This window comes from Streptomyces sp. MCA2 (genome assembly GCF_023544705.1).
Classification (GTDB): domain Bacteria; phylum Actinomycetota; class Actinomycetes; order Streptomycetales; family Streptomycetaceae; genus Streptomyces; species Streptomyces decoyicus.
Genome location: NZ_JAMJFM010000001.1, coordinates 343,420 through 398,790, shown reverse-complemented (window position 1 = coordinate 398,790; position 55,371 = coordinate 343,420). Strand labels below are relative to the sequence as shown.

The window sequence follows — 55,371 nt, the reverse complement described above, 5'->3', positions numbered from 1 at the left end:
TGTCCGACGGCACCCCTGCTCCCGGGAGAGGCGTCCGCAGGCGCCGGGGAAACCCGCCCACGAGTTCCCGCCGTCCGCCGTGCTGTTCGTCCGCGTCCACCGTGCAGGGCCGGCATGGCAGTCGTTGTTAGTGAGGCGTTACCGGTGCGCTAGCGATCTCCGTGAGAGTCATGTGTGTCCAAGGGCGTTGGGTGAGGGCCGCCGAGGCCGTCAGCTTTCCGCCCCGCCTGTTGAACGGGGGAGCATGACATGCAGAACATGACGATGGATCACGTGCGCATCACCAAGGTTGACAGTCCCCCGGCGCGGCGGTGGGGCTGCGGGGCAGCACGAACGGCTGTGTTCCCCTTTTCGGACTTAACCATCGCGTAGTTCGCTGCGGAGTCCGGGCGCCCGGGGCCTTTCCCATGGCTTCGGAGAATGAATCGCCCGCCACCCTCCGTTGAGCATTCTCCTTCTCGCGGTCGCAGCGGAACCTCGGTATCCGCCTCCCCGCCTCTCTGGGCTTCCTGATTCTCCGGACGCCCCACATGCCAGAACTTCGAACGAATGCGATGGGTACCGTGATGCGTAAATTCAGCCGTCGGGGCATATTTGGACTCGGGGTAGGAGCAGCTGCCGCGCTCTCCGTCGCCGGCTGCTCAGGCTCCGGGTCGTCGGCCTCCGGCAAGGTCGGGACCAAGGGAAAGACGGCGAAAAGCAAGCCGATCGGGGACGGTTCGACCGCCTACACCGGAAAGCAGCCGAACCAGCCGCCCGCACCGGAGAAGCTGAAGCCGGGTCAGAAGCCGCCGCAGTTCGTCGTCTTCTCCTGGGACGGCGCGGGCGAGGTGGGCAACGGCCTCTTCCCGCGGTTCCGCAAAATCGCCCGCGACCACAACGCCTCGATGACCTTCTTCCTTTCCGGGCTGTATCTGCTGCCCGAGTCGAAGAAGCGCCTGTACCGGCCGCCGAACAATCCCGTCGGCGCGTCCGCCATCGGCTATCTCACCGATGACCACATCAAGGAGACGCTGAAGAACCTGCGCGCGGCCTGGCTGGAGGGCCACGAGATAGGCACCCACTTCAACGGCCACTTCTGCGACGGCACCGGCACGGTCGAGCACTGGACCCCCGCCCAGTGGGACTCCGAGATCGAGCAGGCCATGGACTTCGTGACCAAGTGGCGTACGAACACCGGCTTCACCGACCTCGAACCGCTTCCCTTCGACTACAGCAAGGAACTCGTCGGCGGCCGTACGCCGTGCCTGAAGGGCCAGCAGAACCTGCTGCCGACGGCCAGGAAGCGCGGCTGGCGCTACGACGCCAGCTCCCCCGGCGGTCTCCAGGTCTGGCCCACCAAGAAGCAGGGCCTCTGGGACTTCCCGCTCCAGTCGATACCGTTCCCCGGCCACTCCGAGACCCTCTCGATGGACTTCAACCTGATGTTCAATCAGTCGAAGAACTCCACCAAGGGCCCGCCGGCCAACTACCCGGGCTGGCGCAAGCAGGCCACCGACGCCTACATCGCCGGGTTCCAGCGGGCGTACGAGACGAACCGGGCCCCCTTCTTCGTCGGCAACCACTTCGAGCAGTGGAACGGCGGTATCTACATGGATGCCGTCGAGGAGGCGATCAAGCACATCGCCGACGAGAAGCACAAGGACGTCCGGATGGTCTCCTTCCGGCAGTTGTGCGACTGGCTCGACGTCCAGGACCCGCAGGTCCTCGCCAATCTGCGCGGACTCGGGGTGGGGCAGCAGTTCACCGGGCGGGGCTGACGGCACCGGGAGTCGGGGCACGGGAGCCGGGAGACGGGAGCCGGGAGGGGGCTCAACCTCCGGGGCCCACCCCGACCCGGCCGCCCACTCGTGGCTCGCTGACGACGGCCGGTGGAGGGCGCTTGGCGGGCGGAGTGGTGTCGGAATTCTGGCCGGCTCCGGCTTGCGGCATTTGGCGTTCAGTGCGGCCCGGGAGGGAATCCGTGCGACCCCGTATGGAATCCGTGTGGAGCCCGTGTGGAATTCGGACATCGGCGTTCTCGATGAAGATCAAAGCGTGTGGGCGAACCCCGAAACCGATATGGAATCGAAGGTTTGAAAGTGGTTTTGGGTACTCGCGCGAGGCAAGTAAGGGGGCATGAACAGCCCCCAGGAACCCATGCCCCTGAACGACCCCTACCGCCCCTATGACCCCCCTCAGGACACCCGCAGGCGCAGCCGGGACGGCGCCGGAGCGGACCGGACGGCCTTGGTCATCCACACGATCGCGGACATCGCCGCGGGCTTTCTGGGCCTGTGGATCCTGCTGTACCTGCTCGACGCGAACCAGGGGAATGTCTTCGTCGGCTTTGTGCACGGCACGGCCGACTGGCTCGCCGGCTGGTCCCAGGACATCTTCACCATGGACCTCGAAGGCATGCGGGTTTTCCTCAATTATGGCTTGGCCGCCGTGATTTACCTTCTGCTCGGTCATGGGATCGCTGCGTGGATACGTCGCCTCTGACCGAATTCCGAGTGAGCGCTGTCGTCAGCACACCCGGCCCCTCATCCCGGGATTCGTCGTCACATGTCCGGAGCGGTGAAAGGCAACGGCAAGGAATCTGCACCGAAGCGTCACACCATCTTCGTTTTGGGAGCGGCGGGTACCGTTAGCGTTACTGCCCGCTCGATCCCGCGTGCGAACTCATTTCAGGTCGCCGGCGTCCTTGGCGGCGCAGTCAGCACAGAAAGATCGAAGATGGACTACTGCTCGTCGTGCCGCCGGAGTCTCAACGGGGCACTCGTGTGCCCGGGATGCGGGGATTACGCCCCGGACATAGCCCCGCCCACCCACCGCCACCACCGCGCGCCGACCGCTGCCGCGACGTGGGAGGCATGGCGTGCGGAGGAAGCCGCCGGCCTCGGCCCCCATGAGGGCGCTCCGCATCCGGGCACCCAGCCGTTCGATGCCGCGCCGTTCAGCAGCGGTGCGTCCGAGAAGGACCCCTTCGGCGGCAAGGACCTCTTCGGCAACGAGGCACCCGCCGCGCAGGACGTGTCGGCGGACGCCGGTGGGGCCGATGGCTCCGGAGGCGCCGCGGCTACCGGGCAGGGCCGGGCGGCTCGGCGTCGGCAGCTGGCACGGTGGAAGAAGCACCGGCGCCGGGCCGTGGCCGCGACGGCCTTTGCCCTGGTCGGCGGTGGCCTGACCGCCTCGCTGCTCCAGAACAAGCCGTCCCCAGGCCATGCGCAGGCGGCCTCGTCGCCGGAGCCGGGGAGCGTGGGCTCGCCCCGGACGGAGTCCGCCGCCTCGGCGTCGGAGCAGCCGGACACCACGGCCTCGCAGCACCCGGATACGCACCCGCACAACGCGGCCGCCCGGCAGCAGCACACCACCCCCGCCGCACCGCCCTCTGCCGCCACACCCCGGCAGGCGCACTCCGCCGCCCCGGCACACCCCGCAGCCTCCCCGAGCGCGGCACCGCACACCGCCACGCCCGCCTCGACCAAGAAGGCACCGGTCGACCACACCGGTGTCGCGGCACCCTCGGCGTCGACCGCCCCCGGTTCCGCCCGAGGCTCCGACCCAGGTACCTCGCCGGCGCGTCCCGCACCGAGCACCTCGACCGCGCCGACCACCCCGTCGGCCGATCCCACCGAAGATCCCACCTCTCCGGCGCATGTGTGCCTGCTGGGACTCGTCTGCGTCAACTGAGGCTCCGGCGGGCGCGGGAGCACCGGCGGGCGCGGGAGCACCGGCCGCTGTTCCGCTATTCCGCCGACCGGATGGCGCGTACCGGGCGTACGCGCAGCACCAGCACGCCGGGGACCAGTACCCCCAGCACTCCCAAACCGGCACATCCTGCCGCCACCTGGGCCAGTGTTCCCCAGGGCAGTGGGGCGGGCGCTGTCAGATACGGCGCGATCCGGACCGACAGCCCGGCGAGGAAGGCCGTGATCACCAGCCCCGCCATCAGCAGTCCGCTCAGCACCACGACGACCGACTCCCACCCCAGCATGCGCAGCAGTTGAGCCTTGGTGCCGCCGGCCAGCCGCAGGGCCGCGAACTCCTTGCGGCGCTGCCGGGTGGCCAGGAGGAGGGTGTTGAGAATACCCAGGGCCGTGTAGACGAGCAGCGGGGTCATGAGGATGCGCATGCCCACCGCGTTGTTGTGCTGCTGAAGTGCCGTCTGGGTGGTGTCCACGGCCTGCGAGACGGCATTGCCGCACAGCAGCATGGTGCTGAGCCCCGCCGCCAACAGCACCGGTCCGGCCATCGCGGCCACCCGCCGTCCCGCCGCCGCGCTGTTCGCCGCCGCCAGGCGTCCCGTACAGCGGGACAACAGCCGCCCCGGCAGCGCGCTGAGGAGCGCCACCGGGCGCACCACGAGCGGGAGCAGCAGCCACGCCGCGATCAGCAGGGTCAGGCACAGCGCCATCGCTCCGTTGACCGCCTCGTGCGCACCGCTCTTGCGGCCGTAGCGGTCCCATGCGGCCCAGGCCAGGGCCAGGGTGGCCAGTGCCGCGAGCACGCGCCCGACAGGCAGCGTGCGACGCTCCACCGCCGCGTCGCGCACGGCCTCGATCGGGGACGTCCGCAGCGGTCCGCGCACCGCGGCCAGTGCGGCCGGTACGGCGATCACCACCGTGGACAGGACGCCGACGGCGAAGCCGAGGGGCGAGAAGGCGGCTTGCGGCCCGGCCGGCAGGACGCCGTTGCCGATGAGCCACCGCAGGGCAGGGCCGAGCGCCACGCTGCCGACCGCGCCGCCCGCCGTCCCGCCCAGCAGGGCCACCACCGCGGCCTCACCCACGATGTGGGCCCTGATCTGCGACGCGGTCGCCCCGACGACCCGCAGCGTGCCGATTTCCACCCGCCGCTGCTGCGGCACGAGGACCAGGGTGTTGGCGACGAGCAGCATGGCGGCAAAGCCGGACGTCCCGCCGACCAGGCCGAGCAGGGACTGAGCGGCCCGCTCGGCGCCGTGGCCCGGGTCGGCGCGATGGACGCTGTCGAGGACGGATGCCAGCAGGGTCAGCAGGCCCGCGCTCATGAACGAGACGAGAAGGACGCCCGCGTACTGCCACAGGCGGGTGCGGACGGAGGCAAGGACGAGAGCGAGCACGGCGGTTCACGCTCCCGGAGCAGCGAGGCGGGCCGCGATCGTGTCGGCCGTCGTGTCGGGCCCGGCCAGCCGCTCCCTCAGCCGCCCGTCGGCGAGGAGGAGCACCTCGTCGGCCCACGCCGCCGCCTGGGGGTCGTGGGTCACCATGACGACGGTGGCGCCCAGGTCGTCGACGGCACCGCGCAGCAGCGCGAGCACCTCGCGCCCGGCGGCCCGGTCCAGGGCGCCCGTCGGCTCGTCGGCGAAGACCACCTCGGGCCGGGTGATCAGCGCACGGGCCAGGGCGAGGCGCTGCTGCTGACCGCCCGAGAGCTCGACGGGCCGGTGCCGGCGGCGGTCGTGCAGACCCACGCGCGTCAGCAGGTCGCCCAGCCATTGCGCATCGGGACGGCGGCCGGCCAGGCGCAGCGGGAGCTCCACGTTGGCGGTGACGTTCAGCGCGGGAACGAGATGGAAGTCCTGGAAGACGAAGCCGACATGGTCCCGTCGCAGCAGCGTCAGCTGCCGGTCGGAGAGCTTGCTCAGATCACGGCCCCCGAGCTCGACGGAGCCCGCGGTGGGGCGCTCCAGCCCGGCCGCGCAGTGCATCAGCGTCGACTTGCCCGAGCCGGAAGGGCCCATGACAGCGGTGAAGGTGCCGGCGGGGAAGCCGTGGTCCACGTCCTGAAGCGCGGTGACCGCGCCCGCCCCCTTGCCGTGCACCTTGCCTAAGGAGCGTAAGTGGACGGCCAGGCGTTCGCCGATGACGGGCCGGTGGTGGTCGGTGGTGGGTGGCGATGTCGTCTTCATGTCCCCATCCAATCCCTGGCGTAGGGGGATTTCAGGGGAATGTGGCGATGGACCGCGATGTCGGGCCCGGCGGGCGGGACGCGGCGGGTGCCGGAGCCGTTCCTCGGCATCATCTCCCGTTACCGGCGGGCGTGTTGGTCTGCCGCCCGCCGTGCGCGTCGCCGGCCGGTGGGGAGGTTCTCCGACGGCGCCGGGATGGCGGGGGCGCTGTGCGGGGCAGCGGGATGGTCCGAAGCGGCCGGTCGGATGCGGGACTTGAGGATCTGGGCGCCGAGGGCGAGGGGGACGCCCAGGAGGAGGACGTAGAAGACGGCGATCTTGCGGAGGTCGTCGAGGAAGAACCAGACGGATGTCAGGGCGGTGAACCAGAACGCCACGAGGGCGAATCCGCCCGTGCCTTCGTCCTTGTATCCGGCGGCCAGGCACAGTGCGGCGACGATGCCCAGGACCAGGGCGATGATGACGTAGTGGGTCTCCCAGCCGACGCTTCCGCGGGCGAGCTCGGACCAGGTGGCCACCGCCTCCGCCACCGGGCCCCAGGCCACCGCGCAGGCGAGCCGTGCCGACCACAGCAGGAACACCGCACCGGCGACGGCGGCGAGCAGCGCGACCCGGTTGAACTGGCCGACCTCGATCATGTCGGTCCGGGATATCACCAGGGAGAGGAAGCAGCCGAGGAGGGCGACCGCGCCTTCGGCCGTCGGCCGGAAGACCACCCGGGCCGGTCTCCGGCGGGCGGGCCGTGTCGCCTCCGGCCCGCTCCCGGAGGGCGCGGGGGAGGCGACGGCGGCCGGGGCGGGTTCCCTGACGGCCGGGTCGAGCACGGCCCGGTCGAGTGCCGCCGGGTCGAGTGTGGTGGGGGTGCGGACGGGCGGAGCCGGGGTGAGGGGCCGGGAGGCTTCGCCGAGCGCCTGGTGCATCGTGGACGCACTCGCGAAGCGGCCCTCCCGGTCCTTGTGCAGCGCCCTGGCGATCAGCGCGTCCATGGCGGGCGGCAGCTCCGGGCGGAGCCGGGAGGGAGGCACCGGTTCCGCGGCCAGATGCTGGTGCATGACGGAGAACGGGGAGTCGCCGGTGTACGGGGGGCGGCCCGTCAGCAGCTCGTAGAGCAGACAGCCCACGGCGTACAGGTCCGTACGGTGATCGGTCCCGCCGCCGTTGATCTGCTCCGGGGCCAGATAGGCGGGGGTGCCGACGGCCACGCCCGTGCCGGTCAGCCGGGTGGCCACCTCGCTCAGCGCCTTGGCGATGCCGAAGTCGACGACCTTGACCCGGCCCGTACCGGTGAGCATCACATTCGCGGGTTTGATGTCCCGGTGCACGATGGCGTGCCGGTGGCTGTGCTCCAGGGCCTCCAGCACCTGGCCCGTGAGGTCGACCGCCTGGGCCACCGGCAGCACGCCGTCCTTGAGGACGTGGCTGAGGGTTCTGCCTTCCACGTACTCCATGACCAGATAGGGCTCGGCGACGCCGCCACCGGCGTCCTCCCCCACGTCATGCACGGTGGCCACACCCGGGTGGTTGAGGGCGGCGGCGGCGTGCGCCTCGCGCTGGAACCGGGTGAGGAACTCGGGCTCCAGCGCCAGCTCGGCGGAGAGGGTCTTCACGGCGACGGTACGGCGCAACCGGTGGTCCACGGCCCGGTAGACCTTTCCCATCCCGCCGTGCCCGAGCTGCTCCACCAGCTCGTACCGCTGCCCCAACATCCTGTGCTCCACCGGGTTCCTCCAGGGACCGTCCACACGCCAACACGTACGCGGGAAGACGTACTGGAGTACGAGCGGGTTCCTCCGCGGGTGCGGGGCGGGGTCATCGGCGTGGGTGAGGCCGTAGGTAAGGCCGTAGGTAAGGCCGTACGTGAGGCCGTAGGGCCGTGCCCACAGGTGCGGCGGCCCGGCGAAGGGGGTGCGCCGCGGGGGCAGTTGCCCCGCCTGCCCCGGAGTCCGCCCGGCACCCGGCCGCCACCGTGCCGGATCGAAGCGGAACACCCCCCTCCGAGTGCTCGTCGGCACGGGCTATCGTGCTCCCGCAAGCTGTACGGCCGGGAGAGGGAGGCGATCACGCGGTGTCCGATCTGGGGCGGCTGATAGCCGACCGGTACCGGCTCGTGGAACGGGTGGGCCGCGGCGGCATGGGCACGGTCTGGCGGGCCGAGGACGAGCTGCTCGGCCGCCATGTCGCCGTGAAGAAGCTGTTCGTTCCGCCGCACCTGAACGACGACGAGGTCCACACGCTCTACGAGCGCACCCGCCGCGAGGCCCGCAGCGCCGCCCGGATCACCCATCCGCACGTGATCGTGGTGCACGACGTCGTCGACGACGAGGGCCTGCCGTGCATCGTCATGGAGTACATCCCCTCGGACACCCTGGGCGACGTCCTCAAGCGGCAGGGCGCGCTGGCGCCGGAGGAAGCGGCCCGGATCGGCTGCGGCATGGCCGGCGCGCTGCGCGCCGCGCACGACGCCGGGGTGCTGCACCGGGACGTCAAGCCCGGCAATGTGCTGCTCGGCAACGACGGACGCATCGTCCTCACCGACTTCGGGATCGCCGTGCAGTCCGGTACGCCCTCACTGACCAGGACCGGCGAGCTGGTCGGGTCCATCCAGTACCTGGCGCCCGAACGCCTCCGCAGCAACATCGCCGAGCCCGGCCCCGCCAGCGACCTGTGGTCCCTCGGGGCGACGTTGTACCAGGCGGTCGAGGGCCGGCCCCCGTTCGGCCGGGACACCGCGATCGAGACGGCGTACGCCATCGCCACCGAGGAGTACGAGGCCCCGCGCAACGCCGGCGAGCTGGCCCCGGTGATCGAGAGTCTGCTCCGGAAGGAACCCGGGCAGCGCATGGACGCCCACGAGGCCGAACGCCTCCTGGGCCGGGCCGCCGGAGCAACGACTGCCGGGCGGCACCTCCTGGGCGACACCTCCGGAACACGGACCGCGCTCGACGACCCGGCCACGCAGCCGCAGCGCACCGTCGTCAGCGAAGCGCCCGCGCGCACGGGCAACCGCAGGCGCCGCGCGGTGCTGTGGTGCGCCTCGGCAGTGGCGGCCGCCGCCTCCGTGACCGGCGGCGCGCTGCTGTGGCCCTGGGGCGGCGCCGAGGCGACGGACAAGGGCCCCTCGGACACCGCCCCGGCCGGCCGCCCCGCGCACGACAGCCCTTCCCCGCTTCCCCCGCTCCCGGCCGGCTACCACCTCCAGAAGGAGGGCGACGGCTTCTCCCTCCCCGTCCGGAACGGCTGGACGCGCGAGGACCCGCCCGGCGGTGAGGTCGCCTACGTGGACCCGTCCGAGCTGGTGGGCCTGCGGATCAACATCGTCGGATTCGCGGGGTCCGATCCGCTCCGGCACTGGCGGGAGACCGAAGAGGCCCAGACGCGCCGGGACAACCCGGGCTATGAGCGGGTGCGGATGGACCCCACGACCTTCCGCGGACGGCCCGCGGGGTACTGGGAGTTCACCTTCGACGGCAAGAAGCGGAAGTACCGGGCGGTGGAGCTGGCGTTCAGCGGCGACGACGGCACCCAGTACGTGATCTACCTTTCCGCGCCGGACGCGCAGTGGAACACCTACCGGCCGGTCTTCGACACCGCCGTCAAGGGAATCCGCCTCGGCGCCTAGGGCGTTTCGTTTGGATCAGGGTGGATCAGGGAGCGGGGTCTGGTGCGTGCAGCTGCAAGGCGGAGGAGGGAGTCGACGCGGAGCGTCGGGGAGTGACGACAACGCCGCAGATGCGCGCACCAGACCCCGCGAGCCCACCATGATCCGAACGACACGCCCTAGGTCTCCCGCACCCGCACCCGTACCCGACGACCCGGGCCGTCAGGTCGAACCGCTGGGTTCCCTGCCGGTGCGCGGGCCCTCCGCGGGGCTCGGGCCCGGCGGACCGCTGCCGGTGTCGATGAGGATCTGTCCGGCCTGAGCGACGTTGTCGGCCTGCACGGCCCTGGTCATGGCGGCGTGTGCCGCCTCGGCCGTTGCGGTGGGCGGGACCACCAGCAGCGAGAAGTGGTCCTGGTCGCCGCGGGTGATGAGGATCGTGTCGTCGCCGACCGGGAAGGAGTCGATGTGCACGATCCGGTCCTCGATGACCAGACGGGTCGGGAGCTCTTCCCAGGCACTCGCGTCCAGGCCGACGCGTGCGACGGGGCCCAGATGCTCGGTCAGCGCCGTGATCAGGCCGGGCAGCTCGGCGCCGATGTCGCGGGAACGCGGCCACCACGCACCGTCCAGGACGCCCTCGCGGGACCGCGTCGTCTCCAGCCTCACGAGCGCCGTACCGGGTCTCACCTCATGGACCGCTTCCGGCAGAAGCCTGGGGAGGTCGGGGGTGTCGGAGTCGGCCATGGTGTGCTCGCCCGTCCGCGGTTCGGTACGTCCGCTGCTTGCCCGCGACGACGCCGGCGCGGCCGCCGACGTGCAACGCCTCGCTGGCTTCACGGTACTCCGCGGGCGGGCGCACGGGCCCGCGGAGCAGCACCGGCCACGGGCGCGTGGACGGGGAAAATCGCTGGTCACGCCAGAGCTCGGGGACCTCGGGCGGAGTAGGGTGAAGTTTGCCCCCACGAGCACGAGAGGGCGGCAGTCATGGCAACACTGCGCGAGCGCAAGACGTACCGCGACCACGTCATGAAGACCTTGTACGAGGCGACCGAGGGCAACCGCCTGCTGGGCGTCACCGGTGCGAAGCTGCATGACGACCTCGGGATCGATGCCCAGGATCTGGCGGCCGCCTGCACCTACCTGGCGGGCGAGGGCCTGATCACGGTCGACTGGGTGGCGGGCAACACCCCCGCCATGGTCACGCTGACCCATCAGGGCATCCGGCTGATGGAGGCCGAGGAGGAGCGTGGCTGACAGGAGGTCCGCGGCCGGTCCGTTCCCTGCCCCGCGGCGGGCAGCAGCAGCGCGATGAGCGTGAGCACCGCGCAGACGGGATAGCTCCAGCCGAGCGCGGCGAGGTACCAGGGGCGGCCGAACTCCCAGATGTCCGCCTGGGCCAGCGCCAGCCAGTGGATGAGATAGCCGGCGAGGGCGAGGCCCCAGGCGGTCAGGGCCGCGGTGTGGATTCGGGTCCGGTGCGGGGCGTGGGCCAGCCACAGGACGGCCGCGACGGACCAGATCCAGTGATGGCACCACGAGATCGGACTGATCAGAAGGCCCAGCAGCTGGACGGCGAGCAGAGCGCCGAGGCGATCGGTGCGGCGGGCCGTGCGCACCACGGCGGTCAGCGCCAGCAGCGCTGCCGGGACGGCGCAGGCCCACCACGGGGCGGACCAGCCGACGTCGTGGCCGAGCGTGCGGGACAGCGCCCCGCGCACCGACTGGTTGAGCACCGAGCCGACCGGACCGACCCGTGCGGCCTCGCCGACCGCGTGCAGCCAGAAGTCGGCGGCGGGCCGGGGCGCCGCCCACCACCCGGCCGCGACGGTGGCGGCGAACACCGCGCCCGACCACCACAGCGCCGACCAGCGCCGGTGCACCAGGAAGTAGAGGCCGGTGACGGCCGGGACCAGCTTCACCCCCGCGGCGAGGCCGGTGCCGAGCCCCACCGCGGCCGCCGAGCGCCGCTCGACCGCGAACGCCACGCACGCCGCCAGCAGCAGATTGATCTGCCCGAGCGCGAGCGTGACGGCGACCGGTTCGGTCCACAAAAGGGCGGCGCTCCACAGCAGTACGCGCCGGCGGTGCCGCGCCGCCGGCACGGTGGGGCCGGCCATCCGCAGACAGCAGTGGACCAGGACGCACAGCGCCAGGACCGAGGCCGCGGTCCACACCGCGCTCACCAGCGGCCACACCACCCACGACAGCGGGAGGAAGAGCAGCGCGGCGAAGGGCGGATAGGTGAACGGCAGCGGAAACAGGTCGGGGCCGGGCAGCCGCAGACGGAAGGCGTACAGATCGCCGCTGAGCAGGTGCGGGGCCGCGGTCCGGTAGACCCGCAGATCCACCATGCCCACGTGCAGACAGGCCGGTAGCCACACCAGCAGCAGCATCACCGCGGCGGCGAGCAGCAGCACCGTGCCCGGGCGGCGGGCCGTCGTGCGGCGGACCGCCTCGATACGCCGTCGGCCGGGCCGGGTGGTCTCCGGTGCACCGCCGGACGATGGACCGCCGGCCGGGAAGCGCACCGTGGGGCTCATGCTTCCCGGCCCGGGGCCGGACCGGGACCCGCGTTCCGCAGCTCCTCACTGCCGTCCGCGGCCGGGGCCTCGTAGACGCTGACGGCGAAGGGGCGGCCGGAGTCCGGTTCCACGTGCTCGGCCACGCGGCGGAACCCCGCGACGGCCTCGAAGTACGCACAGAACCTGCGGGACTCCGGCCAGGGGTGCACCAGGACCAGCAGACCGCCGGGCGCCACCGCCCGGGTCAGATGGGCGCAGGCCCGCCGCAGGTGGCGGTGCCGGCCCAGGTAGTACAGCAGCTCGGCGCAGAAGACGAGGTCGAACCGGTCCTCCGGTGGTGCGGTGAGGATGTTCAGCCGCGCGAACCGGGGGGCCGGGATGCGGCCGGGCACCAGGGGGCGGCCGGGCACCGGAGTGCGGCCGGTCTCCGGCGTGCGGGCCCGGGCGAGCGCGCGTTCCGAGATGTCCACGCCGGTGACCTCGGCGTGCGGAAAGGCCGCCGCGAGGCGGTGGGTGAAGGTGCCCTCGCTGCACCCGACGTCCAGGATCCGCCGGTAGCGGCGCCGCGGGAGCTGGCGCAGGGTCGTCGCGTACTTGGACTGCTCGTAGTCGTCCACGGCCAGCCCCCACGGGTCCGGCCGCCGGTGCCACCAGTCGAAGTACCAGTGCAGGACCCGCCCCTGTCCGCGGAGGCCGAGGAAGGAGAGCGAGGCGAAGAGGATGCGGTGAGCGCGGTCGAGGACCCGGTGCATGAAAACCTTCCGGCCGTTGCGGTGGCCACTGTCCCGGGAGGCCGCCGGCGGATGCGGGGTGACGGTGCGTCAGCGGGTGACGTCGTCGTAGGCGTGGGCGAACGCTTCGGTGACCACGGGCCAGGTGCAGTGCACCGGCTCGGTCTCCCAGTTGTGTGCGGCCAGGGCGCTCCGGGCCCCCGGCGTACGGGCCAGCCAGAGCACCTCGTCGGCCAGGGCGAAGGCCGAGTGGCCGCACAACGCCCCCTCGCGGTTGTGCCGTACGAAGTCGGCGACGCCGGTGTGCGCACGGGCGAGGACCGGCAGTCCGCTGGTGCGCGCCTCCAGGGCCGCGATCCCGAAGGACTCCCGGCGGCAGGGGTTGACGAACAGATCCGCTCCGGCCAGCAGCTCCCGCACCTCACCGGGCTGGAGACGGCCGGCGAGGCGGATCCAGCTGTCCATCCCGTTGCGGCGCAGATAGCGCTGTATCGGCCCCGCACTGGGTCCGGCGCCGGCGAACGTGGCGCGCAGCGCGGTGCCCCGGCGGGACATCCGCGCATGGGCGGAGTGCAGCGCGGCCAGCAGCTCCATCGGCTCCTTGCGCGGGACGAGCCGGCCGACGGCGACGACATGCACCCGCCCGTCCTGGCGCTCGGGCACCGCGCCGGGGCTGCGCCACCACGCGGCGTCGATGCCATTGGGAATGACCCGGGGGGTGACGTCCGGAAGGGCCTGCCGGACGAGGCGGGCGGCGGGCCTGCTCACGGTCGTGACGGCCACCGGAGCGGTGGGGCCGCGTCCGGTCCGGCTCAGCAGCCGGTACAGGGCCCGCACCACCGGATCCCACATGCTGTGGACGGTGGCCACGGCGGGGATGCCCCGGCGCCGGGCGCAGGCCAGCGCGGCCCAGGCGAACGGGGAGGCCGCGCCCAGATGCACATGCACCACCCGGGGGTGACGGGTCGTCAACAGCCGGTCGAGGGCGTGTCCCGCTCTGGGGTGAACGGGGAGCTGTCCGGGCAGTCGCGCGCTGATCCTGTGCACGGGGTACGGCCACGAGGCCACCTCGGGCCCCGGTCCGGCGGGCGTCGCGGTGGCGACCTCGGCGGCCTGGCCCGCCCGGTGCTGCGCGGCGGCCAGGGCGGCGACCTGGATTTCGATACCTCCCGTCCGCGGCGCAAAGCAGTCTGAAATGTGAAGGATCATGGCTGCACTTCCGAAATGGGGCGTGAAGTTCCCCAGTATGGGGTGGTAAAGCATGGTTCGTGAGACATACATGCTTGTTCTTCCACGCACATCCGGACGACGAGGCGCTGCTGACCGCCGGCACCATGGCGCGTCTGGCCGGTGCGGGACACCGCGTGGTGCTGGTGCTGGCCACGGCGGGCGAACGCGGCCTGGCGCCGCGGGACCTGCAAGGCCGCGGCCTCGGCACGGTGCGCCGCGAGGAGGCGCACGCCTCCGCCCGGATCCTGGGCTGCGCCCGGGTCGCCTTCCTCGGCTACGCCGATTCCGGGCACGCGCCCGGCCCGGCCGCGGCCCGCGGCGGCACCCGGCCGTTCGCCGCGGCGGACGTCGAGGAGGCGGCCGGCCGACTGGCCGACCTGCTCACCGAGGAGCGCGCCGACCTGCTCACCGTCTACGACCCGGCGGGCGGCTACGGGCACCCCGACCACGTACAGGTCCACCGTGTCGGCTACCGCGCCGCCCGCATGGCGGGCACCCCGGTGGTGCTGGAGGCCACCGTCGACCGGACGCTCCTGCTGCGCGGACTGCGCGCGGCCTCCTGGGTCCACCGCTTCCCGCCGCAGTTCGACCGGGACTCCTTCCGGACGGCGTACGGCGCACGCTCCGAGATCACCCACCGGGTGCCGGTCAAACGGCACTGGCGGGCCAAGCGCGCCAGCCTGGCCGCGCACCTCAGTCAGGCCCGGGGCGGCGACTCCGAACGCACCCTGGCCGCGCTGGGCCGGCTGCCCGGACCGGCCTTCCGCCAGGTGATGGGGACCGAGTGGTACATCCAGCGCGGGCTCCCGGCCGGAACCCTCCACCGCGATCCACTGGCCACCCTCCCGGACGCCCGGGCCACGGCACCGAGCCGATGACCCGGCCCGCCGTGCGTCTGCCGAAGCCCCCTCTGCGGCTGCCGAAGTCCCCCGTGCGGCTGCCGAGGTCCGCACTGCGCCTGCTGGGCCTGCTCTCCTCCGCCGCCGGCCTCGTCCTGCTGGCCCTGGCCGTGCCGAGGGCGGCGGGAACGGACTGGGCCGCCGTCCGGTCCCACCTCGGGCACATCAGCGGCCCGCAGGTGGCGCTGATGTGCGGCCTGGCAGGCGCCGCACTGTGGAGCTACACCTACGTACTCAGCGCCGCACTGCCCGGACTGACGTTGCGTCAGGCACTGTGGATGAACTGCACCGGCAGCGCCGTCAGCAATCTGCTGCCGCTCGGCGGCGGTGCGGGGGTCGCCGTCACCTATGCCATGGCGCGTGGCTGGGGGCATCCGCCGCGCGCCGTGGCCGTGTGCGTCGCGCTCACCGGAGTGTGCAATGTGGCCGCACGGCTGGTCCTGTCGGCGGTGGGCGCACTGCTGCTGGCCGGGAGCCCCGTTCCGGGCATCGGCTGGGCGGCGGCCGCGGGCGGCGTGGTCCTCGTCCTGCCCGTGACGCTGGCGGCCGCGTGGCCTGCCGTCCGCCACCGCCGCCGGACGCCCGGGACCCACCGGCGGACCGCGCCGGCCGGAGCACCGGGGCGGATCGTCCGGCGCGCCCGGCAGTCGGCGGCACGGCTGCGCGACGAGAGCCGGGACATCGTCCGCCGCTCCTGGGCGCGGCTGGTGTGCGGCATGTCCGCCACCCTCGGGGCACAGGGCGCGCTGTTCCTGGCCTGTCTGCATGCGACGGGCTCCCGTACGGGAACGGCGGACGCGCTGGCGGTGTTCGCGGCCAGCCGGCTGCTGACCCAGATCGCCGTCACCCCCGGCGGGATCGGCGTCACCGAGTGTGCCGCCGCCGTCGCGCTGGTCGCCCTCGGCGGCGCCCCCACGGCCGTGGCCTCGGCGATGCTGCTGTTCGCCACCTTCACGCATCTGCTGGAGATTCCGCTGGGCGCGCTCACCGGGGCGCTTTGGCTGCTGCGCGCGGGACGACGGCGCCCCGCTCCCGCACCGGCCGCTCCTTAGGCGCCCACCGCGCCACCGCCGCCCACGCCACCGCTCCCCCGACGGCGGCGGCGATCCCGCTCGCCCAGGTGGGACCGTGCCCCGACGGCATCACCACCAGCGTCAGCCCCACCATCGCCGCCTTGGCGCCGCCCCGCCCCAGCCGTCGCCAGGACACCGCCGCCAACGGCACCACCGCCCACAGCACGTACCACGGCTGCACCACCGGCGCGGAGGCCACCAGCACCAGCAGCGCCAGCCCCGTCGCCCGCTCGGCGCCGGCCTCCGGGGCGCACCGCACCCAGTAGCCCACCGCGGCCAGCCCCACCAGCAGCCCGGCCAGCCGCGCGGCCGTCATCGCCCCGGCCGCCGTGCCCCACCCCAGCCCCTCGGCGAGCCACCCCAGCAGCCGGCCCGCGTCCGTGCTCAGGGACAGCAGGGTGCGCACTTCGGCGGGCGTACGAAGGGTCCACAGCCACCCCCACCCCTGGCCGCACACGGCCACCCCCGCCACCAGCGCGGCGACGGCCACCCCGGCGATCCCCGCCGCCTGCCGCACCCGCGGCCAGGCCCCGGCCCGCCCCGCCACGGCCACCGCCGCCGCGCACAGCAGGGCCACCCCGGCCGGCGCCTTCACGAGCACCGCGGCGGTCAGTACGACGGTCCCCACGGCCCAGCGCCCCCGGCGGAACGCCAGCAGCCCGGCCGTCATCAGCCCGAGCATCAGCGCCTCGTTGTGCGCCCCGCCCACCAGATGCAGCAGCACCAAGGGGTTGAGCGCCCCGGCCCACAGCGCCCCGGCCGCGCCGGATCCCGACGCGGCGGCCAGCCGGCGCAGGGCCCACACCATGAGGCCCAGACCGCCCAGCGCCACCAGCCGCAGCCCCACGGTCGCGGCCACCACATGGTGCTCGCCGGTGACCGCCACCACGGCCCGCGCCGCGGCGACGGACAGCGGTCCGTACGGGGCCGGGGTGTCGTGCCACATCCCGGGGACATTGGCCGCGAGCGGGCCGCCCAACGCCGCCGGACCCAGCACGTACACATCGCGCCCGCGGCCCGCCAGCGCGCCCTGGGCGAGGTAGCTGTAGGCGTCGCTGCTGCCCAGCAACGGGCCCGGCACCAGCGGCAGCGCCCAGCACCACAGCGCCGTGTTCCACTCGCGCCACCCGGCGGCCGTCCCGTCCGCGACGCGCGTGCCCAGCCGCCACCACGCGGTGATCAGCAGCACCAGCCCGGCGTACGACAGGGCGACGCCCACGCACATGAGCGGCGTGCCGTGCCGCCCCCACAACCCGTCCGGAACTCCCCCCGGCAGCGCACCGGATCCCCACCCGCCCGCGCCCAGCAGCACGGAGCCCAGCGTGCCCAGGAGCACCTCTCCCCGGACGGTGATCCCTGCCGCGCTCATCCGGCCAACCTAGACGCGGGCCGGGGCCGCGGGACGCACACGAGCGGAGATGTCGCCCGTCCGCGCTAAGGCCGTCCCCGGCGCCGGGCGCACGGGGAAGGCCGGCCCCACAGCCGCCACGCGGCCGGCTCAGTCGGCGCAGTACGTGTCCTGCTGCGGGCGCCGGCCCGTCGTCAGGAAGGCGGTGACGGTGCGGTCACCGCAGGCGTTGCCGTTGCCCAGGTAGGCGCCGTGGCCGCCGTGCTCCAAGGTGACCATACGGGCCCGGCCGCCCAGGGCCTGACGCATCTTCAGGGCGCCGAAGTACGGGGTGCCGGGGTCCCGGCGGTTCTGGATCATCAGGATGTTGGACGGTCCGTCGGCGGTGATCCGCGTGGGCTTCTGCGCCGGCGCGTCCTTCCAGAAGGCGCAGGGCACGACGTTCGCCGGCATCCCTGCCGTGAGCGGATGCCGGGCGCGGTCGGCGGCCGCCGCGCGCCGGTACGCGGCGACCGACGCCGGCCAGCGCACGTCGTTGCAGAGCGGCGCCATCAAGGCCGCCGCGTCCTCGTCCGGCAGGGGCCCGGCGAGGGCGCCGGGCAGCACCGGCCGGGCGTGCGGGTCCTGGGCCTGCCGGACGAGCCGGGCGAACTGAGCGAAGAACCCGTCGCTGAACAGCGCGTTCTGGAGCGCCTGGCGCAGCAGGTTGCCGGTCAGCGGGACGCCCTTCGTGCCGGACTCCTTCGGTACGCGGTCCAGCTTCGCCGCCAGCCGGAGGACCGACGGCCGGACGTCCTGGGGGCGTTCGGCCAGCCGCAGCCCCTCGTCCTCCCTGGCCGGGTCCGCCGCCCAGGCCGCGAAGTCGGGGAACCGCTCGTCCGCGCCCGCCGCCGTATTGGCCAGCCAGCCCCGCTCCACCCGCGACGGGTCGGGGTCACCATTGCTGTCCAGCACCCAGCGGTCGGTGTGCTGCGGGTACTTCTGCGCATACACCGCCCCGACATACGTCCCGTACGAGCTGGCCCAGGCCGACAGCTTCGCCTCGCCCAGGGCCCGGCGCAGGCGCTCGATGTCGCGCACCTCGTTCGCGGTGGACAGGCTGCGCAGCACGGCACCGCCCTGACGGCCGCATGCCGCGGCGATCCGCCGGGACCGGGCGACGTTCTCCGTGATGCCGCCGTCCGGCCCCGGCCACGGCCGCAGGGTCACCAGATGCCGGTCGGCCGGGGCGAGTCCACAGTTCGCCTTCGTGCTGCCGCCCGTCCCCCGCGGATCGAAGCTGACGAGGTCGTACGCGCCGGCCATCTCCTTGCCCAGCGCCGCGCCCTTCGCCCCCAGCCAGGGCACCCCGGCTCCCCCCGGCCCTCCGGGGATCAGCAGCAGCGTCCCCCGCCGCGCCCCGGGCCGCTCGCTGCGCACCCGGGACACGGCGAGTCTGAGCTGCGGCCCGTCCGGATCGCGGTAGTCGACCGGTACGGGCAGCTCGGCGCACTCCTGCCGGGCAAGGGCGGGCTCGGCGCACGCGCCCCAGGTGAGGGCGGGTCCTGTGGTGCCGGAGGCCTGGGCAGGGGCCGCCGGGGAGACCGCGGCCAGGGTGCCGGCGACGGCTGCGGCGGACAGGGTCAGCAGAAGGGTGCGGCGGGCGTAAGTCGTCATGCTGCAAGGGTTGTTGAGCGAGGCGCCGCCGCCCATCCGGCTGCCGGGACATCCGTGGTGGGGTTATCCCGAGGGCGCCGTCGGCCGTCGGCCGGGTCCCGCCCTCCCTACTCCCCGACGGTGAGCAGCGCCAGCGTGATGTTGTCGGGGCCGCCCGCCTCGATCGCCGACTTCCACAGCTCGAAGGCGGCCCGGCCGCCGGTGTGCAGCCGCAGCAGTTCGTCGAGGACATCCTGCGGAACGGGATCGGTCAGACCGTCGGTGCACACCAGGTAGCGGTCGCCCACGGAGAGCGGCACGGTCGTGAGGTGCGGGGTGACGGCGCTGAACGCCACCGCGCCGCCGAGCGCCTGGGTGACGAGCGAGGTGGTGCGCCGCCCCGGCGACAGCGGCGGGCTGTCGTCCACGCTCACCTGGCGCAGCCCGTCCGCGGGCGCGTCGAACACCCGGCTGTCACCGACGTTGAACACCAGCAGGGACTTCTCCTGCACGACCACGCCGGCGACCGTGGTGCCCATGGTGGTCAGCTCCGGGTCCCGTTCGGCGGCCGCGTACACCGCGTGGTTGCAGAGTTTCACGGCATCCCGGACGGCGTCCTCGCTGCCCAGTGAGGGACCGAGCGCGGCCAGTTGCCGGACGGTCAGCGCACTGGCCACCTCCCCGCCCGGCTGCCCCCCGATACCGTCGGCGGCCGCGACGACCAGCGGGCTGCCGAGCGGGAACACCAGGGTCTGCGGGTTCTCGGTCACTGTGCCGCAGAGGGTCCAGGGGCCGGCCACCAGGCTGTCCTCGTTGTGCTCGCGGATCAGTCCGGTGTGGCTCAGGGCGGTCACGGTGAGGTACGGCATGGCTCGTGTCCGGCTCCGTGCGGCGCTCCGGCAGGCCCTCGTCCCCCGTGGCGTGCCGTACCACCATTGTGACCGCCGGCCGGCCCCGCGCGCCCGTTGAAGGCATCGACGGCGGACGGGCCGGCCGGTCGGCCGTACTCTGGCCGGTCGGCCGGACTGCTGGCCACTCAGCCGGCCACCTCGCCGCTCAGCCGGACTGCTTGCCGCTCAGCGTGCTCCGCCGCATCAGCCGGCCGATGTCCTTCCCCGTGACGATCCCGACCAGATGCCCCGCGTCCACGACGAGGATGCGCGCGCCGGTGCGCAGGCTGACCCGGTCGAGCGCCTCGCTCAGCAGCTCGTCCGGAGCGGCGACCGCGCACTGGGACAGCGGCGTGGCCACCTCGCGCACCCGCACCGTCTCCCGGCCCGGACCGGGGACCGCCGCGAGCCGGCGGATCTGCACCAGGCCGCTGGGGCGGCCGTCGAAGTCGAGCAGCGGCAGCGCGGAGTGGCGGGAGTGCACGGCCACCTCGTCGATGAAGCGCTGGACGGTCAGCCAGTCGGCGCCGCTCACCACCGGGCTGGACATGGCGTCGGAGACCGGTACCCCGCGCAGCGCGGTGTGCAGGGCGGCACGGCGCCGCTCCGCCCCGGCGACGATCATGACGAAGAGACCGATGAAGACGATCCACAGCCCGCCCGGCGCCCCGCGGAGCACGGAGATCCAGCCGGCGGCCACCAGCAGCATCCCCATGATCTGGCCGCCCCGCGAGGCCGCCAGATCCGCCCGGTCCCGGTCCCCGGTGCGCCACCACAGCACCGCCTGCACCACCCGCCCGCCGTCCAACGGCACGGCGGGCAGCAGATTGAACACGCCCAGGAAGAGATTCGCCCAGCCCAGCCACGCCAGGACGACCGAGGGCACCGCCCAGCCGGACAGCTCGTGCAGCCCGATCCCGGCCCCCAGCGCCACCCCACCGATGACCAGGCTGATCAGCGGCCCGCTGACGGCCACCGCGAAGGCCGCCGCCGCGGTCTGCGGCCGCCCCATCCGGGTCGTACCGCCCAGCGCCCACAGCGTCACGTCCTGGACCGAGATCTGCTTCCGCCGGGCGGTCGCGGCGTGCGCCGTCTCGTGCAGCAGCAGGCTCCCCATGAGCAGCACGGCCCCGGCGACACCGGCGACGGCGTACACGGTGTCCGACCGGCCCGGCGTCCAGACCGGAAGGCCCTGGTGGCCGAGTCCGTACGCGAACAGGCCCACCAGCAGCGGCACGCTCCAGTGCATGCGCAGCGGCACCCCGACCACATGTCCGACACGGACCGAGCCGTTCATCGGCGTCTCCTGGCCGGCCCGGCGCCCGGTTCCTGCGGGCAGGCCTGGGCGGCCTGCACTCCGTGAACCGGCCGGTCCGGCGCCCACCACAATTGTCGCTCGCAAAACCTACGCTGGAGGCAGGAAAAGACCGCTGGTCGTACGGGTGCCACGCCGGCCGTACGGACGGAACCGCCGGAGGTGCGTCATGGGACAGAGCCACCACTTCCACCTGGACCAGGGTGATCACTCGATCACGGTCAATGTCGGGCCCGGCCGCTCCGGGGAGATCGAGCTGCTGGTCGACGGCAAGGTCGTCGCGTACCAGAAGGAGCACAGCGCCGGCATGAACGTGCTGACCGGCGAACTCCCCGAAGAGCCCGCCCACCCCTTCCGGGTCCTGCTGCGCCAGCCACACCTCGTCCCCTCCATGCCCCGGTGCACGCTGGAGCTGGACGGCGTGGAGCAGCCCATGCCGGAACGGCTGGTGCTCTAGAGGCACTGGGAGCACCGGGGGCACTGGGGCTCCAGGGGCTCTGGAGGCCCTGGGGGTCTCTTCTCTCGCCACGGCATGCCACCGGGGCCGGCCGGCGGGCCCGCGCACACTCCTCCACCGCCACGGAAACCCTTGCGAGCTGTTGGGCCACCCGGCTGATTGTGGCCGCCGAGCGTTTTGCTTCCCGCGGGTTGAACGACGTTGCGGGCCGACAACGGCAGCACGATACGTCTGGCATCAGTAGGTCGAAGAGGCGAGGAGCGACGTGAGAAGAATTGTGCAGGCAGGAACCATCGTCGGGACGTGTGGGCTGATGCTGCTCGGCAGCGGAGCGGCCCATGCGGTGACCCTGCCGGGCGAGTCCCTGCTCTCGGCGGCGGTGGGCGCGGACGTGGGCACGGTGGCCGGCATGGTCTCCGGGGTGATCTGCAACAACCGTCTCGCCGACTTCAACTACAAGTCACCGGTCTTCAAGTCGCCGCACCCCTGCATCAACGGGCCGGTACACAGCGGCAACAGCCTGAACAGCGGCAACTTCCTCAACCACGGCAACCCGAACAACAGCGGCAACATCGCCAACACCAACGGGTCCACCAACAGCGCCAACTCGGCCACCGGCGCTTCGTCGAACAGCAGCAACAACATCCAGCGCATCCTCGGAGGCTTCCTCCACTGATACGGATATGGCCTCCTGATACGGCTACGGCCACGGCCTCTTCGCGAGCCGTCCCGCGATCGCCCGGCGCACTCCGCCGGGCGATCGCCTTTTGTGGACCGGAGCCCCCGAGAGCGCCCCGTCCGCCGGAAAGACCGGATCAGCGTCGGGTCACAGACCCTGCCTGTGGTGGCGACCGACGTTCTGGAGGTGGTTCCGGGTCCTCGACTCGACGCCATGCGTCTCGTCGTGCGAGTTGGTGTTTCCGTTGATGTTGGTCGGACTGCCGCTGTCGTTGTTGTTGCCCCGCATGTAGACGTTCTGCGAGTTCTGGAGGTTTCCGCTGTTCAACGGGCCGTTGACGCAGACCCTCGCCCGACGCGGGCAGTGCAGTCCGGCGTGGAAGCTGGCGTAGGTGTCGCTGTCCCACACGCTGTCACCTCCGCCCCACGGCCCGCCCCACGCCTGGGCGGGCGACATCCCACCAGCGGCCAGGAGCAGGCCGCAAGCTCCTGCGATCACAAAATTGACGCGTGCCATGTTCTTCACTGTGTGCTCCTGCACCTCGCGGTTTGGGGTACCCCGCGGTCTTGCTACCGGGCCGTGCCCCATCCACCAAGCCTGAGCAACGGCCCGTCCCGCTCATTCACTCTGACCGATCAGTGGATTCACCGTGACGGCTCCTTGCGCGACCACGGCAACGGGCTCCGCCGGCGGCGTGGACGGCACCTCCCCGCGCCGCGGCCGAGGTGCCGTCCTCACCCCCGCAGCCGCAGCCGCTGTCCCGGGTAGATGTGGTCCGGTCCCTGGTCGAGTGCGTCCTTGTTCGCCTCGTACAGGGCCTTGGTGCCGCCCGGGGTGTGGGTGCGCTCGGCGATGACGGAGAGGCAGTCGCCGGGCTGGACGACATAGCTGCGGGCGGCGGCGCCGGCGGTGGAGGTGCGGCCGCGCGTGGCGGCGGCCTGTTGCGGGCCGGGGGCGGCCGACGGGGACTGCCGGGCGGCCGTGGCGGAGCTGTCGCCGGAGCCGCTCGCGGAGGCGGCGCTGGAGCCGGCGGAGCCGCTCGTGGCCGTGCGGGCGCAGTTGGGCCAGGCGGACAGGCCGCGGTCCCGGACGATGCGCTTGCCGACGGCGATCTGCTCGGCGCGGGTGGCGAGGTCGGCACGCGGGGCGTAGCGGTGGCCGCCGTAGGCGCGCCAGGTGGCGAGGTCGATCTGGAGACCGCCGTGGTAGCCGTTGCCGGTGTTGATGTGCCAGCGGCCGTTGCTCTCGCAGGCGGCGATGCGCTCCCAGTCGGGTCCCGGCGATGCTGCGGCCGGGCCGGCGGCCGCGGCACTCGGGCCGGCCGGGCCGACGACGCTCAGGAGGACCAGCAGCACGGACAGCAGCGTTTCGACGGACCGTTTGGCGAGGGGCGACGGCATCACGGGATTCCTCCGCTGTGCTCCGGCAGCGCCGTGACGGAGTACTCGCCACGACCGGTGGGCACGCACCAACTAACCCGGCAATATGGTTTTCGGCATGCCTGGGGAGCACGACATGCGCGTGTTTCACCCGGGTGGGTGCAAGGCGAGACGCCTCGCCTCTCATGGCCCAAAAGGCCCCGTGGCCGTGCGATTGCGCCGCTATTTCCGGTGCCGCCGCCCTATGTCAAGATCCGAATTCAAGCCAGCCGAAGCAATTGCGGACCGGTGCGCTTGTCACCGCCCCTGTGGAAACGGGCATCTACGTGACCGAATAGGCGAAAGACGGGGTGAGGGCAAGGGGTTCCGGGGTGGCGACGGCGAACTCGTAGGAGGGGGAGAACGTGAAGTTCCTTACGAAAACGGGCACTTCGAAGCCATAGGGCCCGGGGACGGTGACCGTGCCGCGGTCGGCGGGGAAACCGGCCTCGATGCGTTCGGGCGCGAGGGACAGGCCACGGCCGACGGCCTGGAGGGCGGCGTCCTTGCGGACCCAGAAACGGGTGACGAGGCGCTCCCGTTCAGCGGCCGGGCAGCGCGCCGCGGTGCGTGATTCATGGGCGGTCAGCACCTCGTACGGGGTGTGCGGCGGGGACGTTTCGGGGCGGACGGATTCCACCGAGAAGCCCATCTGGCGGGCGTCGTCGCCGCAGGCCACGACCAGCAGGCCGCGGGTGCCGTACAGCTGCCAGTGGGTGGCGGCGGCCATCGCGGCGCTCACCCGGTCGGGAAGCCGGCCCAGCAGCCGGCTGCGGGACGTGCCGTCGAGCGTGGCTCTGGAGTGGCCGTTGAGCCGCCGGCAGTCGTCGGGGGACAGCCCCGTTCCGGATCCGCCGGCGGGGGTGGATCCTAAGGGGACGACGAATATCGGGACGGGTGTGGACAGGACATCCGGGTGATCGTGAGCAGTTGCGGGCGCAGCGGCCAGCGGCCCCCGGCGAGCCTGGCCGGGATGCTGCCGGTGGTCAGGAACCCCCTGGTCAAGGGGCTCCGGACAGAGTTCGAGAAGAGCGGCGTTCGTTTCCACGTACTTTCCGTCCTCCACAGTTGAACGGTGCCGAGGCCGTACTGGGTGAGTGACGGCCCGTCATGCGATGGGTCTCCCCCTTTTTCGCCTACATCGATCGATACAGACAGCCCAAGGTTTGCAGATCCTCCGGAGCCTTCGAGTCATCCCTCTTGCTGATGTACGGCTACATACTTCGATGTACGAGGGAGAGACCCAAATTCGGGCGCCAGGGCCAGGAAAACGGGCAACGCACCGAAGTACTGTCCTCATGTGTGGTTACGTCTTTTCACAAGTACGCACGCGCGCCGCCGCCCCATACCGCTCCGTGACATCAGATTGGCAGTCGGTTTCTTTGCCGGCTGCCTGATCCTGTATGTCGTGGGCGGCCCACGGGTCATGGGAGGCGATATCCCCGCCTGGCAGGCCGTCCTGCCGGTCCTCGTGCTGTGTGCCGCGACCGCCCTGCGCAGCACCCTGCCGCCGGCCGCGGTCGCCGTCGGCACCCTCACCGTCACCGTGGAGACGACCTCCAGCGGCGGCCTGGGCCCCCTCCTGGTCTATACGGACCTGCTCTATGCGGCAGCGCTGTACGGAGCCCCGTGGCTGTGCCGGGTGCTTCAGGTCGGGACCATCGCGGCCACCCTCGCCACCACCGTCGTCCTCGTCCTCACCGGCGACCGCTCGGAGGGGGTGACGACCGGTGTCATCGTCGCGCTGCTGCTCATCTCCCCGGTATGGACCGGGGTGTTGATCCGCAACCACAAGGAGCGGGCCGACGCCGAGCGGCAGCGCGCCGCGCAGATCAACCGGCTGGCGGAGCTGGACCGCAAGACCGTGCTCCAGACCGAGCGCACCCGTATGGCCCGTGAGCTGCACGATCTGGTGGCCAACCACCTCAGCGCCATCGCCATCCACTCCAGCGCCGTGCTCTCCCTGACCGAGGCGAAAGGAGGGAAGGACGGGGCGGCCGAGGAGGATCCGGTGCTGCGGGCGCTCGCGGTGATACGCGAGAACAGTGTGCAGGGACTGGCCGAAATGCGGCGGATGGTGGTGCTGTTGCGGTCCGACCGGGGGGTGGACGACGACTGGGACCGGCCACAGTTGAACGCGCTGGGGGCACTGGTCGATCAGGCACGTCCGGCCGCCGACGCGGCGGCGCTGACCCTGCACACCGAATTCCCCGAGAGCTTCCCCGAGGTGTCCTCGGTGATCGAGGTGACGGCGTACCGCATCGTGCAGGAGGCGCTGACCAATGTCCTCAAGCATGCCTCGGCGGGGCGGGTGCGGATCCGCTGCGAGGCCGGCGCCGAGCAGCTGACCATCTCGGTCGACAGCCCGCTGACCCGCCCCGACGGCCGGGCCCGGCAGCGCCCCGTGGAGCAGCTGACCACCGGAGCGGGCGCCGGGCTCGCCGGGATGTCCGAACGGGCCGCCCTGGTCGGCGGCATCTTCGACGCGGGACCCGACCGCACCGCCCCCGGGCGCTGGCGGGTGCGGGCCGTGCTCCCGCTGACCCAGAACTCCTGACGAGAAAGGTGGCGCAGCCAGTGGAGGACTCAGTGACGGACGAGCGGAGGGGCGGGCCGGCCGGTGCGCCGGCCCAGGCTCCGGTGGACAGGCCCGAGGGCATACGGGTGCTGGTGGCCGATGACCAGGCCGCCGTACGGTCCGGGCTGGTCCTGGTGTTGCAGACCGACCCGGGCATCACGGTGGTCGGTGAGGCCGGTGACGGTGCCACGGCGGTCCGGATGGCCGCCGAACTGCGGCCCGATGTCGTGCTGATGGACGTACAGATGCCGCAGCTCAACGGGGTCGCCGCGACCCGCAGGATCGTGGAGCGCGGGCTCGCGGAGGTGCTGGTGCTGACCACCTTCGACCTCAACGAGTACATCTTCGGGGCGCTGCGGGCCGGCGCCGGCGGCTTCATCCTCAAGAACGCGGAACCGGCCGTACTGGTCAGCGCGGTACGGGAGGTGGCGTACGGGGACGGGTTCCTCACCCCGGCCATCGCCCGGCGACTGATCACCGAGTTCGCCGGCCGGCCGCCGGCGACCGGCCCCACGCTGCCGGACGGCGCCACACAGGCCCTCGACACCCTCACCAAACGGGAGTTGGAGGTGCTGGCCTGTATCGCCCGCGGGCTGCCCAACAGCGCCATCGCCGAGACCCTCCACCTCGCGGAGGGCACCGTGAAGACACACACCAGCCGCATTCTGTCGAAGCTGCATCTGCGCAGCCGGGTGCAGGCCGCGATTCTGGCGCAGCAGCACGGGATCGCCCTGCGGGGCTGAACGGGGCCGGACGCGGGGGGGGTGCGGCCCCCGGCGTCACCCGTCGGTGAGCAGTCCGCGCGCCAGGGCGTCGTTCTGGCGGAAGTAGACGGCGTTGGTGTGCGGACGGGGGAACTGGGCCGGTCCGGCGATGATCCGGTCCCGGTGCACGGCGCCGGACGCATCGACGGGATGCAGACCCGCGCCGGACAGGTGCAGCATGCCGCCCGCTCCGTCCTCGGTGTGCTCCTGGACCAGCTCGCCGCGGGACAGCAGGGCGCGCAGCAGGGGGTCGGTGACCCGGTCCGGGCCGGGAGCCGCAAGGCGGGCGTCGAGCAGGACGGCCGCCTCGTGCACGGCGCCGGGCACGGCGGGGCTGCTCGCGCGGAAGACGGCGCCGCCCGGAGCACGCTCCCCGGCCCCGGCCTCGTCCCCGGTCTCGTCCCCGCCCAGGGCCTCGACCCGCATCCCGGGCCCCACGAACGTCACGATCCCCGCCTCGGCCAGCGCCAGCAGCTGTGCGGCGCGCAGCGGCGGCGGGCCCGAGCTGAGGTACGTACCGAGCGCGAAGTGCCGCAGCGCCTCATCGACATGGTGGGCATCCAGGCCCCCGGACCGCCACAGCTCCTCGATGACCGAGCCGACCCGCTGGAGGGCGTCGACCAGGGCCGTGTCGACACCGCGCGCCGGGCCCGTGCGGCGTTGCAGCACCTCGGCGAGGTGGCCGCGCAGCTGCCGCTGGAGGTCTTCGGTGTCCGCGAACCGCAGCCCGGCCAGCGGCGCGGCCAGCCGGTCCAGGTCGAGGCGGTCGGCGGGGTCGGGCACCGCGGCACGGGCGAGTTTGGCCAGCCGGTCGGCGTCGGTGATCAGCACGGCGTACTGGGCGTCGAAGTCCTGCCAGCTCATACGGGTACGAGCGGGCTGTTCCGCGAAGAGCGCGCGGTAGTGGCACCAGCCCAGTTCGGCCACCACCAGCGGCCAGGCATCGCGGGCGAAGGTGGCGCCGGGCCGGGACAGCCGGGCGCGGCAGGCGTCGACGGTGGCGAAGCGGGGGGCGGCGGCCGGTGCCGTGGCCGGTGCCGCGGGCCCCGGTTTGGCCGGTTTGGGCGGCAGCGGAACGCCCCGGCGGGAGCCGGCGTACAGCCGCGGCTCGCGCCCGGACGGCAGATAGCGCAGCGCACCGTCCGGGGTGCGCGTGAAGCGGCCGCCACGGCCCTCCGTCAGCAGCGCCAGACAGTCGATGAAGACCAGACCGAGGCCGCGGACGACGACGGGCGCACCGGCCGGGATGCGCTCCAGCGCCTCCGCGTCGGCGGGCCCGGGGCCGATCCGGGTCAGACCGGCCGGTACGGGGGCGGCGAGGGTCTCCGTATGGCCCTGCGCGAACACCACCCGGTCGGCGGGGAAGGGGGGTTCCCCGGAGTCGAGGATCACCTGCTGGCGGCCCCGCCCGTCCGCTGCCGCCCCGTCGGCGGACGTGCGCCGCAGATCGGTCACCCGGGCCCGGTGGACGTACAGCCGTACCGAGGCGGGCCGTTCACGGGTCACGGTCGCGAAGAAGTGGCGCAGATAGCGGCCCTGGTCGCGGCGGGCGGCGTAGGCGCCGTCGTGGAGCGGGGCGTCGAGCCAGCCGGCGGTCGTGGGGCCGGGCCGGGGCGGCCCGTCGCACTCCACGCTCTCGTCCGGGTACATCGTGACCTGCTCGGCGGCGGAGTTCATCCACAGCAGGCCGGACTGGCCGGTGCGCCAGGTGCGGCCGGCGCCCGGCGGGTACGGGTCGACGATGTGCAGATCCAGGGGCCGGTCGCCGTACAGGGCCGGGACGTTGGCGAGGATCCGCTCGACGATCGAGGCGCCGCGCGGGCCGCAGCCGATGATGCAGAGGGAGCGGGCCGGGCCCGTGTGGTCGTTCAACTGGACTCCGTCCGTTGGCCGCTGTCCGGACGTGGGGTGCACGCACAAAAAGGGGGCCCGGTGGCCCGTGCGCGAAGCACGGGACCACCGGGCGCCGTGTCAGCAGCCGCCGCTGACGGTGGAACCGAGCGCCTGGGCGTCACGCTCGCCCGGCACCTCCAGACCCTGAAGATCCATGATGCTCATCTCGAACCCCTCCCTTCCGTTGTCCGATCCGGGTGCGTACAGTGCGTAGAGGACACCGAACTCGGTGTCAGCAGCCGCCGCTGACGGTGGAGCCGAGCGCCTGAGCGTCACGCTCGCCCGGCACCTCCAGACCCTGAAGATCCATGATGGTCATTGCGACACCTCCCTTCGGGGATGAGCAGGAACGGTGGACAGCGGAGCTGATGTCCCAGGTGCCGTTGCGGGACACCTGGAGCCGGCGGGACGGGCATTGCGGTGCACGGCCCGCCGGCGTCACATCAGCAGCCGGTGCTGACGGTGGAGCCGAGCGCCTGGGCCTCACGCTCGCCCGGCACCTCCAGACCCTGAAGATCCATGATGGTCATTTACGACACCTCCCTTCCGTTGTCCGCTGTGCCCGCCGTCCCGGACGGGGCGGTGGGGTTCGCGGCACCATGGGTGCCGCGGGCGCGCTCCGGGGCGGCCGAGTGAACGGCCGCGGCGGACCGCGAGTCAGTGAGGAACGGGAGCAGTTCGGTGCCCCGTTCGGCGGCGCCGAGGGCCAGCAGTACGCCGGCCCCGCCGGTGGCCACGTCCATGGAGATCCGGGCCCGGCCGTCACAGGGGAAGACCGTCGCGCCGTTCAGCGTCATGGCGTGCTGGTGAAGGTTGGTCAGATGGCGGCGCAGTTGCCGCTCGGCGGTCTCCGCGGGCAGCGGGACCCACTCGCGCAAGGTGGCGAGGGTGCCGATCAGTCCGGCGCGTCCGCCCCACAGCCCCGATTCGATGACGAAGTCGGAGGAGCAGGCCCGCAGCAGGGCCGGCAGGGCCTCGCGGATCCGCGCGTCGTCGCGGTGGCGCAGGAGTTCGGCCGCCACGAGGGCGATGCCCGCGCTGCCGTTGTCGAGATAGGGCAGCAGCCGGAATCCCTCGTCGACCTGAAGGGTGTCCTGCGGTCCTGACGCGCAGCGGTCGAGGTCGCGGTGCACGGCCCGGACCGCCTCGTCCAGCAGGCCCCGGTCGCCGGTGGCCCGGTGGGCGCGGAGCAGGAACAGCGCCGGTCCCGACCAGCCGTACATCAGCCCGGCGGCATGGGTGGAGCCACGGCGGCGCTTGTGCTCGACGGGCTCGGTGCGGGCCGCCGCGAGCCGCTCGGTGACCCGGTCGGCGAGGCCGAGGGCCTGCTGCCGCAGGGCGTCGCTGTCCAGCGCGTCGGCGAAGTGCAGAAGGTTCAGACCGACGCCGGACAGGCCGCGGTAGAGGCTGGGGCAGCGGCGTACGGAGAGCCGGTCAGCGGCCCGGTCGAGGGCACGCAGGGCTCCCTCGTCGTCGCCCAACTCCCTCAAGACGTAGGCCATTCCGTGCAGGCCGTCGTAGAAGCCGGTCCGCTCGGCGGGGACCCGGTCGACGGCGGCGCGCAGCCAGGCCGCGCCCTCCTCGTCGCGTTCCCCGAGGACGGTGTGGCGGGCCCACAGGACGCCGGCCGCGCCGTGTCCGAAGCCCGCGCCGCCCTCGGCGAACTGGGCGAAGTCGCCGGGGTACAGCCGGTCTTCACGGTGCGGGGTGGCGCTGTCGCGCAGCCCGCGGCCGATCGAGGTCAGTACGTCGGGCGGCGGGAACGCCCCTGGGGCGCTGCGGAGCGGGGAGGTCGTGTTGTCGTTGGGGGCGAGCTGCGGGGCCAGCCGTGCCACCAGGTCGCCCGGGAGGCCGAACCGGCGTGCCGCGGTGTCGAGCAGCGCCGACGCCTTGTCGGGGGCCAGCCCGCCGAGCGCGGCGAGCGGCAGGAACAGCCACAGCGCGATGGCGGCCAGTGCGTAGTGGTCACCGTCCGCGCCGGTGGCGTCGGCCCGGTGGAAGCCCGGGGCGCCGAGGCTGCTGGGGGTGGCCAGGTCGATCGCGTCGGCCACCTCGAAGTCCAGCAGGACGGGGATGTCGCCGGGCTGGATGATGAAGTTGCCCGGGTGCAGGTCGCCGATGCGTACCCCGCGCCCGTGCACCGAGGCGATCAGCGCCTCGATCCGGCCGAACAGGGCCAGGGCGCGGTCCCGGTGGGCGGCCACGGCCGCCTCGTCGGGTTCGGGCACGGTCAGCGGATAGATCCCGGCCAGCCAGGACTGGAAGTCCTGCCCCTCGACCTCCTCCAGGACCAGGAACAGGTGGTCGCGGACCTGGAAGGTGCCGAAGGTGCGGGGGATGCCGGGCAGTCCGGCCAGCTTCGCCAGGATCCGGTGCTCATGGGCGAGCCGGGCGACCGCGTCGCGGCCGACGCCGTCCGTACCGGAGTACGGCCGGCCCTCCTTGAGGACGACGCTGCGCTCCCCGGCGCCGAGGGCGTGGTCGCCGGCCGGCTCGGCGCGGTAGACGCCGCCGCCGTGCGAGAAGTGCAGCGCACCGGTGATCCGGTACGGGAAGTCGTCCACGGCCTGCCGGGCGGCCAGCGAGTCCTTGAGGATGTCCGGTGTCGCCACCCAGTCGGGGGTGTGGAAGACCGGGGCGCGGCGGTCCGGTTCCGGTGTGCCGTCGGGGCGCCGGAAGGCCGTCACCAGCTCGCCGTCGGCGTCTTCCATGTAGCGGGTGCGGAAGCCGCCGTAGCGTACGTACAGCGGGCCCTCGCGGAAGCGCAGATCGGTGAGGACGTACGGTCCCGGCCGGCCGCCGACGAGCGCGTCCAGGCCTTCGAGGGTGCGGGCCAGCTCGGCCTCGTCCACGGGGTAGACGGTCAGCAGCTTGCCGGCGGAGGAGCGCTGGGCGTACTTGCGGCTCAGGGCACGCAGGACGTTGGCGCTCTTGAGGTACTTGAAGGCGATGCCGTGCCGGGTGCAGTAGGCGGCGACATCGGCGAGGGTGCGGTGGGCGTCCTCCTGGGCCGCGCTGACGTGGATCTTCCAGCCCTGGTCGGGGAGGTGGTCCTCGGGCGGGCGGCAGAAGGTCCAGGCGTCGTTGTCGTCGCGGGTCCAGCCGTCGGGGAGTGCCGGGGCGGGGAAGCGGGTGGCCTCCAGGTCCCAGTTGCCGGGCCAGTCGAAGAAGGTGCGGTCGGCCAGGGCGAAGCTCTCGGCGCCGTCTCTCATGCGGCACCTCGCGCGGGGGCGGCGACGGCCGGCACGGGCTCGTCGGTCCGGGCGGTGTCATGGAGCCCGTCGGCACGGGCGGCGGCGTCGGGCGTGGCCTTGTCGTGCGGTGCGGGGGCGTCGTCCAGGAACTGCGCGAGGGCGGTGCGCCCGGTCGTCGTCAGATGCTCGGCGAGGACGGCGCGGGCCTGGGCCTTGTCGTCCCCGTCCACGAAGTCTTCGAGCCCCACGGCCAGTACGCGGTTGTCCTCACTGGGCTTCAGCGAGGCGTAGTGCTCGTCGCGGAGCAGCCCCCACACGATCGAGTCGTGGTACGCGCCGTCGAGATAGCAGTGGTCGCGCAGGATGCCCTCGACCACGAACGGGGTCTTGGTCATCAGCCGGATGATGCCCTTGTTGTAACCGGCGGTGGTGACCTGCACCCGGTGCGCGTCGAGTTGGTGGAAGAGGTAGTCGACGAGCAGGACGACCGCCTCCGCGCCGTAGCCGCGGCGCCACAGCTCGGGGGAGCCGATCGCGCCGCCGACGGTGAAGCCGCCGATCCGGCCGCTGCGCTGGTAGCTGACGGTGCCGATGCCGTCGCCGTCCTTCGTACGGATCACCAGATGGTGGACCCGCCCCGAGCGGTTGGCCGCTTCGACCTCGGCGGCGCCCAGCAGCTCCCAGTCCCCGCTGAGCACGGCGGCCGGCGAGCCGGGCCGCAGCCAGGAGGCGATCGCCGCCCAGTCGTCGTCGCCGGGCCATTCCAAGGTCACCAGTCGTCCCTGCATGATGCGTCTCCCTCCTCAGCCTGTGTAGCGGGTCAGTACGAGTACGGCGTTGTGGCCGCCGAATCCGAACGAATTGCTCAGCACCACGTCGCCGTCCCAGTCGCGGGCACCCTTGACCACCAGGTCGAGATCCGGTTCCTCGGGGTGGTCGCAGTTACGGATCGGTGGGATCTTGCGGTCCCGCAGCGAGAGCACCGCGGCGATCGCCTCGACGGCTCCGGACGCACCGAGCATGTGCCCGGTCATGCTCTTGACGGCGGTGATCGGTGTACGGGGCAGCTGGTCGGGGCCGAGCACCTCGCGCAGGATCGCCGCCTCGATGCGGTCGTTCTGCACGGTGCCGGTGCCGTGGGCACTGACCTGCCCGACCTCCTCGGGAGCCCGGCCCGCGTCGGCGAGCGCACCGCGCACGGCGCGGATGGCTCCGGCGCCGGTCGGGTCGAGGGCGGTCACATGATGGGCGTCCGTGGTGGCGGCGTACCCGGCCACCTCGGCGAGGATCGGTGCGCCCCGGCGCTCGGCGTGCCCGGCCTCCTCCAAGGTCAGGACTCCGGCACCGACGGCCATCACAAAGCCGGCGCGGTCCCGGTCGAAGGGCCGGCTGGCTCCTTCGGGGTCCTCGTTGCGGCGGGAGAGGGCCTGCGCGTTGGCGGTGCCGGCCAGGTCGGTGGCGGTGAGGGAATCGTCCGCGCCGCCGGCCAGGGCGATATCGGCGCGGCCGGAGCGGATCATCTCGGTCGCCTCGCCGATGGCCACCGCGCCGGTGGCACAGGCCGCGGAGACCGCACAACTGGGGCCGTTGATCCCGTACTTGATGGACAGCAGGCTGGCCGGGTGGTCGATGGCGGTGAGGACCGAGTGGTACGGGGAGACCCGCCGCGGGCCCTTCTCCTTGAGGACGTCGTACTGCTGCTGGATCGCGTGGGCGGCGCCGTAGCCGGAGCCGATCACCGCGGCGAAGCGGTACGGGTCGATGCCGGCCGGCGGTTCGAGGCCGGCCGCTCGCAGGGCCTGGGCGGCGGCGACCACCGCGTACTGGGTGAAGCTGTCGCTGCGCCGGGCCTCCTGCGGGGTGAGGTAGCCGGTCGTGTCGAAATCGGTGACCTCCCCGCCGATACGCACCGGGAGGTCCGAGACATCGAAGCGGGTGACGGGACCGAGGCCGCTACGGCCGGCCAGGAGAGCGGCCCAGAAGTCCGCGGTGGTGTTTCCCACGGGGGACACCACGCCGCAGCCGGTGACGACAACGCGCCGCCGATCCTCGCGCAACTCCATGGAACTCGCCTCCTACTTTTCTGCCCCGTTGTCACGCTTGGGGCGTCCTCATGACCAGAAACATGACAGGCGAGTCATTGTGCTGTCAACAGCCTTCGCGAAAGACGGTCAGTCAGCGAGGTCCGCTTCTGCTGACCATCAGGCCTTGCACCAGCGGAAACGCTCTCAGGGGCGTGACTGACAGAGTCACGAAAATTGACTATGACAGGCAGATGACTGGGGTGGGCCGGGATGCGGGGGCGCGTCCGGAGGGAGCGGCAACGGGCGGGGCGGGGACGCCGGCGGGGCGCGGGCACGGCACTGGCGGGGCACTGGCGGGGCAAGTGCCGGGCGGGTGCGGGGCGCCCCCACCGCGCCCCCTGGCTGCCCCTGAACGCCCCGCTGACGCCCCCGTTGCCGCCTCCGCGCCGCCCTCCGGTCGGGCCGGGAGTACATAGAAAGTGACAGACAGCGGGGCGGAAAGTGCCTACCTGCGGATGATCCGAATGTGCCGGGCGGACGGGACGCTGGTCCGTACAACGAGCTCCGACACCATCACAAGGAACGAGGGGAACTCATGAAGGGTATTGCCGTAGGTATTGTTCTGGCGATCGTAGGTCTGGTCCTATGGCTGACCACAAAGGAAGTGGAGACCCCGATCGTCTCGCTTCACAAGGCCGGGCTGATCCTGGCCATCATCGGTGGCGCAGAGGCCTTGTTCGCGCTACTGGGATTGGGAAAGAAAGCTAATAAATAAACGCGCATTGCGCGCAATCACGGCATTTTCGCCGCCGTGGCACTTTGGCCCCGGCGGCCGTCAGTCCCGCTTTTCGAGGAGGTCCGCCAGCCGTTCCCGGGCCCGTTCGGCGTGCCGGTACGCCTGGGCCCGCCGGAACAGCTCCGCGGAATACCGGAAGTGCCCGGCCGCCCTTTCCCGGTCCCCCACCCGCTCGCAAGCCGCCGCGATCTCCAGGAGCGCGGCGGCTTTCTCATGGCTGCGGCCCGTATCGGGCAGCGCGGCCAGCTGCTCGCCCAGCGCAAGGACCCGGCCACTGTCACCGGCCGTCTCCGCGAGGACCGCGTCCGCGGTCGTCAGCCAGAGCGGGAACTCCGGTTCCTGCGCCACCGAGGCCACGACCAGGCCGCGCTCGACGATGCTGCGGGCCTCCGCCGTCGCACCGCGGTGCAGCAACAGCAGGGCGTAATGCCCGTTGACCTTCTCCCAGAGCGGGAAACCGGCGCCCGGGGTCACCCGGCGCGCACACTCCCCCAGCAGGGCGGCGGCACGCTCCACCTCGCCCCGGTCGCGCAGGTCGAGCGCCCGGTGCAGATCGATGGCGGCGCGCGGCCCGGGGAGCACCCCGCCCGCCGACGGCCTGCTGTGGTCGGTGTCGGGAGCCCAGTCCGGGCAGCCGCTCCAATACGCGCAGCGGGTGAGCACTTCGAGGACCAGCAGCGAGTGGAACCCGGTGCCGGGGCGCTGACCGTCGCATTCGAGGGAGCCGGTGAGGGCGTAGCGCAGCCCGTCCTGGACCCGGCCGGCCGACTCCAGCAGATCGGCCAGCGCGATCAGGGCGCGCAGCCGGGGCTCGGCGAACTGCGCGGGGGCCGGGGCGTCCAGCATCCGCAGCAGGACCTCGGCGCCCTCGTCGGCGCGGCCGAGCGTGCCCAGTATTTCGGCAATGGCGAGCTGCGCCTCGGTGAATACGTCGTCCTGCCGGCCGGCCGGTTCCATCTCGGCCAGTGCGCGGAATTCGGACAGCGCGCCCACGGCGTCCCCGCCGTCCCATTGCCTGCGCGCCGCCACCAATCGTCCGACGAGGTCGAGCCTGCGGACCCGTCCGGTGGTTTCGGCCTGCTCTGCGGTGCCGGATATTTCGTCCACGCCGACCCCGAGGCGTTCCGCCAGGATCTTGAGTGCCCGGCCGCTGGGAATACGCTTCCCGCGTTCGACGAGCGAGATGTAGCTGGACGACATTTCAGACCCGGCAAGGTCGTGCTGGGTCATTCCAGCGCCGACCCGGAGCTCTTTGATTCTCCTCCCGGTGTCCGCCAGCTCAGGCATTCGACAAGCCCTCCGGATTTCGAACAGTGGATGACTCCGGCCGACTGCATCAAAACGGCGAGTCACAATGAGTGGTGGGCACTTTACCAAGTAGTCAAGAAGAAGTCGACCGATATTCGGATTCCTTCACCCGTCTTCACCGTGCCCGCCGAGATCATTTCGAGGGGGCTCGGCGCATTGTGCACAGCCCCCTCGTGAGAGGCCGGTGCGCACCACGGAAAACCGGCCGCCGGGTACACCGAACTGTGTGCGGCGGCGCCATGGGTCAACCTTTCGATGTACTACCGCACGGCGATGCACACCCCCGCGGCGTCGTGGTCGGATGAGGCCGCAAGCGCCCCACCACCGCCGGACTCCGCGGAGGCACCACAGATGACGCAGCCCCAACGCCCCGATCTGCACAAGGACGTGGCGCCCCCGCACACCTCCTCGCCCTCGGTGCTGGCCTCGGACGCCGAGCGCGAGACCATGGTCGAACGGCTCCGCGAGGCCACCGCCGAGGGCCGGTTAACCCTGGAGGAGCTGGCCGAGCGCTCCGAGGCCGCCTATCTGGCCCGTACCCGCGCCGAGTTGATGTCCGTCGGCGAGGATCTGCCGCACGTGACACCCCCCGCCTCGGCGGGGACCGCCACCGGACAGCGCACCTTCCGCGCCACCTTCGGCGACCTCGTCCACCACAGCCCCGTGCTGGAGCACGGCATCGCGGCGACCGCGGTCTTCGGGGACGTGACCCTCGACCTGTGCGCCTCCCCGGCACCGTCCACCGGCGAGCTGACCATCGAGGCCCGCGCGCTCGTCGGCGATGTGCACCTGCTGCTGCCGGAGGGCGTCCGGGTCGAGATGAACTGCTCCAAGGTCCTCGGCGATCTGCGCAATATGACCCGGGAGCACGCCGGCCCGGAGGCCATCACCCCGCTCGTACGGATCAACGGCTCCGCCATCCTCGGCGACATCATCGTCGCCCACCCCGACAGCGACCGCCGCACGTACTGGCAGAAGTGGCTCGACGAGCGCCGCAGCCGGGCCTGAGCCGAGGAGAACCCGTGACGTCCCCTCAGGTACTGCCCCGCACCGCACCGTCCGCCCCGTCCGCCCCGCTCCTCGACGAGCCGCGGATAGGCCTGCGGGCCACGGTGCGGCACACCGGCGCGCTGGCCCGCCGCAATCTCCTCCAGATCCGGCAGAACCCGACGTCGATGACCGACGCGCTGCTGATGCCGATCGTGCTGACCGGGCTGTTCGTCTTCGTCTTCGGCGGCGCGATCGGGGCCGGCGGCGACCGCGCGCAGTACACCACCTTCCTGATCCCCGGGCTGATGGTGATCCTCGGGATGACCATCGCCATGGCCGTGGGCGTCGGCGTCAACGACGACTTCCGTACGGGCGTGATGGACCGCTTCCGCACGATGCCCATCGCCCGCTCCTCGGTGTTGCTGGCCAAGGTCGTGGTGGAGACCGGCCGGATGCTGGTCGCCATCACGGTGCTCCTGATCTTCGGCGCCCTGCTCGGCTTCGACCTCACCGGACACTGGCCGGGACTGCTGGCCGCGGTCGCCCTGACCGCCGTCTTCGGCACCTCACTGGTGTGGGGCTTCATGCTGCTGGGCCTCACCCTGCGCACCGCTCAGGCCATCCAGGGGCTCTCGGTCGTGGTGCTGACCCCACTGCAATTCGCCTCCTCGATCTTCGTGCCGCCCGCGACCATGCCGGAGTGGCTCCAGACCTTCACCCGTTTCAACCCCCTGACCCACATGGCCGACGCGGCCCGCGGACTCGCCCTGGGCGAGGGCCCGGTGGCCGGCCCGGTGTTCTGGACGCTGGTGTGGTCGGCGGCCCTCACCGCGCTCACCGCCCCGGTCGCCATCGCCAAGTTCCGCACCAAGACCTGACACCCGAATCCCGTACGAAGCGGAGTACCTCCCCCGGCACGCCCTCGGCGTGGCTCCCTCCGTACGAAGAAGACGTGCCCGGCCTCCTCCGGCCACCCCCGGGCCGCAGGAGGCCGGGCACGCAACCCTCTCCCCCCGGGTTCGGGGTGTACGGGCGTTGCCCGCCCTCTCGCATACGGCCGGACCCTCACCGCCGTGGCGCCGCGCCGCCGGGCGGGTTCCGCCTCGGCAGGCGACCGGCCACCGTGGTGAGGGTCCGGCGACAGGAACGGCCCCTGGGGGCTCTCCCCCTAGGGCGCCCCGTCCGGCTGAGGGCCCTCGCGTTCCGGGAAGTCCCCCGCGGAGGCGGTCATCCCCGGCGGGGTGTCGGCGAGCGCGGCCGCCACCTCCACCACGGTGGTGGTCCCGGCCGCGACCTGCCGCCAGCCGTCCGCCAGCGCCCCGGCCAGCTCGTCGGCGTCCGTCACCCGCCGGTAGCCCAGTCCGTAGGCGCTGGTCAGGCCCTCGGTTCCGGTCGGGCGGGGGCGGGTGAAGGCGAAGCGCGAGCCGGTACCGGATACCCGGTCGAGGTTGGACTGGAGCCAGCCGTAGCCGCCGTTGTCGAGGACGACATAGAGCACGGCGGCGCCCGCGTCGGCGACGGTGGGCAGCTCGCTGCGGAAGAGGTTGAAGGCGCCGTCGCCGACCACCGCGACCACCGGCCGCCCGGCCGGCTCGGCCAGCCGTACGCCCACCGCGGCGGCCGCGCCGAAGCCGAGCGGGGTCTGCTCGCTGGGCACCACGGAGCCGCCGCCGGACCCCAGCGACCAGTGCGGGAAGAAGTACGACCACATGTCCTGGAGGCCGTTCTCCTGGACCAGGACCCGGTCGGCGGGGACGGCGCGGTCGAGGGCGGCCAGCACCCGGGCGACCGGCACGGCCCCGTCGGCCACCGTCTTGGCGGCCTCCTCGGCGCGGTCCGCGGCGCGCTGCACCAGCGCGGCACGCGCCGCACGGACCCGCGCCGGCCAGGCGTCGGCGGGCCGGTGACCGGCCAGCAGCCCCGCCCAGCCGTCCACGATCCGTCCGGCGTCACCCAGCACATGGGCGCCGGGCCGCTCCATGGTCAGGCTCTCCTCCCCCAACACGGCCTGAATCACCGGTAGTTGGTCGGCACCCTCCGGCCAGCCGAAGGTGGCGGTCTCCTCCAGCCGGCTGCCCAGCGCGATGACGAGGTCCGCCTCGCGCCACAGCGCGTCCATCGGGGCGACCGTGTAGAGGCCGCTGACACCGCAGTGGAGCGGATGGTCCTCGGCGACCGTGCCGCGTCCTGAGGCGGTGCTGAAGAGGCCGGCGCCGATCCGCTCGGCGAACCGCTCGATGCGGCGGCCGGTGTTGCGGTGCCGGGCGCCGCCACCGACCAGCAGCAACGGCCGCTCGGCGGCGGCGATCCGCGCCGCGGTGGCGGCCAGCGCGTCCGGGTCGGGGGCCGGCCGCTGGGGCGTGGCCGGGCGCCACGGTCCGCTGCGGGTGACCGGTTCGGCGGCGATCTGCTCGGCGAGCTCCAGGTAGACCGGCCCCGGAGCGCCGTTGACGGCGAGCGCCGCGGCCTTCTCCAGGGCGCCGGGCAGCCGCTCGGCGTGGTCGACGCGGGCCGCCCACTTCACGTACGGGCGGACCGCGGTCAGCTGGTCGAGCTCCTGGAAGGCGCCGGTGCCGAGCCGGTCGAGCCGGGTGCCGTCGGCGATGAGGATCAGCGGTACGGCGGCGGAGCGCGCCTCCAGGACGCCGGTGAGCGCATTGGTCAGCGCCGGGCCCTTGCCGATCACGCAGACGCCGGGGCGGCCGGACGCGAGCGCGTAACCGGTCGCCATGAACAGGGCGTTGCGCTGGTCCCGGCAGAGCACCACGGTGGTGTCGGACCGCTCCAGCTCGCCGAGCAGTGCCATGTCGTCGCCGGGCAGCCCGAACACCACGTCGGTGCCCAGGTGGTGGAGGTGATCGGCGATCGCGGCCCAGGCGGTGGGGTGGGTGTACGAGGTCATCGGCCGGCTCCCGGACCGTGGGCGGCGACGGCCTTGGAGATCAGCACGGGCTCGGCCCGCACTTCCTCGCCGTCGAAGATGTAGTTGGCCATCCGGCCGTAGCCGCCGAACGGGGCGTTGCCGTCGTCGATGGACAGCAAGGTGGTGTCGAGGGTGACGGTCGTGCGCCGGCGCAGCGCCTCGACGAGGCCGGGGGCGTGGCCGTAGACGCTGGAGCCCAGGGCGCGTTCGGTGAACATGCCGGTGGTGAGGGTCGCGGCGAGGGCGTCCTGGTCGCGGTAGCCGGCGATGTTGAAGATCGGGGCGAAGAACTCCGGTACGTGGGTGCGCGGAGTGACCTCCTCGCCGACGACGACGGTGGGGTCGAGCCGCCGGGCACGGAAGTCGACATGCCCGCCGTGCACGATGCCGCCGCGGTTACGGGCGAGGAACTGTGCGCCGTCCTCCAGCGCGCTCTCGTAGAAGATCGGCCCGAAGTCGGCGTCCGGGTCGGAGTACGGGCCGTAGCGCAGCCCCTTCAACTCGCTGACCAGGGCGTCGACGAAGGGGGCGAGCAGCGACTCATGGACGGTGAACAGGTCGGGGCCCAGGCAGTCCTGGCCGGTGTTGAGGACCCGGATGGCGATGGCGTCGCGGGCCGCCTGCTCGACATCGGCGCCGGGGGCGACGACGAACGGGTTGACGCCGGAGCCGAGGAAGAGGAAGAGCTGCCCGGGGGAGAGCTGGGCGCGGATCTGTTCGGCGTTGGCGTAGGCGCCGGTGAAGACGACGACCTCGGCGGGCCGTACGTGATCGTGCAGGAACTCCCGCTGGCTGGCGCCGCTGAGGGTGATGGGCAGGCCGTGCTGCTCGGCGAGCAGGGTGTGCAGCCGGTGCATCTGGTCCTTGACGCGGCTGGAGGGACGGAAGACCAGCCGGTCGGTGTAGAGCGCGGGGACCAGGAGGTAGAGGGCGTAGGAGTAGAGGATGACGTTCGACGGCATGAAGGCGGCCAGCCGGGGGACCCGGCCGGGCCGGTGGGCGGCCACCTCGTCCAGGGCCCCGTCGAGGGTGGCGACGGTCGACTCGATCTCGTAGCGCGCGGCGCGGTGGGTGGAGATCTCGCACAGCAGATCGTGCACGGTACCGGCGTCGTTCACCAGGAAGTCCCGGACCCGGTGCACGGCTGCCGCGCGTCGGCTGTCGGTGCTGTCCTCCGGCTCGGCGGCCACGGTCGGCCATGCGGGAGCGGAGCTCATATGTCCCTCCTCGGGGCGTAGTCCATGGAGGGTCAGCGTCAGCCAATAGTCATTTATTGTCAAGCATAGTCATTGCGCTCGACTGCCCCATATGACAAGCGGCCCCGCTCCCGGCCGGTCCACGAGACCCCTCGCCTTCCCGCCCTCCCTGGCACCGAGCGCCCGAGCTGGCCTCTCAGCTGTCGCGATGCCTGCACAGCGGAAACGGGAACGGCGTCCTCCGAAAGTGACAAAAAATGACTCCTGTCGGACGCCAGGCCGTCCACAGGCGCCCCTGAGCGGACCTCCGATGAGTAGACTCGCGGTCATCACGTTCCCTCCGTCCGCAGCCGTCCGCGCCTTGTCACCGTCCGTCCGCCCCACTCAACTGCGAGCGATTTTCTTGACGATTGAGCAGCCTGCTTTCGGTAAGCGAGTGCGGGAGGTCCGGCGCGCTCAGGGTCTGTCCCAGGGGGACCTCGCCGGGGACGATCTCTCCCCCAGCTATGTCTCGCTGGTCGAGAACGGCCGCAGAATCCCCAGCGCCAAGATCGCCCGGTCCATCGCCGAACGCCTCGGCACGACGGTCGAGGCGCTGTGCGCCACCGACGAGCCGGGCGACCGGCTGACCCAGCGCCTCGGCCTGGTCGGCCAGTTGGTGGCCGCCCGCGCCAGCCAGCTGGCCGGTGACTGGCCCGCGGCCCGGCAGCAGCTGGAGTCCGTGGTGGAAGCGGCCGGCGCCGATCAGGACGAGGTGCGCTGGGAGGCCCGCTGGGAACTGGCCACCGTCCTCGGGCGGCTCGACGACCCGGACCGTCACGAGGCGGCGCTGCGCCGGCTGCTCGACGACCCCCTCACCCGCTCCGCGCCCGTGCTGCACGCCCGCGTCGCCATCGAGCTCGCCCAGCTGCTGCGCGCCGCGGGCCGCCTCGCGGACGGTGTCCGCTTCGCCGAGGAGGCGGTCCGGGTCACCGGCGAGCTGGAGCCCGGCCGCCCGGAGCGGGCGCAGGCCCAGGTGGCGCTGCTGTCCGTGTCCGTCGACAGCGGGGAGTGGAGCCGCGCCGAGCAGCTCGGGGCGGAGCTGCACGCCCAGGTCGCCCCCCTTCCGGCCGGCGAACTGCGGGCGAGCGCGCTGTGGGCCGTGGCCGGTGCGCAGTATCTCGGCGGGCATCCGGACCGGGCGCTGGAGCTGCTGGCCGAGGCGGAGCAGCTGCTCGCCGCGACGGACGGGGTGCGGCTGCGGCTGCGACTGGCCCGCGCGCGGACGCTGCTGGCGCTCGCGGCGGGCGGGCAGGACGAGGCCGACGCCCTGCTGGAGCGGGCCCGGCAGGCCGCCGCGCTCATCGACACCCCGTCCGCCAGGACCTGGCTGGCCGTCCTGGAGACGGCCGCGGCACTGCGCCGCAACGAGCCGGTGAAGGCCGGCGGCCGGGCCGCCGCGATCGATCCCGACGCCGCCGGGCTGACGCCCCTCGACCGTGCCCGCTGTCTGCTCCATCTGGCCCGCGCCCACCGCGCGGAAGGTGGCGAGGAGGCCGCGGAGGCCGACTTCAAGGAGGCCGCCGAGGGCTACGAGAAGGCCGGGGCCTTCCGGCTGGCGCTGGAGAGCTGGCGCGAGCTGAGCGCCGGCGGCCGTGCGGGCGAGGGACCGGATCCGCACGCGGTCCTCATGCCGTAGCGGTGTCCGTGGCCTCGGCGCTGTCCGCCTCGACCGCCGGGCCGCCGTACGTACCGGCCTGCCCGTCAGGGGAGTTCACCCGCCAGAACCTCACCTCGGGCGCCAGGGCGGCGGTGGCCGCACAGGCCACGGTCTGCGGGCCGACGGGCAGATCCCGGACGTAGGCGGTGCGGCCGGGGCGGGCCGGGGAGCCGGGAATCACGATCTTGCCCTCCCGCGCGCCGCTCAGCGCGTCGATCGCGGCGGCGGCGGCCAGCTCGCCCCGTCCGGTCAGCCGCAGAGCCGCTTCCTTACGGGTCCACAGCTGGGCCAGCCGCTGCGCCCGCCGGCCCGGCGGGGCCTCCTGGACGTAGCCGCGTTCCAACGGCGTGAAGGGAAGCAGCAGTTCGCTGACCGGTCCGCGCGGAACGGTGTGCACGGACAGGGCAACGGGGAGGTCCCGGGTCAGGACCAGGAACTGCCGGCCCGTGTCGGCGGCGGCGTCCAGGCAAAGGCGGGTGCCCGGAGGCCAGCCGGTGGCGGCGGGCGGTGCGGCGAACACCGGTCGTCCGAAGCCGTCCCGGGTCACCGGAATATCGCCCGGTGAACAATGCAGTAACCGGCCCAGAAATGCCGTTAAGCAGTCGGGCTGTCGAATGTCACCGGGGACGTTCGAGAATATATGCAAACGCCCGTCGGCTAATTCGGATGAGCGGGACGGGCCCCAACTGACGCCCCTTGAGGGCGAGTTGGCCGGGTCACCGTCATGGTTGAGCGAATGCGCGCCACAGGAAGGCTGGTACCCCCGCATAGGTCCCCTCGCACCATGTCTCCTTTCCCGACCGGTCACATCCGGGAAAGCAGTGCACTGAGTCGATTTGATTTAGCCTCCGGAGATCCTCAAGGTAACCCTGGTCTATGCCTGCGTCAACAAGCGACGACCGAAAATCAACTTCGGTTTACCCGGAGCCATTACCAGATTTCGCCAAAGTGAGACCGGGCGCGGCACGGTGACCTCTGGCCACCGCAAGTCGGGCAGCGGCCGGCCTTCCGTTGCCAGGAATCTGACTCCCCTTCACATCCCTTGTACGGGTGCGCTTCTGCCGGGGGACGTGGTCGGCAGAAGCGCACCGGCCGGGGGCACCCCTCAGGACGCCAGCTGCTTCTCCACCCGGATCACTATGTCCAAAACCGTGCGCATGTCCTTCATCTCCTCTTCGGGCAGCGCGATCCCGAAGCGCTCCTCCGCCACGACGACGACCTCGGCCATCGCGAGCGAGTCCACGTCCAGCTCCTCGACCAGGGACTTCTCCTCGGTCACCGTCGCCGGCACCACGCCGGCCACCTCGTGCAGGATCTCGGCGAGTTGAGCAACGATCTCTTCGCGGGTGGGGATGGTCATGACGGTCACCTCTCTGTGGAATACGGGCGGTACGGGTCGCGGGCACGGCCCGGGACCGTGCGGGGCGGGTGCGGCGCACACCGGGGCCCGCGGCGCGGCGCGGCCGACGACCGCACACAGCTCGCCGGCCGGCAGGCGTGGCATCCCGGCGCGTGCGGCGTCATCGAGAAGCAACGCGCTCCGGCGCGGCAGGGGAATCCTCCGTGACACGGAGTCATTCCCTTGACTACACTTGACTGCTCCAGTCAACTGGAGGTCCGATAGGTTGTCAACGACGACCTTTCAAGACCATGCCAGGACAATGCTTCTGAGTTATTTTCAGTGACTCCGAAGTCGATGATGAGTCACACGGAGGAACCGCATGAGCGGTCTGCTCGACGGAAAGCAGCTGGTCATCACCGGCGTGATCACCGAAAGCTCGATCGCCTACGCGGTGGCGCGGCTCGCCCAGGAGGAGGGCGCCAAGATCGTCCTCACCGCCTACGGACGGCCGACTCTGGTCGCCCGGCTCGCCCGGCGGCTGCCGGAGGAGCCCCCCGTCGTGGAGCTGGACGTCACGGACGAAGAGCAGCTCAGCACCCTTGCCGACCGCGTCGGCGAGCACCTCGACGGCGTCGACGGCGTCCTGCACTCCGTCGCCAACGCCCCCGCCAACTGCCTGGACGGCGGCTTCCTGACCGCCCCGTGGCGCGATGTGTCCGCCGCCCTGCACACCTCGACGTACTCCCTGGTGGCCCTGACCATGGCCTGCCGCCCGCTGCTCCGCCCCGGCTCCTCCGTCGTCGGCGTCGACTTCGACGCCTCCCGCGCCTGGCCCGGCTACGACTGGATGGGCGTCGCCAAAGCGGGACTTGAGGCCTGCTCGCGCTATCTGGCGCGCGACCTCGGCGGCCAGGGCATACGGGCCAACCTCGTCGCGGCAGGCCCGCTGCGCACCCTGGCCGCGCGCGGCATCGGCGGCGACGGCCCGTCCTTCGAGAAGAGCTGGGCGTCCCGCGCCCCCCTCGGCTGGGACCCCCAGGACGCCGAGCCGGTCGCCCGTACGTGTGTGGCCCTGCTGTCGGACTGGCTGCCCGCCACCACCGGCGAGATCGTGCACGCGGACGGCGGCCACCACATGATCGGCGACTGAGCGGCGATGACGGAGCGAGCGGCGGCGCCCACCACTCTGTGCTGCGGCCCGTACGCCATCGAGCGGAAGCGGATCGCCGCGTTCGCCGCCGCGCTCGGCGACCCCCACCCCGCGTACACCGACCCGGCAGCCGCCCGCGCCCTCGGCCACCCGGACATCATCGCCCCACCCACCTACCTGGCCACCCTCGCCACCGACGCCGAGGACCAACTGCTGAACCTCCGGCCGGACTTCACGGCCACCGAGGGCACCGTGCACCGTGCGCAGGCGCTGCGCCACGCCCGCCCCGCACACGCCGGCGACACCCTGCACGCCACCGTCCGCCTCACCGCGGCCACCACCCTCGCCGGCCGCCCCCTCCTCACGCTCGACTGCGAGTTCCGGGACGCGGACGGCGCCTGGGTAGCCACCACCACCTCGTCGCTGCTGTGCCCGGCCACCACACCGCGGCCCGCCCGGCGCCCTCGCGACACCACGGGATCGGAGCACCCATGACCGACACCATCGCCCCTCCGGTCGCCGCCGCCCGGCTCGTCGACGGCACCGCGGCCCCGCTCGGCGGCGCCGGCCGCCTCGACGGCCCGGCACTCGGCCGCCGGATAGGAACCGCCGCACACGCCTTACGACAGCTCGGCCTCCGGACCGGCGACCGGGTCCTGGTGCAGGGCGACAACAGCGTCGACTATGTCGTCACGCTGCTGGCCCTGATGCAGCTGGACACCTCACTCATCCCGCTCGACCACCGGCTCTCCGCCGCCGACGCCGCCGCGGCCGGCCGTCAGGCCCACGCCCGCTGGCTGGTCACCGGCGCCGACCGCGCCACCGGCTTCCCCGGCATCGCCGACCGGCACGTCATCCACTACCCGCGGCTCGTCGCCGACGCCCCGGCGTCACCGCCCGCCGCCGTCGACCTGGCCCCCTGGTTCCGCCGCCCCGACGCCCTCGTCCTGTGGTCCTCGGGCACCACCGGGCGCCCCAAGGGCATCATCAAGCCCGGCCGGGCCGTCCTCGACAACTCGCTGCGCACCATCCAGGCCATGGGCTACCGCGAGGACGACGTCCTCGCACCCCTGCTGCCCTTCTCGCACCAATACGGGCTCTCCGTCATCCTGCTGTGGTGGCTGGCCCGTTGCACGCTGCTGGTCACCCCCTACCAGCGGCTCGACGCGGCCGTCGGCCAGGCCGCGGCCCACGGCGCCACCGCCGTGGACGCCGCCCCGTCCACGTATCACTCGCTCCTCGGCGTGGTGCGCCGCCGCCCGGAGGTACGCGCCGGGCTCGCGGGCGTACGGCTCTGGGGCGTGGGCGGCGCACCGCTGCCCGCCCCGCTGGCCGAGTCCTTCCACACGACAATGGGCCGCCCACTCCTGGACGGCTACGGTCTGACGGAACTCGGCAATGTCGCGCTGGCCACCCCCGACGCACCGCACGGCTGCGGGCGTCCGCTGCCCGGCGTACGGCTGCGCGTCATGCGCCCCGACGGCACCGCTGCCGGCCCCGGCGAGCTCGGCGGCATCGAGGTGCGCTCCCCCGGGCTGATGGCCGGCTATCTCCAGGAGGACGGCTCGCTCACGCCGGTCGACCCGGACGCCTGGTATCCGACGGCCGACCTGGGCAGCATCGACGCCGAGGGCACCGTGCGCGTGGTGGGCCGCAACCAGGCCGTGCACCGGCTGGGCTTCACGCTCTACCCCGAGAGCCTGGAGCGCCGCGCCGAGGCCTGTGGCCGGCCGGTGAAGGTACTGGCGGTCGAGGACCAACGTCGTGGCAGTGCACTGCACTTCGTGGTCGCCGACCCTGATGGCGCGGCCCCGCTCACCTGGCGCCGGCGGCTCGCCGAGCACCTGGCGGAGTACGAACAGCCCAATGCGGTCCATGTCGTCGACCACTTCCCGCTCACTGCCAACGGAAAGCCCGACACGCGTGCGCTGCGTGCGGAGCTCGGGCTGGAGCTGGGAGGGGGTCCGGGGACCGGTGCCCCGGTCGGGGGCTGAGCGGTACAACTCCGGGACTGTCGCCGGTGGTTCAGGTCTGTGGGTTGATCAAGTCTGTGGGTGGTTCACGTCTGGGGTGAAGCACGTCTGTGGGTGAAGCACGTCTGTGGGTGTTGCGGCATCTCCATGCGGTTCACGTCTGCGGATGTTTCACGTGGAACATGTCGGACTGCGCTGCGTCACCGGCTACTGCGTCGTGACCGGCCTGCGCTTCGTCACCGGCTTGCGGTTCCTCGCCGGCTACTGCGTCGTCCTCCGCGTGGGCATCTCGCTCGGGCCTCAGCGTCGAAGTCCGGCTCGAACCTGAGCGGTTGCGCCTGGATCCGTTTTCGGGTGCATCAGTTCCGTAGAGCTGTCACGCGTCGTGTCGCCCCATCGCAGGGCTGGTGGGGCCGGCTGCACCACGGCTGCCGGCCGGTTCAGACGACGCGAGCGGTGTGCGCATGACGGCGGGCCGCCGGAACGGCCGCTGCGGATGCATCCGCCTCGGCACCACGGTCCGGCGCGGCCCCGGCCGAGTCGGTGAGCTCATCGGCCATCAGCGGCTCGGTGCGGGTGCGAGTGCGGCTGCGCAGGCCGGGCGAGGTGCCATGGGCCTCGGCGCTGATGCGCTGCTTGATCGTCGGCGGCAGCTCGGGCCGGGCGAACATCCGCCGGGCGGGGTCGGGTTGGCCGAACAGCGGTACGGCGCGCGGCGCGGGCACGGCAGGAGTGCCTGGCCCGGGATCCGGCGCGGCGCAGCGCACCGCCTCCGGGGCCTCGGCACCCGGGGCGTCGGTGCCCGCGTTCCCGTTGCCCAGGGTCCGCTCGTACAGTGCGGCGTCCCGGCGCGCGGCCGACGCCGCAGCGGAGACACCCAGTGATGCCAGCAGCTTGCCCAGCATGGCAAGGCACACCGCCCAGAACTTCATGACCTTGGTCGCAGCCATGGCCCCTCACTTTCGGTCGGGATCTCCCCGAGAGATCCGTTGCGTCTGCTTCTGTTGTGCTTCCTCTGTTGCCTTCGCTTCAGTTGCGCCGCATCCGGTGCACCGCTTTGATGGCGTCGCTTCTGTTGCGTTTTCTTATGATGAGTACGCAATGGGAGGATTCACGGACCGACGCCCCGGGATCGGCGTTCTTCTGATGAACACCACCCGTACGCAGTAGCCACAGCCGTCGGGCGGCAGGCGGGCGGCGGGTCGTAGGCCCCGGTCAACCGATCGGTTGATGCCGTTCCGAGCGCGATGGGCGATGTGCCACCGGGTGCGTCGGGCGGATTCTCGGGTTATGGCAATCATCGAAGTCACCGGGCTGCGCAAGGTCTACGGGGGCCGGGCCGTGGTCGACGAGGTCTCCTTCGCGGTGGAGGAAGGAGAGATCTTCGGCGTCCTCGGCCCGAACGGCGCCGGCAAGACGACGACCGTCGAGTGCGTCGAGGGCCTCCGCGTCCCGGACGGCGGGACGGTGCGCGTGGGCGGGCTGGACCCGGTCGCGGACCATGACCAGGTCACCCGGATCCTGGGCTCCCAGCTCCAGGAGAGCGAGCTCCAGACCAAACTCACCGTGCAGGAAGCGCTGGAGCTCTACTCCGCCTGCTATCCGCGCCCGGCCGACTGGCGGCAGCTCGTCGAGCGGCTCGGCCTCACCGACCGGCTCACCGCCCGCTTCGGCAAGCTCTCCGGCGGCCAGAAGCAGCGGCTGTTCATCGCGCTGGCGCTGATCGGCAATCCGCGGGTGGTGGTGCTCGACGAGCTGACCACCGGGCTCGATCCGCGGGCCCGCCGGGACACCTGGCAGCTGATCGAGGAGATCCGTGACTCCGGGGTGACGGTGCTGCTGGTCACCCATTTCATGGAAGAGGCCCAGCGGCTGTGCGACCGGATCGCGGTGATCGACCGCGGCCGGGTCGCCGCGCTGGACAGCCCGGCGGGTCTGATCAGCAAGGCCTCGCGGTCCGTCGTCATCTCCTTCACGCCGTCGGCGCCGCTCGACCCCGCCGAACTGGCGGCGCTGCCGCAGCTCGGGTCCGTGGAACGGAGCGGCCGGAGCGACGGACGGGAGCCGGCGGGCTCCGCCGGGGAGCGGCTGGTGATCCACGGGACGGACGCCACCGTCGACGCGGTGATCTCCCTGCTGGCCCGGCACCGCATCACCGCCCGGCAACTACGGGTCGGCGACGCCACGCTCGACGACGCCTTTCTCGATCTGACCGCACAGGAAGCCTGAGGTGCCCGCCATGCCCGCCCCCACACGAACGCCTGCCTCGGCACATACGGCTGCCCCGCCGAAGTCCCGGGCCGCCGCGCGCGCCGTCCTGAAGACCGAGGCCCGGCTGTTCCTGCGCGAGCCCGGATCCCTGTTCTGGATCCTGGTCTTTCCGACCCTGCTGCTGGCCATCCTCGGCCTGATCCCCTCCTTCCGGGAGGCCGATCCGTCGATGGGCGGCCGGCGGATCATCGATCTGTATGTGCCGGTGGCGCTGCTGCTCGCCGCGATCACCACCGGAATCCAGGTGATGCCCGCGGTGCTGACGGGCTATCGGGAGCGCGGCATCCTGCGCCGGATGTCGACGACCCCGGTACGGCCCGCGGCGCTGCTCGGTGCGCAGATCACCCTGCACGGCGCGGCCACCGTGGTCTCCATGGCGCTGGCGCTCGTCGTCGGCCGGCTCGCCTTCGGTGTGGCGCTGCCCGAACAGCTCGCCGGCTATGTGCTGGCGGCCTTCCTGACCCTGTGCGGCGCGCTCGCCCTGGGCTGTCTGCTCTGCGCGCTCTCCCCGACCACCAAGGCGGCGAGCGTGGCCGGCTCGGCGGTGTTCTTCCCGATGATGTTCACGGCGGGCGTGTGGGGTCCGGTCCAGGCCATGCCGGAACTGCTCCAGCAGATCGTCCAGCTGCTGCCGTTCGGCGCCGCGTCGCAGGCACTCAACCAGGCCGCGTCCGGCCACTGGCCCGGCTGGTCGCATCTCGCCGTGCTGACGGTGTGGACCCTCGTACTGGGCCGGGTCGCCAGGCGCCGCTTCCGTTGGGAGTGAGGATGACAACCGGAGTGTGGGTGTCCGTACGCCGCCCGGGGGACACTGCGCGCATGGCAAGCGTCGACAGCAAGGACGGGACGGCGGAGCCCGTCGCCGGCCCACCGGTGCCGCGCACCTCTCCCCCGCTCACGCAGTCGCGCAGCCACGCGCAGCAGGCGTGGGACCGCGCCTTCCGGCGGTGGGGCGGCTATCCCCTGCTCGGTCTCGGGGTCCTGACCTCGGCCGCGTCGGCGGATCCGCTGCTCCCGGGGGACGAGGTGTATGTGGCGGGGGTGCTGGTGGCGGCCGCGCTGGCGCTCCAGGTGTGGTGGAGCCGGACCGGCCACCGGGCACCCCCGCAGTCACCGGCCGGGCAGTTCCACTACCTCGTCCGCTTTCTGCTGGCCTTTGTGCTGACCTGGCTGAACCCCTTCTTCGCGATCTACGCGGTGCTCGGCTACTTCGACGCCCCGCATCTGCTGCCGCCTCGCTTCGTCCGCGCGGGGCTGCTGGCCACCGCGGTGATCATGGCCGGCTCGCAGTCCGGGGGGCTGCCCCCGGCGAGCGCCGTGAACTGGGTGGCCTTCGGGCTGCTGTACGTCCTCAACGCCCCGCTGGTACTGGTCTTCAGCCGGATCGCCGTCCAGGAAGCCGAACACGCCGCGGCGAATGCCGCCACCATCGCCGAGCTGGAGCGCACCAACGCCCGGCTGGAGGCGGCGCTGGAGGAGAACGTAGGTCTCCACGCCCAGCTGCTCGTCCAGGCGCGGGAGGCGGGTATCGCCGATGAGCGCCGCCGGCTGGCCGCGGAGATCCATGACACGCTCGCGCAGGGCCTGGCCGGCATCATCACGCAGCTGGAGGCCGCCACCGAGAGCAGCGATCCGGTGGCCGCCCGCGGACACGCCCGGCGCGCCGTGGCGCTGGCCCGCGAGAGCCTCGGCGAGGCCCGTCGTTCCGTGCACGACCTGGGCCCCGGAGTGCTGGAGCATGCCGCGCTGCCGGACGCCCTGCGCCGGACCGTCGAGGAATGGTCGGCGGTGGCGGGCGTACGTGCCGAGTTCACCGTCACCGGGACCGCCGAGCCGCTGCACGACGAGGTCGAGGCGACCCTGCTGCGGATCGCCCAGGAGGGCCTGGCCAACACCCGTCGCCACGCGGCCGCTTCGCGGGTCGGCGTCACCCTCTCGTACATGGGGGACGAGGTGACCCTGGACGTCCGCGACGACGGCCGTGGCTTCGACCCGGCGACGCTGCCGCCCCGCGAACGCACCGGCGGCTTCGGCCTCGGCGGGATGCGGGCGCGTGCCGAACGGATCGCGGGCGCCGTCGGCATCGAGTCCGAACCGGGCCGGGGAACGGCTGTCTCCGCTCGCGTACCGTTGGTCCGCCATGGCTGAGCACACGGAGCGGACCGAGCGGACCACCGTCAGCGTCCTCATCGTCGACGACCACCCCGTCGTCCGGGACGGTCTGCGCGGCATGTTCTCCTCCGCCCCCGGCTTCGAGGTGCTGGGTGAGGCCGGCAACGGCATCGAGGGGGTGGAGCTTGCCGCCCGCCTCGACCCCGATGTGGTCCTGATGGATCTGCGGATGCCGGGCGGCGGCGGGGTGGCGGCCATCACCGAGCTGGCGCGCCGGGCGTCGCGCTGCAAGGTGCTGGTGCTCACGACGTACGACACCGACTCGGACACCCTCCCGGCGATCGAGGCAGGCGCCACCGGCTACCTCCTCAAGGACACCCCTCGCGAGGAACTGTTCACGGCCGTCCGTGCGGCGGCCGAGGGCCGTACGGTCCTCTCGCCCGCGGTCGCCTCGCGTCTGGTCTCACGGGTCCGGTCACCGGGCAACGAACCGCTCAGCGCCCGCGAGCGCGAGGTCCTGGCACTCGTCGCCAAGGGCACCTCGAACCGTGAGATCGCCGCCGTGCTGTTCATCAGCGAGGCGACGGTCAAGACCCATCTGACGCACATCTACGGCAAGTTGGGCGCGAAGGACCGGGCCGCGGCGGTGGCCGTGGCCTACGACCGGGGGATTCTCGGCTAGGGCCTGTTCCACACGACAGGCCCTGGGCGGTGTCCGGCAGCCACCGCCTCGGCCCGTCGTGGCTGTTTCACGTGAAACAGCCGGACATGGCTGCCAGTTGAGGTGCCACGGTCCCGCTCGCTGCCCGCTCAGGCCGGTGCCAGCTCTCCCGTGCGCGCCATCTCCGCCATCATGTGGACGGCCTCGGGCTCGGGGGTCTCGGGCGGGATGATCAGCAGGTCCCAGCGGCCGTGGCCGGGGGAGACCAGGCAGACGGTGTCCGGGCCCGGGCGGCCGGTGGTTCTGCGGAGGCGGACGACATGGCCCTCGACGAGGATGTGGGCGGGGAGGGCGCACCAGGCCGCGCCGTTCACCGTGGCATGGGTGATCCGGGGCCAGTCGAAGGGCAATGCGGCCAGCAGCTCGGGGAGTTCGGCCAGCAGGTCGACCGAATGGGGCCACCAGACACCGTCGATGCAGCGCACCGTATCGGTGTGCGGGGCGATGGCCAGGCGGGCGACGGGTGGTGGCGTGTGATGCCGGGGAGGGGCCGGTCCGGGAGAGCCCCTGGCGGTGGTCATACGGTGCTCCTGAGACGGCGGGCCGCCACCCGTGCGGGGTCGGGCCAGCGCACGTCCCGGACCCAGCCGAGGCGTTCGAAGAGCCGGATGACGGCGGCGGACACGTCGATCTGACCGCGGTCGACGCCATGCCGGGCGCAGGTCGGGTCGGCGTGGTGCAGGTTGTGCCAGCTCTCGCCGAACGACAGCAGAGCCAGCGGCCACAGATTGGTCGCCCGGTCGTGGCGCCGGGTGCGGAACGGCCGCTCGCCGATGACATGGCAGAGCGAATTGACGCTCCAGGTGACGTGGTGCAGCAGCGCGATCCGGATGAACCCCGCCCACAGCAGGGCGGTCAGCGCGGTGACCCAGGAGCCGCCGAGCGCCCAGCCCAGCGCGAACGGCAGGCCGAGCGTGAGCAGACACAGCACGGGGAATGCCCGGTCCACCGCGCGGATTCCGGGGTCGTCGAGCAGATCGGGCGCAAAGCGGCGGTGCGAGGTGGGGTCGTTGCCGAACAGCCAGCCGATGTGCGAGTGGACCAGTCCGCGCAGCTGACCGCGCAGGCTGGTGCCGTAGCGATAGGGGGAGTGCGGATCGCCGGGGCGGTCGGTGTAGGCGTGGTGGCGACGATGGGTGGCGACCCAGTCGATGACATCGCCCTGGAAGCTGAGCGATCCCGCGAGGGCGAGCGCGACGCGCAGTGCGGGGGTGGCGGTGTAGCTGCCGTGGGTGAGACCCCGGTGGAAGCCGATGGTGACGCCCAGGCCGCTGATGACATAGAAGACGGTCAGCAGCACGAGGTCGGTGAGGTGTACGACGCTGCCCCACAGGAGGGGGATCGCGATGCCCAGGCCGACGAACGGGGCGACGACGATGATGCCGGTCACCGTGACGTACATACGGCGGCCGCTGTCCGGCGGAGGTGTGGCACCGCTGTCGGGAAAGGGCGAGGTGCCGTCGTAGTCCGGTGCCGGCGGGATGCCCCGGTCCGTGGACGTCACGGTTCGTCGCCCGCTTTGCCCGGGGGCGGCGGTGGGCCGGCCGCCGGTGATTCGGAGTGGGCGGCATCGTGCGGCCGCTTTTGCTTCCGCTGCCGCATCGACTGCTTCCAGTCCGTGTACCGGTGGGTGGCCATCCGGCCGGTTCCCTGGGCATTGACCCGGGCGATGAAGAGCGCGCCCAGCGCGACCAGCGCCAGCAGCACGACCACGGTCAACAGAGTCTGCATGCAGCTCACCTCACCGAATACCTCGTGTCCCTCGGCACCCCTGGGCATCCTTCGGTGTTCCGGTGCTTCCAAGGTACCCCGCGGAAGCCCTGTACATACCGTTATGGGCGGTTATGGGAGAAGAGGCGGGCGAGACCGAGGGGAGGCCGGAAGAGGGGCCGGGCGGAAGGCCGGGGAGAAGGCCGAGGGGGAGGGCCGGGAGCGGGCGAACTCTACAAACCTGTAGATTCCGCTCCCGCCCGCGCCCCTCCCCCCGCCCCCGAAGGCGCCTCGCTCAGACGTTGACGCCGAAGTCCGCCGCGATGCCCGCCAGGCCGGACGCATAGCCCTGGCCCACGGCCCGGAACTTCCACTCCTCGCCGTGCCGGTAGAGCTCACCGAAGACCATCGCGGTCTCGGTCGAGGCGTCCTCGCTCAGGTCGTAGCGGGCCAGCTCCGCCCCGTCCGCCTTGTTGACGACGCGGATGAAGGCATTGCGGACCTGGCCGAAACTCTGTCCCCGGCTCTCCGCGTCATGGATGGAGACCGGGAAGGCGATCTTTGCGATCTCGGCGGGCACTCCGGTCAGCGTGACATCGATGGCCTCGTCATCCCCCTCACCCTCGCCGGTCAGGTTGTCGCCGGTGTGCTGCACCGAGCCGTCGGGGCTGGTGAGGTTGTTGTAGAAGACGAAGTGGGCGTCCGAGACGACCTTGCCCGCCTCGGTGCACAGCAGCGCGCTGGCATCCAGGTCGTAGTCCGCGCCCGTCGTCGTCCGTACGTCCCAGCCGAGGCCGACCGTGACCGCGGTCAGTCCGGGCGCTTCCTTCGACAGCGAGACGTTGCCGCCCTTGGCCAGCGAGACTCCCATGGCTTCCCTCCAGGTGTTGCCTGCATTCCGGGTGAGCCTCAAAAACTACAGGAGTGTAGAAGTAAGGTGCCGGGAATCTGCGGCGTCCGGCTACGCCCGAGCGGACCACCGCCCGGATCCGGCCACTCAGTAAGATGCCCCGACGTCCCGGCCCGCGGGACACCCGGCGCGACGGGAGGCGAC

General features: G+C 72.4%; 53 protein-coding genes. 23 read left to right on the top strand and 30 right to left on the bottom strand.

Translation table 11 applies throughout. From position 1 onward, the window contains the following. The first annotated feature begins 566 nt into the window (after nt 1-566). The 3 genes from M8I34_RS01840 to M8I34_RS01830 all read left to right on the top strand — a co-directional run bounded on the left by M8I34_RS01840 (nt 567) and on the right by M8I34_RS01830 (nt 3,675). Nucleotides 567-1,760, top strand: a complete 1,194-nt coding sequence (locus M8I34_RS01840; RefSeq protein ID WP_250047545.1) for a hypothetical protein — start codon at nt 567-569, stop codon at nt 1,758-1,760. A gap of 379 nt (nt 1,761-2,139) precedes the next feature. After that, nucleotides 2,140-2,484: a hypothetical protein gene (locus M8I34_RS01835; RefSeq protein WP_250047544.1), complete on the top strand. Its 345-nt coding sequence runs from the start codon at nt 2,140-2,142 to the stop codon at nt 2,482-2,484. A gap of 234 nt (nt 2,485-2,718) precedes the next feature. Further along, a complete protein-coding gene (locus M8I34_RS01830) occupies nt 2,719-3,675 on the top strand; it encodes a hypothetical protein (protein ID WP_250047519.1) in 957 nt (318 codons plus the stop codon). Nucleotides 3,676-3,730: 55 nt separating this feature from the next. Here M8I34_RS01830 and M8I34_RS01825 read toward each other — a convergent pair whose 3' ends face one another. From M8I34_RS01825 to M8I34_RS01815, 3 genes are all read right to left on the bottom strand, one after another. Continuing rightward, nucleotides 3,731-5,086, bottom strand: a complete 1,356-nt coding sequence (locus M8I34_RS01825) for an ABC transporter permease (protein WP_250047518.1) — start codon at nt 5,084-5,086, stop codon at nt 3,731-3,733. Between the two features lie 6 nt (nt 5,087-5,092). After that, complete coding sequence (locus tag M8I34_RS01820; protein ID WP_250047517.1) at nt 5,093-5,875, bottom strand: ABC transporter ATP-binding protein; 783 nt, start codon at nt 5,873-5,875, stop codon at nt 5,093-5,095. A gap of 119 nt (nt 5,876-5,994) precedes the next feature. After that, a complete protein-coding gene (locus M8I34_RS01815) occupies nt 5,995-7,581 on the bottom strand; it encodes a protein kinase (protein ID WP_250047516.1) in 1,587 nt (528 codons plus the stop codon). 359 nt (nt 7,582-7,940) lie between these two features. On the opposite strand from M8I34_RS01815, the gene M8I34_RS01810 reads away from it, so the two are divergent. Next, a complete protein-coding gene (locus tag M8I34_RS01810; RefSeq protein WP_250047515.1) occupies nt 7,941-9,494 on the top strand; it encodes a serine/threonine-protein kinase in 1,554 nt (517 codons plus the stop codon). A 201-nt stretch (nt 9,495-9,695) separates the two neighbouring features. Here the strand turns inward: M8I34_RS01810 and M8I34_RS01805 are convergent, their stop codons facing one another. After that, nucleotides 9,696-10,220 (bottom strand): DUF5994 family protein, encoded by a 525-nt coding sequence (locus M8I34_RS01805; RefSeq protein WP_250047514.1) that lies wholly within the window; start codon nt 10,218-10,220, stop codon nt 9,696-9,698. Nucleotides 10,221-10,460: 240 nt separating this feature from the next. Here M8I34_RS01805 and M8I34_RS01800 point away from each other — a divergent pair, with 240 nt between their 5' ends. Beyond that, nucleotides 10,461-10,730 (top strand): hypothetical protein, encoded by a 270-nt coding sequence (locus tag M8I34_RS01800; RefSeq protein WP_250047513.1) that lies wholly within the window; start codon nt 10,461-10,463, stop codon nt 10,728-10,730. On the opposite strand, the gene M8I34_RS01795 is transcribed toward M8I34_RS01800, so the two are convergent. From M8I34_RS01795 to M8I34_RS01785, 3 genes are all read right to left on the bottom strand, one after another. Then, nucleotides 10,688-12,016 carry a glycosyltransferase 87 family protein gene (locus M8I34_RS01795; protein ID WP_250047512.1) on the bottom strand — a complete coding sequence of 443 codons (1,329 nt, stop codon included), beginning with the start codon at nt 12,014-12,016 and terminating at the stop codon, nt 10,688-10,690. The two genes, M8I34_RS01800 and M8I34_RS01795, sit on opposite strands and share 43 nt — an antisense overlap. Continuing rightward, nucleotides 12,013-12,750 (bottom strand): trans-aconitate 2-methyltransferase, encoded by a 738-nt coding sequence (locus tag M8I34_RS01790; RefSeq protein WP_250047511.1) that lies wholly within the window; start codon nt 12,748-12,750, stop codon nt 12,013-12,015. The genes M8I34_RS01795 and M8I34_RS01790 overlap by 4 nt, the downstream gene beginning before the upstream one ends. A gap of 69 nt (nt 12,751-12,819) precedes the next feature. Continuing rightward, entirely contained in the window at nt 12,820-13,938 is a 1,119-nt protein-coding gene (locus M8I34_RS01785) for a glycosyltransferase family 4 protein (protein WP_250047510.1), read from the bottom strand. Nucleotides 13,939-13,997: 59 nt separating this feature from the next. Between M8I34_RS01785 and M8I34_RS01780 the strand changes: the two genes are divergently transcribed. Together M8I34_RS01780 and M8I34_RS01775 are read left to right on the top strand one after the other, a co-directional pair. Next, the gene (locus tag M8I34_RS01780) at nt 13,998-14,837 is read left to right on the top strand and encodes a PIG-L deacetylase family protein (RefSeq protein ID WP_250047509.1); all 840 of its coding nucleotides are present in this window, start codon (nt 13,998-14,000) and stop codon (nt 14,835-14,837) included. A gap of 11 nt (nt 14,838-14,848) precedes the next feature. After that, complete coding sequence (locus M8I34_RS01775; protein WP_250047508.1) at nt 14,849-15,910, top strand: lysylphosphatidylglycerol synthase transmembrane domain-containing protein; 1,062 nt, start codon at nt 14,849-14,851, stop codon at nt 15,908-15,910. On the opposite strand, the gene mptB is transcribed toward M8I34_RS01775, so the two are convergent. The 4 genes from mptB to M8I34_RS01755 form a co-directional block, all read right to left on the bottom strand. After that, on the bottom strand, nt 15,843-17,300 hold the full coding sequence (gene mptB, locus M8I34_RS01770; RefSeq protein ID WP_250047507.1) for a polyprenol phosphomannose-dependent alpha 1,6 mannosyltransferase MptB: 1,458 nt from the start codon (nt 17,298-17,300) through the stop codon (nt 15,843-15,845). The genes M8I34_RS01775 and mptB overlap by 68 nt on opposite strands. Nucleotides 17,301-17,429: 129 nt before the next feature. Then, entirely contained in the window at nt 17,430-18,935 is a 1,506-nt protein-coding gene (locus tag M8I34_RS01765; RefSeq protein WP_250047506.1) for an alpha/beta hydrolase, read from the bottom strand. Between the two features lie 107 nt (nt 18,936-19,042). Next, nucleotides 19,043-19,783, bottom strand: coding sequence for a PP2C family serine/threonine-protein phosphatase (locus M8I34_RS01760; RefSeq protein ID WP_250047505.1), 741 nt, complete (start codon nt 19,781-19,783; stop codon nt 19,043-19,045). 187 nt (nt 19,784-19,970) lie between these two features. After that, a complete protein-coding gene (locus M8I34_RS01755) occupies nt 19,971-21,101 on the bottom strand; it encodes a site-2 protease family protein (protein WP_250047504.1) in 1,131 nt (376 codons plus the stop codon). A gap of 187 nt (nt 21,102-21,288) precedes the next feature. Here M8I34_RS01755 and M8I34_RS01750 point away from each other — a divergent pair, with 187 nt between their 5' ends. Both M8I34_RS01750 and M8I34_RS01745 read left to right on the top strand, forming a co-directional pair. Then, nucleotides 21,289-21,576: a hypothetical protein gene (locus M8I34_RS01750; protein WP_250047503.1), complete on the top strand. Its 288-nt coding sequence runs from the start codon at nt 21,289-21,291 to the stop codon at nt 21,574-21,576. Between the two features lie 313 nt (nt 21,577-21,889). After that, nucleotides 21,890-22,252: a hypothetical protein gene (locus tag M8I34_RS01745; RefSeq protein ID WP_250047543.1), complete on the top strand. Its 363-nt coding sequence runs from the start codon at nt 21,890-21,892 to the stop codon at nt 22,250-22,252. A gap of 150 nt (nt 22,253-22,402) precedes the next feature. On the opposite strand, the gene M8I34_RS01740 is transcribed toward M8I34_RS01745, so the two are convergent. The 3 genes from M8I34_RS01740 to M8I34_RS01730 all read right to left on the bottom strand — a co-directional run bounded on the left by M8I34_RS01740 (nt 22,403) and on the right by M8I34_RS01730 (nt 24,739). Then, on the bottom strand, nt 22,403-22,771 hold the full coding sequence (locus M8I34_RS01740; protein WP_250047502.1) for a hypothetical protein: 369 nt from the start codon (nt 22,769-22,771) through the stop codon (nt 22,403-22,405). Nucleotides 22,772-22,989: 218 nt separating this feature from the next. Next, nucleotides 22,990-23,655 carry a transglycosylase family protein gene (locus tag M8I34_RS01735; protein ID WP_250047501.1) on the bottom strand — a complete coding sequence of 222 codons (666 nt, stop codon included), beginning with the start codon at nt 23,653-23,655 and terminating at the stop codon, nt 22,990-22,992. Between the two features lie 301 nt (nt 23,656-23,956). Next, nucleotides 23,957-24,739, bottom strand: a complete 783-nt coding sequence (locus tag M8I34_RS01730; protein WP_250047500.1) for a hypothetical protein — start codon at nt 24,737-24,739, stop codon at nt 23,957-23,959. Nucleotides 24,740-25,081: 342 nt separating this feature from the next. On the opposite strand from M8I34_RS01730, the gene M8I34_RS41570 reads away from it, so the two are divergent. Both M8I34_RS41570 and M8I34_RS01720 read left to right on the top strand, forming a co-directional pair. Further along, nucleotides 25,082-26,230 carry a sensor histidine kinase gene (locus tag M8I34_RS41570; RefSeq protein WP_250047499.1) on the top strand — a complete coding sequence of 383 codons (1,149 nt, stop codon included), beginning with the start codon at nt 25,082-25,084 and terminating at the stop codon, nt 26,228-26,230. Nucleotides 26,231-26,313: 83 nt separating this feature from the next. Further along, a complete protein-coding gene (locus M8I34_RS01720) occupies nt 26,314-26,994 on the top strand; it encodes a response regulator (RefSeq protein ID WP_374210840.1) in 681 nt (226 codons plus the stop codon). Between the two features lie 36 nt (nt 26,995-27,030). Here M8I34_RS01720 and M8I34_RS01715 read toward each other — a convergent pair whose 3' ends face one another. The 6 genes from M8I34_RS01715 to M8I34_RS01690 all read right to left on the bottom strand — a co-directional run bounded on the left by M8I34_RS01715 (nt 27,031) and on the right by M8I34_RS01690 (nt 34,165). After that, nucleotides 27,031-28,887, bottom strand: a complete 1,857-nt coding sequence (locus tag M8I34_RS01715; protein WP_250047497.1) for an FAD/NAD(P)-binding protein — start codon at nt 28,885-28,887, stop codon at nt 27,031-27,033. Nucleotides 28,888-28,986: 99 nt separating this feature from the next. After that, nucleotides 28,987-29,184: a hypothetical protein gene (locus M8I34_RS01710; protein ID WP_158713136.1), complete on the bottom strand. Its 198-nt coding sequence runs from the start codon at nt 29,182-29,184 to the stop codon at nt 28,987-28,989. Between the two features lie 167 nt (nt 29,185-29,351). Then, on the bottom strand, nt 29,352-29,429 hold the full coding sequence (locus M8I34_RS41800; RefSeq protein WP_355782455.1) for a class III lanthipeptide: 78 nt from the start codon (nt 29,427-29,429) through the stop codon (nt 29,352-29,354). Nucleotides 29,430-29,438: 9 nt separating this feature from the next. Next, a complete protein-coding gene (gene lanKC, locus M8I34_RS01705) occupies nt 29,439-32,120 on the bottom strand; it encodes a class III lanthionine synthetase LanKC (RefSeq protein WP_284049795.1) in 2,682 nt (893 codons plus the stop codon). After that, nucleotides 32,117-32,890 carry a GNAT family N-acetyltransferase gene (locus M8I34_RS41175; protein ID WP_284049794.1) on the bottom strand — a complete coding sequence of 258 codons (774 nt, stop codon included), beginning with the start codon at nt 32,888-32,890 and terminating at the stop codon, nt 32,117-32,119. Before M8I34_RS41175 ends, lanKC begins: the two co-directional genes overlap by 4 nt. 15 nt (nt 32,891-32,905) lie before the next feature. Then, complete coding sequence (locus M8I34_RS01690) at nt 32,906-34,165, bottom strand: beta-ketoacyl synthase (protein ID WP_250047495.1); 1,260 nt, start codon at nt 34,163-34,165, stop codon at nt 32,906-32,908. A gap of 556 nt (nt 34,166-34,721) precedes the next feature. On the opposite strand from M8I34_RS01690, the gene M8I34_RS01685 reads away from it, so the two are divergent. Further along, a complete protein-coding gene (locus M8I34_RS01685) occupies nt 34,722-34,901 on the top strand; it encodes a DUF5708 family protein (protein WP_030075520.1) in 180 nt (59 codons plus the stop codon). A 60-nt stretch (nt 34,902-34,961) separates the two neighbouring features. On the opposite strand, the gene M8I34_RS01680 is transcribed toward M8I34_RS01685, so the two are convergent. Then, nucleotides 34,962-36,209: a helix-turn-helix transcriptional regulator gene (locus M8I34_RS01680; RefSeq protein WP_284049793.1), complete on the bottom strand. Its 1,248-nt coding sequence runs from the start codon at nt 36,207-36,209 to the stop codon at nt 34,962-34,964. 372 nt (nt 36,210-36,581) lie between these two features. Here M8I34_RS01680 and M8I34_RS01675 point away from each other — a divergent pair, with 372 nt between their 5' ends. After that, on the top strand, nt 36,582-37,238 hold the full coding sequence (locus tag M8I34_RS01675) for a DUF1707 domain-containing protein (RefSeq protein ID WP_250047493.1): 657 nt from the start codon (nt 36,582-36,584) through the stop codon (nt 37,236-37,238). 14 nt (nt 37,239-37,252) lie between these two features. Then, a complete protein-coding gene (locus M8I34_RS01670; RefSeq protein WP_250047492.1) occupies nt 37,253-38,098 on the top strand; it encodes an ABC transporter permease in 846 nt (281 codons plus the stop codon). A gap of 290 nt (nt 38,099-38,388) precedes the next feature. Here the strand turns inward: M8I34_RS01670 and M8I34_RS01665 are convergent, their stop codons facing one another. Both M8I34_RS01665 and M8I34_RS01660 read right to left on the bottom strand, forming a co-directional pair. Next, nucleotides 38,389-40,122 (bottom strand): thiamine pyrophosphate-binding protein, encoded by a 1,734-nt coding sequence (locus tag M8I34_RS01665; RefSeq protein ID WP_250047490.1) that lies wholly within the window; start codon nt 40,120-40,122, stop codon nt 38,389-38,391. Further along, nucleotides 40,119-41,360: an aldehyde dehydrogenase family protein gene (locus tag M8I34_RS01660; RefSeq protein ID WP_250047487.1), complete on the bottom strand. Its 1,242-nt coding sequence runs from the start codon at nt 41,358-41,360 to the stop codon at nt 40,119-40,121. The genes M8I34_RS01665 and M8I34_RS01660 overlap by 4 nt, the downstream gene beginning before the upstream one ends. Before the next feature lie 415 nt (nt 41,361-41,775). On the opposite strand from M8I34_RS01660, the gene M8I34_RS01655 reads away from it, so the two are divergent. After that, nucleotides 41,776-43,017, top strand: coding sequence for a helix-turn-helix transcriptional regulator (locus M8I34_RS01655; protein WP_250047486.1), 1,242 nt, complete (start codon nt 41,776-41,778; stop codon nt 43,015-43,017). Here M8I34_RS01655 and M8I34_RS01650 read toward each other — a convergent pair. Together M8I34_RS01650 and M8I34_RS01645 are read right to left on the bottom strand one after the other, a co-directional pair. Then, entirely contained in the window at nt 43,007-43,585 is a 579-nt protein-coding gene (locus M8I34_RS01650) for a hypothetical protein (protein WP_250047484.1), read from the bottom strand. The two genes, M8I34_RS01655 and M8I34_RS01650, sit on opposite strands and share 11 nt — an antisense overlap. Before the next feature lie 558 nt (nt 43,586-44,143). After that, a complete protein-coding gene (locus M8I34_RS01645) occupies nt 44,144-44,398 on the bottom strand; it encodes an acyl carrier protein (RefSeq protein WP_250047482.1) in 255 nt (84 codons plus the stop codon). Between the two features lie 361 nt (nt 44,399-44,759). Here M8I34_RS01645 and fabI point away from each other — a divergent pair, with 361 nt between their 5' ends. The 4 genes from fabI to M8I34_RS01625 all read left to right on the top strand — a co-directional run bounded on the left by fabI (nt 44,760) and on the right by M8I34_RS01625 (nt 47,831). Beyond that, a complete protein-coding gene (gene fabI / locus M8I34_RS01640) occupies nt 44,760-45,530 on the top strand; it encodes an enoyl-ACP reductase FabI (protein ID WP_030987877.1) in 771 nt (256 codons plus the stop codon). Between the two features lie 6 nt (nt 45,531-45,536). Continuing rightward, nucleotides 45,537-46,025: a MaoC family dehydratase gene (locus tag M8I34_RS01635; RefSeq protein WP_250047481.1), complete on the top strand. Its 489-nt coding sequence runs from the start codon at nt 45,537-45,539 to the stop codon at nt 46,023-46,025. Next, nucleotides 46,022-47,524: a class I adenylate-forming enzyme family protein gene (locus M8I34_RS01630; RefSeq protein WP_250047480.1), complete on the top strand. Its 1,503-nt coding sequence runs from the start codon at nt 46,022-46,024 to the stop codon at nt 47,522-47,524. The genes M8I34_RS01635 and M8I34_RS01630 overlap by 4 nt, the downstream gene beginning before the upstream one ends. A 145-nt stretch (nt 47,525-47,669) precedes the next feature. Next, nucleotides 47,670-47,831 carry a hypothetical protein gene (locus M8I34_RS01625; protein ID WP_250047479.1) on the top strand — a complete coding sequence of 54 codons (162 nt, stop codon included), beginning with the start codon at nt 47,670-47,672 and terminating at the stop codon, nt 47,829-47,831. Nucleotides 47,832-47,943: 112 nt separating this feature from the next. On the opposite strand, the gene M8I34_RS01620 is transcribed toward M8I34_RS01625, so the two are convergent. Then, a complete protein-coding gene (locus M8I34_RS01620; RefSeq protein WP_250047478.1) occupies nt 47,944-48,453 on the bottom strand; it encodes a DUF6344 domain-containing protein in 510 nt (169 codons plus the stop codon). Nucleotides 48,454-48,793: 340 nt separating this feature from the next. On the opposite strand from M8I34_RS01620, the gene M8I34_RS01615 reads away from it, so the two are divergent. From M8I34_RS01615 to M8I34_RS01600, 4 genes are read left to right on the top strand one after another with little or no spacing between them, the layout of a single operon-like run. Beyond that, nucleotides 48,794-49,732, top strand: a complete 939-nt coding sequence (locus M8I34_RS01615) for an ABC transporter ATP-binding protein (RefSeq protein ID WP_250047476.1) — start codon at nt 48,794-48,796, stop codon at nt 49,730-49,732. A gap of 10 nt (nt 49,733-49,742) precedes the next feature. Further along, nucleotides 49,743-50,540, top strand: coding sequence for an ABC transporter permease (locus tag M8I34_RS01610; RefSeq protein WP_250047475.1), 798 nt, complete (start codon nt 49,743-49,745; stop codon nt 50,538-50,540). A gap of 53 nt (nt 50,541-50,593) precedes the next feature. Beyond that, nucleotides 50,594-51,922, top strand: a complete 1,329-nt coding sequence (locus M8I34_RS01605) for a sensor histidine kinase (protein WP_250047474.1) — start codon at nt 50,594-50,596, stop codon at nt 51,920-51,922. Beyond that, entirely contained in the window at nt 51,915-52,568 is a 654-nt protein-coding gene (locus tag M8I34_RS01600) for a response regulator transcription factor (protein WP_250047473.1), read from the top strand. Before M8I34_RS01605 ends, M8I34_RS01600 begins: the two co-directional genes overlap by 8 nt. Before the next feature lie 128 nt (nt 52,569-52,696). On the opposite strand, the gene M8I34_RS01595 is transcribed toward M8I34_RS01600, so the two are convergent. The 4 genes from M8I34_RS01595 to M8I34_RS01580 all read right to left on the bottom strand — a co-directional run bounded on the left by M8I34_RS01595 (nt 52,697) and on the right by M8I34_RS01580 (nt 55,188). Continuing rightward, the gene (locus M8I34_RS01595; RefSeq protein ID WP_244413695.1) at nt 52,697-53,128 is read right to left on the bottom strand and encodes a DUF5994 family protein; all 432 of its coding nucleotides are present in this window, start codon (nt 53,126-53,128) and stop codon (nt 52,697-52,699) included. Further along, nucleotides 53,125-54,111 (bottom strand): fatty acid desaturase, encoded by a 987-nt coding sequence (locus tag M8I34_RS01590; protein ID WP_250047472.1) that lies wholly within the window; start codon nt 54,109-54,111, stop codon nt 53,125-53,127. The genes M8I34_RS01595 and M8I34_RS01590 overlap by 4 nt, the downstream gene beginning before the upstream one ends. Then, entirely contained in the window at nt 54,108-54,338 is a 231-nt protein-coding gene (locus M8I34_RS01585; protein WP_250047471.1) for a hypothetical protein, read from the bottom strand. The genes M8I34_RS01590 and M8I34_RS01585 overlap by 4 nt, the downstream gene beginning before the upstream one ends. Nucleotides 54,339-54,612: 274 nt before the next feature. Further along, nucleotides 54,613-55,188, bottom strand: coding sequence for a TerD family protein (locus M8I34_RS01580; RefSeq protein WP_250047470.1), 576 nt, complete (start codon nt 55,186-55,188; stop codon nt 54,613-54,615). Nucleotides 55,189-55,371 lie beyond the last annotated feature (183 nt).

What these genes read in the sequence shown, in the direction of transcription:
- M8I34_RS01680 (WP_284049793.1), bottom strand. Translation starts at nt 36,209, where the DNA reads ATGCCTGAGCTGGCGGACACCGGGAGGAGAATCAAAGAGCTCCGGGTC.
- M8I34_RS01765 (WP_250047506.1), bottom strand. Translation starts at nt 18,935, where the DNA reads ATGACGACTTACGCCCGCCGCACCCTTCTGCTGACCCTGTCCGCCGCA.
- M8I34_RS01685 (WP_030075520.1), top strand. Translation starts at nt 34,722, where the DNA reads ATGAAGGGTATTGCCGTAGGTATTGTTCTGGCGATCGTAGGTCTGGTC.
- M8I34_RS01760 (WP_250047505.1), bottom strand. Translation starts at nt 19,783, where the DNA reads ATGCCGTACCTCACCGTGACCGCCCTGAGCCACACCGGACTGATCCGC.
- M8I34_RS01740 (WP_250047502.1), bottom strand. Translation starts at nt 22,771, where the DNA reads ATGGCACGCGTCAATTTTGTGATCGCAGGAGCTTGCGGCCTGCTCCTG.
- M8I34_RS01635 (WP_250047481.1), top strand. Translation starts at nt 45,537, where the DNA reads ATGACGGAGCGAGCGGCGGCGCCCACCACTCTGTGCTGCGGCCCGTAC.
- fabI (WP_030987877.1), top strand. Translation starts at nt 44,760, where the DNA reads ATGAGCGGTCTGCTCGACGGAAAGCAGCTGGTCATCACCGGCGTGATC.
- M8I34_RS01690 (WP_250047495.1), bottom strand. Translation starts at nt 34,165, where the DNA reads ATGGAGTTGCGCGAGGATCGGCGGCGCGTTGTCGTCACCGGCTGCGGC.
- M8I34_RS01610 (WP_250047475.1), top strand. Translation starts at nt 49,743, where the DNA reads ATGCCCGCCCCCACACGAACGCCTGCCTCGGCACATACGGCTGCCCCG.
- M8I34_RS01800 (WP_250047513.1), top strand. Translation starts at nt 10,461, where the DNA reads ATGGCAACACTGCGCGAGCGCAAGACGTACCGCGACCACGTCATGAAG.
- M8I34_RS01595 (WP_244413695.1), bottom strand. Translation starts at nt 53,128, where the DNA reads ATGACCACCGCCAGGGGCTCTCCCGGACCGGCCCCTCCCCGGCATCAC.
- M8I34_RS01755 (WP_250047504.1), bottom strand. Translation starts at nt 21,101, where the DNA reads ATGAACGGCTCGGTCCGTGTCGGACATGTGGTCGGGGTGCCGCTGCGC.
- M8I34_RS01815 (WP_250047516.1), bottom strand. Translation starts at nt 7,581, where the DNA reads ATGTTGGGGCAGCGGTACGAGCTGGTGGAGCAGCTCGGGCACGGCGGG.
- mptB (WP_250047507.1), bottom strand. Translation starts at nt 17,300, where the DNA reads ATGAGCGCGGCAGGGATCACCGTCCGGGGAGAGGTGCTCCTGGGCACG.
- M8I34_RS01790 (WP_250047511.1), bottom strand. Translation starts at nt 12,750, where the DNA reads ATGCACCGGGTCCTCGACCGCGCTCACCGCATCCTCTTCGCCTCGCTC.
- M8I34_RS01620 (WP_250047478.1), bottom strand. Translation starts at nt 48,453, where the DNA reads ATGGCTGCGACCAAGGTCATGAAGTTCTGGGCGGTGTGCCTTGCCATG.
- M8I34_RS01665 (WP_250047490.1), bottom strand. Translation starts at nt 40,122, where the DNA reads ATGACCTCGTACACCCACCCCACCGCCTGGGCCGCGATCGCCGATCAC.
- M8I34_RS01580 (WP_250047470.1), bottom strand. Translation starts at nt 55,188, where the DNA reads ATGGGAGTCTCGCTGGCCAAGGGCGGCAACGTCTCGCTGTCGAAGGAA.
- M8I34_RS01630 (WP_250047480.1), top strand. Translation starts at nt 46,022, where the DNA reads ATGACCGACACCATCGCCCCTCCGGTCGCCGCCGCCCGGCTCGTCGAC.
- M8I34_RS01745 (WP_250047543.1), top strand. Translation starts at nt 21,890, where the DNA reads ATGCTGCTCGGCAGCGGAGCGGCCCATGCGGTGACCCTGCCGGGCGAG.
- M8I34_RS01600 (WP_250047473.1), top strand. Translation starts at nt 51,915, where the DNA reads ATGGCTGAGCACACGGAGCGGACCGAGCGGACCACCGTCAGCGTCCTC.
- M8I34_RS01840 (WP_250047545.1), top strand. Translation starts at nt 567, where the DNA reads ATGCGTAAATTCAGCCGTCGGGGCATATTTGGACTCGGGGTAGGAGCA.
- M8I34_RS01625 (WP_250047479.1), top strand. Translation starts at nt 47,670, where the DNA reads ATGTTTCACGTGGAACATGTCGGACTGCGCTGCGTCACCGGCTACTGC.
- M8I34_RS01785 (WP_250047510.1), bottom strand. Translation starts at nt 13,938, where the DNA reads ATGATCCTTCACATTTCAGACTGCTTTGCGCCGCGGACGGGAGGTATC.
- M8I34_RS01820 (WP_250047517.1), bottom strand. Translation starts at nt 5,875, where the DNA reads ATGAAGACGACATCGCCACCCACCACCGACCACCACCGGCCCGTCATC.
- M8I34_RS01735 (WP_250047501.1), bottom strand. Translation starts at nt 23,655, where the DNA reads ATGCCGTCGCCCCTCGCCAAACGGTCCGTCGAAACGCTGCTGTCCGTG.
- M8I34_RS01605 (WP_250047474.1), top strand. Translation starts at nt 50,594, where the DNA reads ATGGCAAGCGTCGACAGCAAGGACGGGACGGCGGAGCCCGTCGCCGGC.
- M8I34_RS01645 (WP_250047482.1), bottom strand. Translation starts at nt 44,398, where the DNA reads ATGACCATCCCCACCCGCGAAGAGATCGTTGCTCAACTCGCCGAGATC.
- M8I34_RS01835 (WP_250047544.1), top strand. Translation starts at nt 2,140, where the DNA reads ATGCCCCTGAACGACCCCTACCGCCCCTATGACCCCCCTCAGGACACC.
- M8I34_RS01615 (WP_250047476.1), top strand. Translation starts at nt 48,794, where the DNA reads ATGGCAATCATCGAAGTCACCGGGCTGCGCAAGGTCTACGGGGGCCGG.
- M8I34_RS41800 (WP_355782455.1), bottom strand. Translation starts at nt 29,429, where the DNA reads ATGGATCTTCAGGGTCTGGAGGTGCCGGGCGAGCGTGAGGCCCAGGCG.
- M8I34_RS01805 (WP_250047514.1), bottom strand. Translation starts at nt 10,220, where the DNA reads ATGGCCGACTCCGACACCCCCGACCTCCCCAGGCTTCTGCCGGAAGCG.
- M8I34_RS01660 (WP_250047487.1), bottom strand. Translation starts at nt 41,360, where the DNA reads ATGAGCTCCGCTCCCGCATGGCCGACCGTGGCCGCCGAGCCGGAGGAC.
- M8I34_RS01830 (WP_250047519.1), top strand. Translation starts at nt 2,719, where the DNA reads ATGGACTACTGCTCGTCGTGCCGCCGGAGTCTCAACGGGGCACTCGTG.
- M8I34_RS41175 (WP_284049794.1), bottom strand. Translation starts at nt 32,890, where the DNA reads ATGCAGGGACGACTGGTGACCTTGGAATGGCCCGGCGACGACGACTGG.
- M8I34_RS01675 (WP_250047493.1), top strand. Translation starts at nt 36,582, where the DNA reads ATGACGCAGCCCCAACGCCCCGATCTGCACAAGGACGTGGCGCCCCCG.
- lanKC (WP_284049795.1), bottom strand. Translation starts at nt 32,120, where the DNA reads ATGAGAGACGGCGCCGAGAGCTTCGCCCTGGCCGACCGCACCTTCTTC.
- M8I34_RS01585 (WP_250047471.1), bottom strand. Translation starts at nt 54,338, where the DNA reads ATGCAGACTCTGTTGACCGTGGTCGTGCTGCTGGCGCTGGTCGCGCTG.
- M8I34_RS01750 (WP_250047503.1), top strand. Translation starts at nt 21,289, where the DNA reads ATGGGACAGAGCCACCACTTCCACCTGGACCAGGGTGATCACTCGATC.
- M8I34_RS01795 (WP_250047512.1), bottom strand. Translation starts at nt 12,016, where the DNA reads ATGAGCCCCACGGTGCGCTTCCCGGCCGGCGGTCCATCGTCCGGCGGT.